The sequence below is a fragment of the Streptomyces sp. bgisy130 genome (assembly GCF_057708345.1).
Genome location: NZ_JBYISA010000048.1, coordinates 1 through 45,913, shown reverse-complemented (window position 1 = coordinate 45,913; position 45,913 = coordinate 1). Strand labels below are relative to the sequence as shown.

General features: G+C 72.3%; 36 protein-coding genes. 20 read left to right on the top strand and 16 right to left on the bottom strand.

Annotated elements, in window-relative coordinates:
• The first annotated feature begins 299 nt into the window (after positions 1-299).
• Positions 300-857, top strand: coding sequence for a DUF3291 domain-containing protein (locus tag AC3EUV_RS34530; protein WP_432147130.1), 558 nt, complete (start codon positions 300-302; stop codon positions 855-857).
• A 179-nt stretch (positions 858-1,036) separates the two neighbouring features.
• On the opposite strand, the gene AC3EUV_RS34525 is transcribed toward AC3EUV_RS34530, so the two are convergent.
• Positions 1,037-1,405 carry a VOC family protein gene (locus tag AC3EUV_RS34525; RefSeq protein ID WP_432147129.1) on the bottom strand — a complete coding sequence of 123 codons (369 nt, stop codon included), beginning with the start codon at positions 1,403-1,405 and terminating at the stop codon, positions 1,037-1,039.
• 74 nt (positions 1,406-1,479) lie between these two features.
• Between AC3EUV_RS34525 and AC3EUV_RS34520 the strand changes: the two genes are divergently transcribed.
• Complete coding sequence (locus tag AC3EUV_RS34520) at positions 1,480-2,034, top strand: CGNR zinc finger domain-containing protein (protein WP_435604629.1); 555 nt, start codon at positions 1,480-1,482, stop codon at positions 2,032-2,034.
• Between the two features lie 10 nt (positions 2,035-2,044).
• On the opposite strand, the gene AC3EUV_RS34515 is transcribed toward AC3EUV_RS34520, so the two are convergent.
• Positions 2,045-3,385 carry a UDP-glucose dehydrogenase family protein gene (locus AC3EUV_RS34515; protein ID WP_435604628.1) on the bottom strand — a complete coding sequence of 447 codons (1,341 nt, stop codon included), beginning with the start codon at positions 3,383-3,385 and terminating at the stop codon, positions 2,045-2,047.
• A 250-nt stretch (positions 3,386-3,635) separates the two neighbouring features.
• Between AC3EUV_RS34515 and AC3EUV_RS34510 the strand changes: the two genes are divergently transcribed.
• On the top strand, positions 3,636-4,811 hold the full coding sequence (locus AC3EUV_RS34510; RefSeq protein WP_435604627.1) for an acyl-CoA dehydrogenase family protein: 1,176 nt from the start codon (positions 3,636-3,638) through the stop codon (positions 4,809-4,811).
• Positions 4,812-4,905: 94 nt separating this feature from the next.
• Here the strand turns inward: AC3EUV_RS34510 and AC3EUV_RS34505 are convergent, their stop codons facing one another.
• Positions 4,906-6,198, bottom strand: coding sequence for an LCP family protein (locus AC3EUV_RS34505; RefSeq protein WP_432147115.1), 1,293 nt, complete (start codon positions 6,196-6,198; stop codon positions 4,906-4,908).
• 273 nt (positions 6,199-6,471) lie between these two features.
• Between AC3EUV_RS34505 and AC3EUV_RS34500 the strand changes: the two genes are divergently transcribed.
• Positions 6,472-7,026, top strand: a complete 555-nt coding sequence (locus AC3EUV_RS34500) for an acyl-CoA thioesterase (protein ID WP_432147116.1) — start codon at positions 6,472-6,474, stop codon at positions 7,024-7,026.
• Here the strand turns inward: AC3EUV_RS34500 and AC3EUV_RS34495 are convergent.
• The 3 genes from AC3EUV_RS34495 to AC3EUV_RS34485 all read right to left on the bottom strand — a co-directional run bounded on the left by AC3EUV_RS34495 (position 6,977) and on the right by AC3EUV_RS34485 (position 9,569).
• Positions 6,977-7,558: a VanZ family protein gene (locus AC3EUV_RS34495; RefSeq protein ID WP_432147117.1), complete on the bottom strand. Its 582-nt coding sequence runs from the start codon at positions 7,556-7,558 to the stop codon at positions 6,977-6,979. The two genes, AC3EUV_RS34500 and AC3EUV_RS34495, sit on opposite strands and share 50 nt — an antisense overlap.
• A 92-nt stretch (positions 7,559-7,650) precedes the next feature.
• Positions 7,651-8,109, bottom strand: coding sequence for a hypothetical protein (locus tag AC3EUV_RS34490; protein WP_435604626.1), 459 nt, complete (start codon positions 8,107-8,109; stop codon positions 7,651-7,653).
• The gene (locus AC3EUV_RS34485; RefSeq protein ID WP_435604625.1) at positions 8,106-9,569 is read right to left on the bottom strand and encodes an LCP family protein; all 1,464 of its coding nucleotides are present in this window, start codon (positions 9,567-9,569) and stop codon (positions 8,106-8,108) included. Before AC3EUV_RS34485 ends, AC3EUV_RS34490 begins: the two co-directional genes overlap by 4 nt.
• Positions 9,570-9,778: 209 nt before the next feature.
• Here AC3EUV_RS34485 and AC3EUV_RS34480 point away from each other — a divergent pair, with 209 nt between their 5' ends.
• Positions 9,779-10,888, top strand: a complete 1,110-nt coding sequence (locus AC3EUV_RS34480; protein WP_488187992.1) for a glycosyltransferase family 2 protein — start codon at positions 9,779-9,781, stop codon at positions 10,886-10,888.
• A 125-nt stretch (positions 10,889-11,013) separates the two neighbouring features.
• On the opposite strand, the gene AC3EUV_RS34475 is transcribed toward AC3EUV_RS34480, so the two are convergent.
• The 4 genes from AC3EUV_RS34475 to AC3EUV_RS34460 form a co-directional block, all read right to left on the bottom strand.
• Complete coding sequence (locus AC3EUV_RS34475; protein ID WP_435604623.1) at positions 11,014-12,705, bottom strand: LCP family protein; 1,692 nt, start codon at positions 12,703-12,705, stop codon at positions 11,014-11,016.
• A gap of 66 nt (positions 12,706-12,771) precedes the next feature.
• Positions 12,772-14,541, bottom strand: coding sequence for an LCP family protein (locus AC3EUV_RS34470; RefSeq protein ID WP_432146643.1), 1,770 nt, complete (start codon positions 14,539-14,541; stop codon positions 12,772-12,774).
• Between the two features lie 222 nt (positions 14,542-14,763).
• A complete protein-coding gene (locus tag AC3EUV_RS34465) occupies positions 14,764-16,002 on the bottom strand; it encodes an LCP family protein (RefSeq protein ID WP_435604622.1) in 1,239 nt (412 codons plus the stop codon).
• A gap of 160 nt (positions 16,003-16,162) precedes the next feature.
• The gene (locus AC3EUV_RS34460; RefSeq protein WP_435604621.1) at positions 16,163-16,924 is read right to left on the bottom strand and encodes a TIGR03089 family protein; all 762 of its coding nucleotides are present in this window, start codon (positions 16,922-16,924) and stop codon (positions 16,163-16,165) included.
• Between the two features lie 129 nt (positions 16,925-17,053).
• Here AC3EUV_RS34460 and AC3EUV_RS34455 point away from each other — a divergent pair, with 129 nt between their 5' ends.
• From AC3EUV_RS34455 to AC3EUV_RS34445, 3 genes are all read left to right on the top strand, one after another.
• Positions 17,054-18,400, top strand: a complete 1,347-nt coding sequence (locus tag AC3EUV_RS34455; protein ID WP_435604620.1) for a peptidoglycan recognition protein family protein — start codon at positions 17,054-17,056, stop codon at positions 18,398-18,400.
• Between the two features lie 277 nt (positions 18,401-18,677).
• A complete protein-coding gene (gene manB / locus AC3EUV_RS34450; RefSeq protein WP_432146647.1) occupies positions 18,678-19,760 on the top strand; it encodes a mannose-1-phosphate guanylyltransferase in 1,083 nt (360 codons plus the stop codon).
• Positions 19,761-20,012: 252 nt separating this feature from the next.
• Positions 20,013-20,918, top strand: a complete 906-nt coding sequence (locus AC3EUV_RS34445) for a DNA-3-methyladenine glycosylase family protein (RefSeq protein ID WP_432146648.1) — start codon at positions 20,013-20,015, stop codon at positions 20,916-20,918.
• Positions 20,919-20,954: 36 nt separating this feature from the next.
• Here the strand turns inward: AC3EUV_RS34445 and AC3EUV_RS34440 are convergent, their stop codons facing one another.
• The 3 genes from AC3EUV_RS34440 to AC3EUV_RS34430 all read right to left on the bottom strand — a co-directional run bounded on the left by AC3EUV_RS34440 (position 20,955) and on the right by AC3EUV_RS34430 (position 23,849).
• Positions 20,955-22,286 carry a coenzyme F420-0:L-glutamate ligase gene (locus AC3EUV_RS34440; protein WP_435604619.1) on the bottom strand — a complete coding sequence of 444 codons (1,332 nt, stop codon included), beginning with the start codon at positions 22,284-22,286 and terminating at the stop codon, positions 20,955-20,957.
• On the bottom strand, positions 22,283-23,239 hold the full coding sequence (cofD, locus tag AC3EUV_RS34435; protein ID WP_432146650.1) for a 2-phospho-L-lactate transferase: 957 nt from the start codon (positions 23,237-23,239) through the stop codon (positions 22,283-22,285). The genes AC3EUV_RS34440 and cofD overlap by 4 nt, the downstream gene beginning before the upstream one ends.
• A 100-nt stretch (positions 23,240-23,339) precedes the next feature.
• On the bottom strand, positions 23,340-23,849 hold the full coding sequence (locus AC3EUV_RS34430) for a cysteine dioxygenase (protein ID WP_432146651.1): 510 nt from the start codon (positions 23,847-23,849) through the stop codon (positions 23,340-23,342).
• 701 nt (positions 23,850-24,550) lie between these two features.
• Between AC3EUV_RS34430 and AC3EUV_RS34425 the strand changes: the two genes are divergently transcribed.
• From AC3EUV_RS34425 to AC3EUV_RS34415, 3 genes are all read left to right on the top strand, one after another.
• Positions 24,551-24,814 (top strand): WhiB family transcriptional regulator, encoded by a 264-nt coding sequence (locus AC3EUV_RS34425; protein ID WP_003983763.1) that lies wholly within the window; start codon positions 24,551-24,553, stop codon positions 24,812-24,814.
• Between the two features lie 315 nt (positions 24,815-25,129).
• The gene (locus tag AC3EUV_RS34420) at positions 25,130-28,957 is read left to right on the top strand and encodes a glycosyltransferase family 2 protein (protein ID WP_435604618.1); all 3,828 of its coding nucleotides are present in this window, start codon (positions 25,130-25,132) and stop codon (positions 28,955-28,957) included.
• Entirely contained in the window at positions 28,954-30,528 is a 1,575-nt protein-coding gene (locus AC3EUV_RS34415; RefSeq protein WP_435604617.1) for a DUF5719 family protein, read from the top strand. The genes AC3EUV_RS34420 and AC3EUV_RS34415 overlap by 4 nt, the downstream gene beginning before the upstream one ends.
• A 34-nt stretch (positions 30,529-30,562) precedes the next feature.
• On the opposite strand, the gene AC3EUV_RS34410 is transcribed toward AC3EUV_RS34415, so the two are convergent.
• A complete protein-coding gene (locus AC3EUV_RS34410; RefSeq protein ID WP_432146654.1) occupies positions 30,563-31,021 on the bottom strand; it encodes a metallopeptidase family protein in 459 nt (152 codons plus the stop codon).
• A gap of 259 nt (positions 31,022-31,280) precedes the next feature.
• On the opposite strand from AC3EUV_RS34410, the gene AC3EUV_RS34405 reads away from it, so the two are divergent.
• From AC3EUV_RS34405 to AC3EUV_RS34380, 6 genes are all read left to right on the top strand, one after another.
• Positions 31,281-31,721, top strand: a complete 441-nt coding sequence (locus AC3EUV_RS34405; protein ID WP_168479449.1) for a DUF3499 domain-containing protein — start codon at positions 31,281-31,283, stop codon at positions 31,719-31,721.
• A gap of 154 nt (positions 31,722-31,875) precedes the next feature.
• Positions 31,876-33,234: a phosphomannomutase/phosphoglucomutase gene (locus AC3EUV_RS34400; protein WP_432146655.1), complete on the top strand. Its 1,359-nt coding sequence runs from the start codon at positions 31,876-31,878 to the stop codon at positions 33,232-33,234.
• A gap of 186 nt (positions 33,235-33,420) precedes the next feature.
• Entirely contained in the window at positions 33,421-33,642 is a 222-nt protein-coding gene (locus tag AC3EUV_RS34395) for a Trm112 family protein (RefSeq protein ID WP_432146656.1), read from the top strand.
• 75 nt (positions 33,643-33,717) lie between these two features.
• Complete coding sequence (locus AC3EUV_RS34390; protein WP_432146657.1) at positions 33,718-34,854, top strand: SIS domain-containing protein; 1,137 nt, start codon at positions 33,718-33,720, stop codon at positions 34,852-34,854.
• 79 nt (positions 34,855-34,933) lie between these two features.
• Positions 34,934-36,163, top strand: coding sequence for a mannose-6-phosphate isomerase, class I (gene manA, locus AC3EUV_RS34385; protein ID WP_435604616.1), 1,230 nt, complete (start codon positions 34,934-34,936; stop codon positions 36,161-36,163).
• A 326-nt stretch (positions 36,164-36,489) separates the two neighbouring features.
• A complete protein-coding gene (locus AC3EUV_RS34380; RefSeq protein ID WP_432146659.1) occupies positions 36,490-37,449 on the top strand; it encodes a cation diffusion facilitator family transporter in 960 nt (319 codons plus the stop codon).
• Between the two features lie 563 nt (positions 37,450-38,012).
• On the opposite strand, the gene AC3EUV_RS34375 is transcribed toward AC3EUV_RS34380, so the two are convergent.
• The gene (locus AC3EUV_RS34375; protein WP_435604630.1) at positions 38,013-40,172 is read right to left on the bottom strand and encodes a fructose-specific PTS transporter subunit EIIC; all 2,160 of its coding nucleotides are present in this window, start codon (positions 40,170-40,172) and stop codon (positions 38,013-38,015) included.
• A gap of 524 nt (positions 40,173-40,696) precedes the next feature.
• Between AC3EUV_RS34375 and ahcY the strand changes: the two genes are divergently transcribed.
• A complete protein-coding gene (gene ahcY / locus AC3EUV_RS34370; protein ID WP_432146660.1) occupies positions 40,697-42,154 on the top strand; it encodes an adenosylhomocysteinase in 1,458 nt (485 codons plus the stop codon).
• Positions 42,155-42,325: 171 nt separating this feature from the next.
• Complete coding sequence (locus tag AC3EUV_RS34365) at positions 42,326-42,940, top strand: hypothetical protein (protein WP_432146661.1); 615 nt, start codon at positions 42,326-42,328, stop codon at positions 42,938-42,940.
• Between the two features lie 381 nt (positions 42,941-43,321).
• On the opposite strand, the gene AC3EUV_RS34360 is transcribed toward AC3EUV_RS34365, so the two are convergent.
• Positions 43,322-44,464: an RDD family protein gene (locus tag AC3EUV_RS34360; protein ID WP_435604615.1), complete on the bottom strand. Its 1,143-nt coding sequence runs from the start codon at positions 44,462-44,464 to the stop codon at positions 43,322-43,324.
• A gap of 113 nt (positions 44,465-44,577) precedes the next feature.
• On the opposite strand from AC3EUV_RS34360, the gene AC3EUV_RS34355 reads away from it, so the two are divergent.
• Entirely contained in the window at positions 44,578-45,585 is a 1,008-nt protein-coding gene (locus AC3EUV_RS34355) for a stage II sporulation protein M (RefSeq protein WP_435604614.1), read from the top strand.
• Positions 45,586-45,913: the final 328 nt, after the last annotated feature.

The following is a 45,913-nucleotide window of genomic DNA, read 5'->3' as shown; positions in this document are numbered from 1 at the left end:
CCGTTGGGGGAGTGAGTGCGGGTGGGTGGGGGCTGGCCGCCGTAAAGCCATAACCGGGCCCAGCCCCGCAATTGGCCGGTGCACGAAGCCACTTGAGCAGGAAAAACGCAACTTCGACAGCGCCCGCAGAGGCAGCTACCTTCACCTGGTCTTCGGCGATCGCCCACGGTCGCGCAGGAGTTCCTTCAGGCTGGGCCACCCGCGATGGGATGAGTTGGTCACGCCCCACGAATCCTCGCCCCCATGCGTCAGCCACCGAACCGGGTCCACACCAGGCACCCGAAACCAGGGAGAGACGCATGCCTCATCTTGCGCTGTACACATTCGGCGTCCTGAAGTCACCTCTCGCCGATCCCGGACCTCTCACGCGCGAGTTCTACGACAGGGGTGAGGCCGTCTACCGGAAGATCAGCCAGCACCCCGGGTACCTCGGGCGGGCTGAAGCGGCAGGCGGTGACCGGGGCATGCTCTTCGGGGCGGACTGGGGTGCATGGGGAGAGTTCGCCGTACCGACCTGGTACGGCAAGGGCCGCACGGTGGAAACCACCGCCCTGGCCACGACCCTCTCACTCTGGACCGACCTGCGCTCCGTCTTCGACGCCGTCTACACCGGTCTGCACCGTGAGGCGCTGAACAGGCGTTACGACTGGTTCGAGAAGACAGCACAGCCGAATTACGTGTTCTGGTGGGTCCCCGACGGCGAGATACCCACCTGGCAGGACGGGGTTTCCAGGCTGGAACACCTCCACGACCACGGCTCCGCACCGCACGCCTTCACCTTCCACCACTCCTTCGCCCCGGACGGAACTCCGACCAGCATCAAAGACATCGCCCCGAAGAGCGACCAGCCTTGCTGACCAGGAAGCCTGAGGCGCACCGGACCGCCAACATGCACCCCCACCCGCGCAGGCCCGTCACCGCACCCGACAGCCCCGCGCAGCGGACCGGCCCGCCGCAGGTGCAACGGCGAGGGCACCGCGCAAGCGGGCTATAAACGGCGAGCAACGCCCATGGCGGGGAAGCCAAAGATGTGGGCTTACTTAAGGCACAGACAAAAGGGGTGCCCCGCCGGATCCACATAAACCCGCCAGTCGCGCCCCTCCGCATTGCCCTGGACAAGCTTCGCCCCCAGGGCGATGACCTTGCGCTCGGCCTCGTCGATGTCCGCGCGGTGGACGTCGAAGTCGAGATGAAACTGCTGTGGCATGTCCTGGCCGGGCCACTGCGGTGGGCGGTAGTCGGGGACCTGCTGGAAGGCGAGCGTGCGGCCGGTGGGGCCGGCGATCTCGATCCAGTCGTCGTCGCCTCCCGTCACCTGCCAGTCGAGCATCTCGGCGTAGAAGTTGGCGAGCGCGCGGTGGTCGGGGCAGTCCAGTGCGACGACGCCGAGCTTGATCAGACTCATGGCGTTACCTCCTCATCCACTCAACCGGTAACTTCGTTACCGCATGATGGCCGAGTATCAGTAACGTGGCAAGGGTGGCATCCCGAACAGCTCCGGATTCCCTGCGCTGGGTGCAGGATCTGGTCAACACCCTCGACATCGAGACCGGCGCGGACGCGCTGACCGCCGACGGCGGCCCCGGCGCCTTTCTGCGTGCGCACGGGGTGGCCGAACCCGGGGCGGGGGAGCGGGAGTTGGCGGCGCTCCAGGAGCTGCGCGAGACGCTCCGGGAGGTGTGTCTGGCGCATACCGCCGGCACCGGTGTGCCGGAGCGGGCGGCCCGGGCGCTGGACCGGCTGTTCGCCGGCGCGCCGCTCGTCCTGGCGGTATCTGCCGACGGCGGCGCCGCGCTGCGTCCGGCGCCGGGGCTCGGTGGCGCCGCGCAGTTCACCGCGCGGATCGCGGCGGGCATCGCGACGGCCGTCGCGGACGGCACCTGGAGCCGGCTCAAGGCATGTGAGGCCCATGACTGCCGCTGGGTCTTCTACGACAGGAGCCCGGCCGGCCGCAGCCGCTGGTGCACCATGGCGGTCTGCGGCAGCCGGGCGAAGATGCGGACCTACCGCGCACGGCGCGCGGAGTCCGAGTAGGGGGCGGGGGTCACGCCTGGGGGCGGCCCAGTGCGCGGTACGTCCAGCCGGCCTTGCGCCACAGCGCCGGGTCCAGGGCGTTCCGGCCGTCCAGGATGCGGCGCTCGGCGACCACCTCGCCGAGGGCGGCCGGGTCCAGCTCACGGAACTCGCGCCACTCCGTCAGATGCAGCACCACATCCGCGCCGCGCACCGCCTCCAGCGCGGTGTCCGCGTAGGCCAGCGTCGGGAAGAGCCGCCGGGCGTTCTCCATGCCCTTCGGGTCGTACACCGTCACCTGGCCGCCCTGGAGGTGGATCTGGCCGGCGACATTGAGCGCGGGGGAGTCGCGGACGTCGTCCGAGTCCGGCTTGAAGGTCGCGCCCAGTACGGCGACCCGCTTGCCGAGGAAGCCGCCGCCGACCGCGTCCCGGGTCAGCTCGACCATGTGGCCGCGGCGCCGCATGTTGATGGAGTCGATCTCGCGGAGGAAGGTCAGCGCCTGGTCGGCGCCCAGCTCACCGGCGCGGGCCATGAACGCCCGCAGGTCCTTGGGCAGGCAGCCGCCGCCGAAGCCGATGCCGGCCCGGAGGAACTTCTTGCCGATCCGGTCGTCGTGCCCGATGGCCTCGGCCAGCTTCACCACATCGCCGTCGGCCGCCTCACAGACCTCGGCCATCGCGTTGATGAAGGAGATCTTGGTCGCCAGGAAGGAGTTGGCGGAGGTCTTCACCAGCTCGGACGTCGGGTAGTCCATGACGATGAACGGCGAGCCCTCGGCGATCGGCTTGGCGTACACCTGCCGCAGCAGCTCCTCGGCCCGGTCCCCGGCCACACCGGCGACGATCCGGTCCGGGTGCAGGGTGTCCTTGACGGCGAGGCCCTCGCGCAGGAACTCCGGGTTCCAGGCCAGCTCGGCGGCCTCGCCCGCGGGGGCGGCCGCGGCCAGCCGCGCGGCGAGCCGGGCCGCGCTGCCCACCGGCACCGTGGACTTGCCGACCACCAGCGTGGGCCGGGTCAGATGCGGCGCCAGCGCGTCGAAGGCGCTCTCCACGTAGCTCATGTCGCAGGCGTACTCGCCGTGCTTCTGCGGGGTGTTCACGCAGACGAAGTGCACATCGCCGAAGGCGCCGACCTCCTCGTAGGAGGTGGTGAAGCGCAGCCGGCCGCTCGACCCCTCGATCCCGGCGACATGGCGGCGCAGCAGATCCTCCAGACCGGGCTCGTACATCGGGACCTCGCCCCGCTGAAGCATCTCGATCTTCTCGGGGACCACATCGAGCCCCAGCACCTCGAAGCCCAGCTCGGCCATGGCCGCGGCGTGGGTGGCGCCGAGGTAGCCGGTGCCGATCACGGTGATCTTGAGGGGCATGGACGCTCCAAACGTTGAGGGGCGGCGTTGAGGGGCGGTGGTCGGGCGACGGGTGGGGCTGGGGAAAACGGCGCTGAACGAGCATAGTCGGGAGAGGAATGGCCTACTCCAGTCGCTTCCGGGCCGCGTGGGTAACTGTCGGCAACCTCACGTATCCGCAGCCGGGATCGGCGCCTAGAATCCGGAGAGGTAATTGGGTTACTTAACGGTAGTTAGCACTGGCAGTCAGCTCACAGGGGAGTGAGAAACCTTGGCGGGAACCGCTGATTTCGATCTGTACCGGACGTCTGAGGAGCACGACATGCTCCGCGAGTCGGTGCGTGCGCTCGCCGAGGCGAAGATCGCTCCGTTCGCCGCCGCGGTGGACGAGGAGGCCCGCTTCCCGCAGGAGGCGCTCGACGCGCTGGTCGCCAACGACCTGCACGCCGTCCACGTACCGGAGTCCTACGGCGGGGCCGGCGCCGACGCGCTGGCGACCGTCATCGTCATCGAGGAGGTCGCCCGCGTCTGTGCGTCGTCCTCCCTCATCCCGGCGGTCAACAAGCTCGGCTCGCTGCCGGTGATCCTCTCCGGCTCCGAGGAGCTGAAGGCGAAGTACCTGGGCCCGCTGGCCAAGGGCGACGCGATGTTCTCGTACTGCCTGAGCGAGCCGGACGCCGGTTCGGACGCGGCGGGTATGAAGACCAAGGCCGTCCGCGACGGCGACCACTACTTCCTCAACGGCGTCAAGCGCTGGATCACCAACGCCGGCGTCAGCGAGTACTACACGGTGATGGCCGTCACCGACCCGGAGAAGCGCTCCAAGGGCATCTCGGCCTTCGTCGTCGAGAAGGGCGACGAGGGGGTCTCCTTCGGCGCCCCGGAGAAGAAGCTCGGCATCAAGGGCTCGCCGACCCGCGAGGTCTACCTCGACAACGTCCGGATCCCCGCCGACCGCATGATCGGCGCGGAGGGCACCGGCTTCGCCACCGCCATGAAGACCCTGGACCACACCCGCATCACCATCGCGGCCCAGGCGCTCGGCATCGCCCAGGGCGCCCTGGACTACGCCAAGGGCTATGTCCAGGAGCGCAAGCAGTTCGGCAAGCCGATCGGCGACTTCCAGGGCGTGCAGTTCATGCTCGCCGACATGGCCATGAAGGTGGAGGCGGCCCGCCAGCTGACCTACGCCGCGGCCGCCCGCTCCGAGCGGATATCGGCCGGCGGCAAGGGCGAGGACCTGACGTTCTTCGGCGCGGCGGCCAAGTGCTACGCCTCGGACGCGGCCATGGAGATCACCACGGACGCCGTTCAGCTGCTCGGCGGCTACGGCTACACCCGTGACTACCCGGTCGAGCGGATGATGCGGGACGCCAAGATCACCCAGATCTACGAGGGCACCAACCAGGTCCAGCGGATCGTGATGGCGCGCAACCTGCCGCAGTAGGCGCACGGACACACAGACGGACACACAGAGGGCCCCGGACCGCAATGGCGGTCCGGGGCCCCTTTGTCTCCGCAGTCTCCGCTGCCGGCCGCGGTCAGCTGCTGCTGACCGTGACCTTCTCGTCGTTGTTGAGCTGCTCCACCAGCTGGCGGAGCTTGGCCTTGTCCCAGACCAGGTTGCCGCCGTTGCTGCCGGAGACCGGCATGTTCATGGACTTGCCCTCGCCGCCGGTGACGCCCTTCATCGCGAAGAACATCTCACCCAGGCTCCACAGGCCCATGTCCTTGTCGACGACGAGCGTGTCCAGGCCGGCGCTCATCGTGGGGTAGAGCTTGAAGGGGTTGAGGACCGTGGCGGGGGTGGCGGTCTGGCTCGCCAGCGTCGCCAGGAACTTCTGCTGGTTCTTCGTCCGGTCCAGGTCCTGCTGGGCGAAGGCGTGCCGGGTGCGGACGTAGGCGAGCGCCTGCTGGCCGTTGAGGGTCTGCTTGCCGGCCGGGAAGTCGGCGCCGGAGTCCTTGTCCTTGATCGCCTTGGGGAGGTCCATCTCGACGCCACCGATGGCGTCCACGATGTTGGCGAAGCCGGCGAAGCCGATCTCGACGTAGTGGTCGATGTGCAGCTTGGTGTTGTACTCGACGGTGCGCACCAGCAGCTCCGGGCCGTCCTCGGCGTAGGCCGCGTTGAGCTTGGTGTGCCGCCCGGTGCCCGGGTACTTCTTGCCGGAGTCCGAGCCGATGTAGGTGGGTATCTCCACGTCGGAGTCGCGAGGCAGGGATATCAGCGTCGGGCCGTTGCTGCCGTCGTGCAGGATCATCATCGAGTCGGTGCGCTTGCCCTCGGCGGAGCCGGTGTGCAGCTTGCGCTTCTGCTCGGCGGTCATGCCCTCGCGGCTGTCCGAGCCGACGATCAGGTAGTTCGTGCCGTCACCGGTCTCCGGCCGGTCGATGACCTTGCTCAGGTCGACCTTGCGGCGCAGCTTGCCGTCGGCCCAGAAGTAGGTGGCGACCGAGGTGACCGCCAGGACCGCGACCAGGGTGATGACCGTCCACTTGATGCGCTTGCCCCAGCGGGGGCGCGGTCGGCCGCCCGGGCCGTAGCCGTCGTCATAGCCGCCACCGCCGCCGCGGCCGCCGCCGTAGACCTGGCCGGTGTTGTAGCCGTCGTCGTATGAATCGTCGTAGCCCTGGGACTGCTGCGGCGGTACGGACGCGCCCCTGCGCGGGGACATCGACGACGGCATCGGAGGCTCGTGCCCCTGATAGCCGGGGCCTGCGCCGCGCCGCACCTGGGGCATGGCGCGCGCACCCTCCGGCTCGGCACTGCCGCTGCCGTATCCGTACCGGTTGCCGCTCTGGTCGCCGGACCACCCGTTGGGCCACTCATTCATACGGGGAAGTGTGCACGCCGCAGGGGGGTGCTCCATAGGGCGGGTGCCGGATCGGGCCAGTGCTGTTGCAGAGCTGATGCAAAGCTACGGCGGCCTTCCGCCGCATACCGCAAGGGGCCATGACCATTCCGACCTGCACTAATGGAAGCAACCATTCCGGATGGTTTCCGGCGGCGGCCATGAGACCTGTGTCACGGACCTGCGCTTATGGGGAGACCAGTCTCACGACGGGGACGGGGCGGGGCCGTACGGGCGGCCACTTAGGCTGGCTCCATGACCGAACTCGTCACCGACAACCCCGAGGACGAGGTGGTGGGCAAGCCCACTTCCGTGTCCCGCATCACGCTCAGCCACATCATGACGGCCGGCGACACGAACCTCCTCGGAACGGTGCACGGCGGCGTGATCATGAAGCTCGTCGACGATGCGGCGGGCGCGGTGGCCGGCCGCCACTCCGGCGGGCCGGCCGTGACCGCCTCCATGGACGAGATGGCCTTCCTCGAACCGGTCCGGATCGGCGACCTCGTCCATGTACGCGCCCAGGTCAACTGGACCGGCCGCTCCTCGATGGAGGTCGGCGTACGGGTCCTGGCCGAGCGCTGGAACGAATCCAGCCCGGCCCAGCAGGTCGGCTCCGCCTACCTCGTCTTCGCCGCCGTCGACGAACAGGGCAAACCGCGCCGGGTGCCGCCGGTGCTCCCCGAGACCGAGCGTGACAAGCGCCGCTACCAGGAGGCGCAGATCCGCCGGACGCACCGCCTCGCCCGCCGCCGCGCGATCAAGGAGCTGCGCGAACGGCGCGCCGCGGAAGGCCTCGACGACGCATAGCGGCGACCCCGAGCTGCCCCGCCAGCGCCAGCCCCGTACCGATGACGGTGCCGGCCGCCGCGCAGATCACATCGTCCACATCGGCGATCCGCCCGGCCCGCATCAGCAGCTGCGCCGTCTCGATGACCAGGCACAGCCCCACGCCCAGCAGGAACGCCCCGGCGGCCGACGTGCGCGGCGCGGCGAACCGCAGCAGCAGCGGTGCCGGCACGAACAGCGCGGCGTTGGCGATCTGCCGCCGCACCAGCATCGCCAGCTCCCCGGGCTCCAGCTGGGCGCCCAGATCGAACAGCCCCTCACCGGGCCGCCACCACACCGTCGCGTCCCCGGAGCCCACCGGCTGGCTGGGCGCGAGCGTCGCCAGCAGGAACAGCAGCAGCCAGCCGGCCAGCAGCGCACGGGCCGTGGTGCGCGGTGCGCCGCTGTCGGGGGCGAGCGCCGTCCACAGGGCGAGCGCCACCGCCGCCGCCAGCGCCAGGACCAGGAAGAGCGCCACCGTGGTGGGGGTGATACCCAGCACAACCTGCCACACAGTGCGCCCCTTTCAGGAAATCCCGTACACGCCATACATCCCGCGCATCTCGTGCAACCCGCGCATCTCATGCATTTCACGCATCACGGGCATCAATCGCAGGTCCATTTTGTGACGTAGAGCGTCTCTCCCCGCTCCATGACGCCCCGGATGCACTCCTCCGCGAGCATCTCCACCCGGCCGCTCAGCCCGACCGCGCCGCCCTGGGTCCGCCGGGTGCCGAACCAGCCGGGGAAGGCGGTGATCCGGTCGTTCTTGCGCTGGTAACCGAGCCGCACGGCGATCTCGCCGAGACCGGCCGCCGACCCGCTCCGCCGGTAGGTCGCGGTGTACATCCCGTCGGCCCCCACCGGTCCCTGGAGACACAGCCGGCCGCGCACCAGCTCCCCGCAGCCGGTCGGTGCGGGAGGCGCCGGCGGCGCCGCGGCGGCGGTGGCCGCGACCAGACACAGCGCCGCGACGGCCACCGTGACCCGGCGCACACGGCAGCGGGCCTCCGGGCGGCGCACGGGCGGCCGGGGCGCGGTACGACGGGGCGCGGGGACGCTCATGGGCACACTGCCTCGTCCCCGGTGATCGCCGAGATCCGGCCCGGCTTCTGCGGTGGCTCCTCGGCCCGTACCCGCTGCACCGAACCCTGGCCCTGGCCGGCCGTCACCTGCATCACCGGACCCCGCCCGGCCGCCGGCCGCAGCTGTGCGCCGGGCAGCGCGGCGGCCAGTGAGCGGGCCGAGCGGTCCCAGCGCGGGTCGTAGACGATGACGGTCCGGGGCACCTTGCCGCGGGCGGAGTTGCCGGGGACGCCGGTGGTGGCGAAGCCGGTGGCGTGCAGCTCCTTCGCCACCGTGGCGGCGAGCCCGGTCCGGTCGCTGCCGTTGTCGACCCGCACCTGGACCTGGCCCGGCGGGATGTCCACGACCCTGGCCCGCGGCTCCTCCCGGTCCCGGGGCACCGTGATCGGCTGGTCCTCGCGGATCGCCCGGAACAGCTTCGGCGCCTGCACCGGGTCCCAGCGCACGGTCGAGCCGACCCCCGGCACCGGCTGGGCCACATCGCCCAGCGGCACGGACGTGAACTCCGAGGACGACGGGGTGAAGCCGCGCATCGCCTGCCCGAGGTCGACCAGGTCGCCGGCCCGGAAGCCCGAATCGGCCCGTACTGACCGGAGCATCGTGTCGGCGACATCCCTGAAGCGGATGGGGTTCATCAGCACTCCGGAGGAGGTGATCTTGTGAATGAGAGCGGCCAGGAAGCGCTGCTGGCGCTGCATCCGGCCGAGGTCGGCGGAGCCGTCGACATGCCGTGAGCGCACGTACTGAAGCGCCTGGCCGCCGTTGAGCCGCGACTTGCCGACCGGCAGATCCAGCCCCGTGAAGCGGTCGCGCAGCGGCCGTACGGTGCAGATCTCCACCCCGCCGACCGCGTCCACGCTGCGCATGAAGCTGGTGAAGTCGACCTCCAGGTAGTGGTCGATATGCACCCCCGTCATGTGCTCGACGGTCCGCACGGTGAGGCTGGGGCCGCCCTCGGCATAGGCCGCGTTCAGCTTGATGGGGTGCTTGGCACGCTGCCGGCCGGTGGCGGCGTCCGTGTGGGCGGGGACCTCGGCGTAGGAGTCGCGGGGCAGGCTGATCACGCTGGCGCGGTCCCGGTCGGCGGAGAGATGCACCAGCATCAGGGTGTCGGTGCAGTGGCAGGGCGCCCCGCCCAGGTGGTACCGCTGCTTCTCCGCGGCGCTGAGCCGGTCGCGCCCGTCCGTGCCGACGACCAGGAAGTTCAGCCCGTCGCCGCCCCCGGGCCGGTTGCTCATGCCGGTGAAGGCGTCCACCCGGCCGATGCCGCTCTCCACCCCGGTGACCACGGCGTGCCCGACGCCGCTCGCGGCCAGCAGCAGCACGGACACGGCGGCGCCGATCCGCAGCCCCCAGCGCGGGCCCGGCGGGCGCCGGCGCGTACCGGGCCGGGCGGCCCGGCGCCGGGCCGGACGGGGGGAGCGGAACGGCGCGGTCACGGGGGACACCTCCGCGGCTGGACGGCGTGAGCGGGGCCCGGCGGGGAGCGGGGCCGCACGGGAACGGGGCAGCAGGGGAGCGGGGCAAGCCGGGATCAATCGGACGAGGACACCGTAGGTCCATATGATCGGCTGCAAAGCACCACACGCCGGGCGTCCGGCATCCGGCCACCCGGCTGCGTCCGAGGGCGTCCGCCATACGCGGTAACGTGGGCGCGATTCTGCAGTCTCCCGGCGGGCGCTGCCGTCGCTGGCGGCTCCGCCGCGGGCCGTACCCCCGAGGAACCATGCCGCAGCAGCAGCCCCCGGCCGTCTCCGTGATCATGCCGGTGCTCAATGAGGAACGTCACCTCCGCAATTCGGTCCGGCACATCCTGGAGCAGGAGTACGCCGGTGAGATGGAGGTGGTGATCGCCCTCGGCCCGTCCACGGACCGTACGGACGAGATCGCCGCCGAGCTCGTCGCCGAGGACGCCCGGGTGCACACGGTGCCCAACCCCACCGGCCGCACCCCGGCCGCGCTGAACGCCGCGATCAAGGCGTCCCGGCACCCGATCGTGGTGCGCGTCGACGGCCACGGCATGCTCTCGCCGAATTACATCGCCACCGCCGTGCGCCTCCTGGAGGAGACCGGCGCCGCGAACGTCGGCGGCATCATGCACGCCGAGGGCGAGAACGCCTGGGAGGACGCGGTCGCCGCGGCGATGACCTCCAAGATCGGTGTGGGCAACGCCGCCTTCCACACGGGCGGGCAGGCCGGTCCGGCCGAGACCGTCTACCTCGGCGTCTTCCGCCGCGAGGCGCTGGAGCGGCAGGGCGGCTACAACGAGGAGTTCATCCGCGCCCAGGACTGGGAGCTGAACTTCCGCATCCGGGAGGCCGGCGGCGCGATCTGGTTCTCGCCCGAGCTGAAGGTCCAGTACCGCCCGCGGCCGAGCGTCAGGGCGCTGGCCAAGCAGTACAAGGACTACGGCAAGTGGCGCCATGTCGTCGCCCGCTACCACGCCGGTTCGATCAATCTGCGCTATCTCGCGCCGCCGACCGCGGTGTGCGCCATCGCGGCGGGCCTGGTGGTCGGCGCCGCCGTCACCCCCTGGGGCCTGGTCGTCCCGGCCGGCTACCTCGCCGCCATCACCGCGGGTTCGGTGCCGGCCGGCAAGGGGCTGTCGCTCAAGGCCCGCGTCCAGATCCCGGTCGCCCTGGCGACCATGCACATGGCCTGGGGCGCGGGCTTCCTGACCAGCCCCCGCTCACTCGCCAGGAAGGTCATCGCCAGCCGCCGCCCGGCGGTCATGACCCCGGCGGCGGACGCCGAGTAGCCGGAGCGCCGCCCGCTTCTTCGCGGGCTTGCGCGCGGGACCCTGCCCTCTACACCCGCCCACCCCCCGAAGGGGGGTGGGCGGCGGGGAAAAAACACCGGGGCCCCGCCTAGCGGCTGTACGCCCTAGAAGCTGTACGACGGATTCACCTTCATACAGGCCTTGTCGTCCTCACCGTTGAGCGCGTCCGCGCTGTCCGGGGCCTTGTCCGCGTCCTTCTCGTCGCCCGGCTGCTCCGGGTACGACGGGCCGGTGCGCCAGTCGTTGCCGACCACCAGCCGCATCCCGGTGGCCGAACTCGACTCCCGGACCGCGTCCTTGGGGAGTCCGAGCGCCTTCGCCAGCGCCAGGGCGTCGCCCCGCTGCGCCTTGTCCCGGTACGTGATCGTGGTGTCGGCCTGGGTGGTGAGCGCGGAGTCGGTGCCGGCCGAGGTGTAGCCCAGGCCGGACAGCCGCTGCTGGACGGCCGACGCGCGGCCGGAGACCGGGCCGTTCACCGTGCTGTTGGTGCCGTTCTGCACGACAACCTTCAGCTGGTCCTTGGGAGTTGACGGCTTGGGGGCCGGGGTGGCCTTCTTCTTCTTGTCCTTGCCGTCCAGCGCGGTGTCGTTGCGCAGCAGCCCGAAGGTCGCCTCCGCGTCGCCGGGCTTGGGCATGACATACGACTCGCCGGGGCCGTACTGCCAGGGCATGGTGACCATCGTGATGCGCTTGGTCGGCACCCGGCTGAGATCGCCGCCGAGGTCGTAGAGCTTCTTGACGGTGTCGAGGCCGTCGTCGACGGTCAGCGCGTTGGTCGCCGCCTCCGCCAGATCGCGCAGCTCCCCGGGGTTGGTGAGCTTGGCGTCCTTCTTCAGCTGGCGGACCATCGAGTTCATGTACATGTGCTGGGCCTTGGCCCGGCCGATGTCGGTGTTGTCCTCGAAGCCGTAACGGGTGCGCAGCCACTGGAGGGCCTGGACGCCCTTGACGGAGTGGGTGCCCTTGGTGAGCTTCAGCCCGCTGCCGTGGCCCTTGCTGTCGTGCGAGTAGACGTTCCCGTCGACGCAGACCGGGACGCCGCCGATGGCGTCCGCCATCTCCACCACGCCGGCGAAGTCGACCATCATGAAGTGGTCGATGTAGATGCCGGTCAGCTCCTGCCAGGTGGCGAGGGTGCAGCCCGGACCGCCGTGCTGGAGCGACTGGTTGATGGCCGCGGAGGTCTGTGGAAAGACCTCGTGGGTCTTCGGGTCGGTGCAGCGGGGGATCGTCACCCGGGTGTCCCGCGGGATGGAGATCACCGACATGTTGCTGCGGTCCGCCGAGACATGCAGCAGCATCTGCACATCGGCGAGCGGCTTGCGGTCCGCGTCCTGGCGGGCGCCGCCGAGCTCGATGTTCTTGGCGTTGTTCCGGCCGTCGGAGCCCATCAGCAGGATGTTCAGCGGGCTCTGCCCGAAGGCGTTGGGGTCCGGCTTCTTCAGGCCGTCCCCGCCCAGGGACCGCGGTGCCTTGCGGAGGTTGGCGTTGAGGTGCTCGTAGTACCAGTACCCGGCACCCGCGCCGCCCACTATCAGGACGGCGAGGGTGAGGGCGGTCCACCGCAGCGCCTTGCGGCCCTTGCGGCGCGGCTGCCCCCCTCGGCGGTGCCCGCCGCCGTCGGCGGGCACGTCCCCGTCCGCGGCGGCGACGGCACCGCCTTCGGGCGGCGTCCAGCCGGGCGCGTCCGGGGGCAGCCCCTGGTCCTGGTGGGCACCGTCGTCCCGGACCGGCTCCGCCGCTTCCGGCCGGCGTCTCCGACGCGACCGGTCCCCACGCACACTGCTCTGCCCCATTCGGCCCTCTCCCCGTTGTCAGTTGTGCGTTCGGCGCCTCGGCGGGGCGGCCGGATCCCGCTCAATTCACTTTGCGCAGATGTTCTTGTCATCTGCATTGACGTTCTGCACCCCGTCCGGGGTTTCGGTCGGCGCCTCGATCGGTGAACCCGGCGCCTTGAAGTCCTTGCCGAGGACCAGCTTCATCGGCTGGCGGTCACCGGCGTTCTGCCCGGACTTCTTCAGCGCGCTCTTGGGCAGCCCCATCCAGTCGGCCAGAGTGGCGGCCTGGTCGGCCTGGTTGGGCGCGTATTCGAGGCGGGTGGCGGCCAGCTTCGACGGCGCGTTGCCGGCGTTGGTGGAGAGCTTGGCGGACTTGGTGTTCTGGAGCCAGTCCACGGTCTCCTGGGCCGAGCCGATCGGTCCGCCGCCGTTGGTGACATCGACGCGTACCGCCTCGGGCGCGGCCTTCTTGACCGGGCCGGACTTCTTGCCCTTGCCCTTCTTGCCCTTGGCCAGGGTGTGGTCCGCCCGCACCATCGCGAACAGCGGGTCCGCCTTGGCCTTGTCCATGATGACGGTGGCCGGGTCCTTGGGGTTGTCCAGCACCGGCACGGTGGCGAAGGTGACCTTGTCGATGTCGACCTTCTTCAGATCGGTGCCGAAGTCCAGCAGCTTGCTCGCGGTGCCGATCCCGGTGTCGACGGTCAGCGCCTTGGTCGCTGCCTGGCTGACCTGGAGGAGCTTGGTGGGGCTGCTGAAGGCGCTGGACTTCAGCTTGCGGATCAGCGAGCTGAGGAACTGCTGCTGAAGCTCGATCCGGCTGAGGTCGCTGCCGAAGCCGACGGTGTGCCGGGTGCGGACGAACGCCAGCGCCTGCTCGCCCTTGACGATGTGCCGGCCGGCCTTCAACTTCAGGTGCGACTTGGGGTCGTTGATGTCCTTGCCCGCGCACACCTCGACGCCGTCCACCGCGTTGGACAGCTCCTTGACCGCGTTGAAGTCGGCCATCATGAAGTGGTTGATCTTCAGCCCGGTCATCTTCTCGACGGTGCGCCAGGTGCAGCCGGGGTCCCGGCCCTCCTGGCCCAGGCTGGTGTTGAAGCGCACCCCCTGCTCGCCGGGGATGTTCTTCGTCGACTCGTCCTTCTGCTTCGTGGGGCAGGTGGGGATGTCGGTGATCATGTCGCGCGGGATGCTCAGCGCGGTGGCGTTCGTCCGGTCCTTGGAGATGTGCATCAGGATCGTGGTGTCCGCGTGCCCCACGCTGCCGGCGTCGCCGTAGCCCCCGTTGCCCTTCCCGGAGCGGGAGTCGGTGCCGATGATCAGGAGGTTCACCGGGCCGTCGGACACCGCGTCGTTCTCCACGCCGACATCGACCTTGGAGATGTTGCCGTCCAGCTCTTGGTAGATGTAGTACGCGGCGCCGCAGCCGGCGACGAGCACGAAGCCCACCACACCGGCGGTCCAGTGCAGCGCCCGCTTCTTCCCCGACTTCTTCGGCTTGCGCTTGCGGCGGCCCACCGGGCCCGCCTCCGCCGCCGTCGCTGTCGCCGTACGGGCCGCGGCGGCACGGCGTGCCGCCCGGCCGCCCGCCGGGCGCTCGCCGTCCCCGTCCGCGGCGCTCCCGTCCTGCCGGCCGCGCTGGGTCGGCAGCGGTCGGGTGTCGGTGTCGCCGACCTCGGCGTCCCGCTTACGGGCGGCGCGTCTGCCGGCCGCAGTGCGGTCGGAGGGCCGAGCGGCGGCTTGACCAGGGTCAAGCCGCAGTTCGTAGTTGCCGGTGTCCGGATCGAACACCCACTGATCGGCGGGATCGACGTTGTTGTCGCCCGCCCGCCCACGGCCTTGCGCGTCCACGGTGCCTTGAGTCCTCCGTCGGTGCCACGCGGCGCCATCCCCTCAAGGCGCTCGGTAGGTCGATCGAGATTGCTGGTTCATCGGTCGGCTTGGTCGAGCGACCGGATCGCTCACACTATCCGCCCAGTTCAGCGCCCCGCGACGCTCGTGACAAATTCCACTTACCTACAACTGGGCAATCCGCCCAATCCATTCGAGTCGTCTACTTGTTTTGCGGCCTCTTTATTCGCAGACTCCGTGTTCCGCCGTCGTCCCGGGAAACGCCGGACCCGCACTCGGCGCGGGTTCGGACGGGGAGTCCGGCCGGTCGTCCGACGATCTCTTTCCGGTGCGGACCGGTGCCTCCCCGGCGTCCTTCGGGGGCGTCACGGTCACCGGAAGATCCCCGTGCAGCCGCGCGAAGAGCCGCCCGGCGTCCGGCTGCCGCAGCTCATCGCGATTGCGGTCCAGGTGGTACTCCTGCCGCGGCACGGTCATGAACTGGACCCGGTCGGTAGGAATACGGCGGGTGCTGCGCACCAATTCGTACAGCCCCCTCAGGGAAGCCAGCCCGCTGTCCGTGGTCAGTGAACTCGTCGCGGCATCCAGCACCGGATACAGCCGGGTCGGATTGAGCAGGACACCATTGCTCTGCACTTTCTTCACGAGTGCGCCAAGAAATCGCTGTTGCCTCTCCATGCGCTGGGTATCGCTGCCGTTGCCCAGACTCTTTCGTGCCCGTACGTAACCGAGCGCATCCTCACCGTGCAGGGTCTGCCGGCCGGCGGACAGGCTGAGCTGCGCCTCGGGATCGTGCACCGGGTGCGGCAGACAGACCTCGACGCCGTCCACCGCGTCCACCATCTTCGTGAAGCCGACGAAGTCGATGATCAAGTAGTGGTCGATACGGATCCCGGTCAGCTTCTCGACCGTACGGATCGTGCAGGCCGCGCCGCCCGCCGCGAACGCCTCGTTGAACGGGGCCGGCGCCGAGCCGGTCTCCGTGCCGTTCGGGCGCTTGCAGTGCGGCAGCTCGACCATCAGATCGCGCGGGATGCTCACCGCGGTGGAGCTCTGCCGGTCCGCCGCGAGATGCAGCAGCATCGTGGTGTCCGAGCGCTGGCCGCGGCTGTGGCCGTACCGGACGTTGCCGCCGGTACGGCTGTCGGAGCCGATCAGCAGCACGTTCCCGGCGTTCGGCGGGCCCGCCGGCGGCCGCTCGGACTCCCACTTCCGCAGCTCCCGCTCGGTGGCGCTGTCGGTGTGGATATTGCTGTTGAGCTTGGCGTACACCGCCCAGCCGGTACCGGCCCCGGCCAGCACGAAACCGGCGATCCCCAGCGCGATCCAGCGGCGCCGGTGCCGCCGGTACGGCGGGATGCGCGGCGGCCCCGGCCCGTCCGCTCCCCGGCGCCCGGCCGGGCGCGCGGCCCAGCCGGCGAACCTGGGGGGCTCGGGGGTCTCGGTCACCTGTGCGTCCATCCCTCACGGAGTCGGCGTCGCGCCCGCACGCAGGCTCGGACGGAACAAGAGACGGACGAAACCCGCGCAGGGTTGTACCTACTCAAGATCCTGGCCTGAAACGGACGTACCGGCCCGCCCGGGGCGCGTCCGGTCCGCCGGACGGGGGAGCTCCGCTTCCTCAGTGCGGCAGCGGCGCCCGGAACGTGATCTTCTCGCTGTTCTCCCGGTCGGCCGCGGCCTCGGCGCCCAGCCGGTCCAGGTGGCGGCACAGCACCACGGAGCCGCCGGTCGCCAGCGGCGCGTACAGCCCGTACGACAGGCCCTGCCAGGTGTCGTAGCCCAGCCCCGACAGCACCCGGGGCGCCGCCGGCAGCCCGGCCGCTTCCGCGTCCGCCAGCGCGCGCGCCACGGTGCCGGAACCGGTCAGCTCCTCGCCGCCGACGACCAGCGCCGCGGCCCCCGCGTCCACCGGCGCGAACGGCGAGAACCGGTCACCCTGGCCCGGCACCTCGACGGCGTAGTCCGCGAAACCCGCCGGGGGCTGCGGGAAACGGCCACCCAGCGGGCGCAGCGCCAGCGCCACCCGCTCCCCGGAGCAGGCGAGCGCCGCCTCCAGCCGGTCCGGCCCGGCGACCACGAGATCGGCGGCGGCCGGATCGCCGTCCACCTCCGCCACGACGCCCACGGACGAACAGGCCAGCAGCCAGACGGCGGTCTGCCAGTGCGCGGGCAGCAGCAGCGCGAGCCGGTCACCGGGCTCGGCGGCCAGATCGCCCTGGAGGTAGTTGGCGGTCTTGGCCACCCAATTGGCGAAGGTCGCGACGGACAGTTCCACGCGCTCGCCGGTGGCGTCGTCGTAGAAGGTCACCAGCGGGCGGGCCGGGTCCGCGGCGAGCGCGGAACTCAGCAGGTCGGCGGGGGTGCGATCGGTGGCGTTCATCGCGGCCAGGGTACGCGCGGCGGCGGCCGGCGGCGGGGCGGGCCCGGCGCGCCCGCGCCACCGGATCGGCCGATGCCCCGTCAGATCACCGTTGGCGCGTTCAGCCCGGACATGTCCAGGATTTTGACCATGCGCCCCTTCCTTGCGACCTGTCTCGGAGCCGTGTGCACCGCCGCCCTCGCCCTGCCCCTCGTGCCGGCGGCCGGTGCGAGCGCAGCCCCCGCCGCCGCGCCGCGCCCCGCCCGCTCCGGTGAACTGCCGGGCAGCACCCAGTCCCTGCCGGTCGCGGCGCTCGGCGCACCCGCCCCGCGCCCCGACGCCCGGGACGCCACCCCGGCGCCCACGCCCCAGTCGCTCGGCCTCCCGGCCCGCACCGTACGGCCGTTCTCGCTCCTCGGGGTCGTCTGGGACGACGCCGCCGCCGAACTGCGCGGCCGGGTCCAGGTCCGCACCCGCGCCACCGGCAGCGGCGACTGGTCCGGCTGGCAGGACGTCCAGGTCCACAACGACGACGCCCCCGACCTCGGTTCCGCCGAGCGGCGCGACAGCGACGTACGCGGCAGCACCGCACCGCTGTGGGTCGGCGACTCCGACGCCGTCCAACTGCGCATCACCCCCGAGACCCGCCACCGCGCCCGGGCCACCCTCCCGGGCGGACTGCGGCTGGAACTCGTCGACCCCGGCCGGCCCCCGCGCGCCCTCCGCGGCGCGCACGCCGACCCCCCGGCCCCGCTCACCCCCGAGGCCACCGCCGCCTCCGCCGCCAACACCAAGCTCGCCCCGCTCGGCGCCACCGAGATCCCGGCCCTCGACCAGGCCGCCTCCCAGGCCGACATCGCCGCCGTGGACGGGGCGCCGCCGGCCCACACCTCCATCGGGCCGCGCCCGCGGATCGTCACCCGGGCCGGCTGGGGCGCCGACGAGCAGCTGCGCGAGAAAGCCTTCACCTACACCCGTACCGTCCGCGCCGCCTTCGTCCACCACAGCGGCTCGGGCAACAACTACGACTGCGCCGAGGCCCCTTCGCTGATCCGCGCCATGTACCGCTTCCACGTCAAGAGCAACCACTGGCGGGACATCGGCTACAACTTCCTCATCGACAGGTGCGGAACGGTCTACGAGGGCCGCGCGGGCGGCGTCGCCAAACCCGTCATGGGCGCCCACACCCTCGGCTTCAACACCGACAGCACCGGCATCGCCGTCCTCGGCACCTTCACCGACGATGAGCCGCCCCAGCCCGCCGTCGAGGCCATCGCCCGTCTGACGGCCTGGAAGCTCGGCCTCTACAGCGTCGATCCGCGCGCCACCACCCAGCTGCTGTCCGGCGGCGGAAACCGCTTCCCCAAGGGCACCAAGGTCCCGCTGCACGTCATTTCCGGCCACCGGGACGGCTTCACCACCGACTGCCCCGGCGTCCACCTCTACAACAAGCTCGCCGCCACCCGCCTCGCCGCGGCCACCCTCCAGGGCCGCTGAGCCGCGGCCCGGCCGGGCACGACGGCACCTACGGCATCTTCATTACCTTCGGCATCTTCCGGGTTTGCGCGGGTCTGTCACGGTGCAGGCTGCGGGGACCACTCAACCGTTCCCACGGCCCGCACGTCCCAGCTGCCACGACGTCCGCCCTCCCGTCCCGTAAGCCCCCGTGGCCCGAACAGCACCGGAGCGCACCACCACCGGGGCCGCCCGGGAGCCCGTCTGCCTACACTGGTCCGCCGATCGGCCGACCCCAGCAGGAAGCAGAGAAGACAAGGTGACTGAAGCGATCCTCCTGGTCGGCGGCAAGGGCACCCGGCTGCGCCCGCTGACGGTGCATACGCCCAAGCCCATGGTCCCGGCGGCGGGCGTGCCGTTCCTCACCCACCAACTGGCCCGCGCCCGGGCGGCCGGCGTCGAGCACATCGTCCTCGCCACCTCCTACCTCGCCGAGGTCTTCGAGCCCTATTTTGGCGACGGTTCGGCGCTCGGCCTGCACCTGGAGTACGTCACCGAAGAGGAGCCGCTGGGCACCGGCGGCGCCATCCGCAATGTCGCCTCGCGGCTGCACTCCGCCCCCGACGACCCGGTGCTGATCTTCAACGGCGACATCCTCACCGGCCTGGACATCGCCGCCCTCGTCGGCACCCACCGGACCTCCGGCGCCGATGTCTCCCTGCACCTCACCCGGGTCGAGGACCCGCGCGCCTTCGGCCTGGTGCCCACCGACGCCACCGGCCGGGTCACCGCCTTCCTGGAGAAGCCGCAGACCCCCGAGGAGATCGTCACCGACCAGATCAACGCCGGTGCCTACGTCTTCAACCGCTCGGTCATCGACACCATCCCGGCCGGCCGCCCGGTCTCCGTCGAACGCGAGACCTTCCCCGGCCTGCTCGCCGACGGCGCCCACCTCCAGGGCATGGTCGACTCCACCTACTGGCTCGACCTCGGCACCCCGCAGGCCTTCGTCCGCGGCTCCGCCGACCTGGTCCTCGGCCGCGCCCCCTCCCCGGCGGTGCCCGGCCGCTGCGGCGACCGCCTGATCCTGGAGACCGCCGAGGTCGCCACCGACGCCAAGCTCACCGGCGGCACCGTCGTCGGCCCACGCACCGTCATCGGCGCCGGCGCGGAGATCGACGGCAGCGCCGTCCTCGAAGACGCGGTCATCGAACCGGGCGCCCGGATCCGGGACAGCCTCATCGGCGCCGGGGCACACATCGGAGCCCGCACGGTCCTGGACGGCGCGGTCATCGGCGACGGCGCACGGATCGGCGCCGACAACGAACTCCGCGACGGCATCCGCATCTGGTGCGACGCCGAAATCGCCGCCGGCTCGGTGCGCTTCTCGTCCGATCAGTAGGGGGCGTTCGGGCGTCTGACCGGTGGGCGGCGCCCGGGCGTCCGACCAGTCCGCGTTCGTCCGACCCGCAGCCCGGCGTCCGACACCGCCCCCGGGAATACCGCCCCACCCCCACCCGTTGTCGGCCCCGAGGGGGCGCCCGGTACCCCTACGGGATGTGTTCGCCCACCCCCTACGGCACCCCCTACAGCCCCCTACGGCCCACCCCCACGGCCCGCCCCGCCCGTCACCCCCATCGCCTAACCTGGCCGCATGCCCGCCCGCACCTGGGATCCGCCCGGCCCGCTCGACCTGCACCGCACGCTCGGTGTGCTCCGGCGCGGTCCCGGTGATCCCGCGTTCGGTGTGCGCGACGGCGAGGTGTGGCGCGCCTGCCGTACGCCCGAGGGGCCCGGCACGCTCCGCATCGCGGCCCGCCCGGCCGCCGGCCAGGTCGAGGCCGAGGGCTGGGGACCGGGCGCCGACTGGCTGCTGGACCGCCTCCCCGAGCTGCTGGGGGAGTCCGACGACCCGGCGCGGCTGACGGCCCGCCACCGCATCGTCCATGAGGCCCGCCGTCGCCACCCCGGCGTCCGGCTGGCGCGGACCGGCCTGGTCCTGGAGTCGCTGATCCCCTCGATCCTGGAGCAGAAGGTCACCAGCGACGAGGCCTACCGCGCCTGGCGCCTGCTGCTCCAGCGGCACGGCGAGCCCGCCCCCGGCCCCTGGGAGCGGATGCGGGTGATGCCGGAGCCGCGCGGCTGGGCGCTGATCCCCTCCTGGGAGTGGCACCGCGCGGGCGTCGACGCCAAGCGCTCGTCCGCGATCCTGCGCGCCGTACGGGCCGCCCGCCGGATGGAGGAGGCCGCGCGGATGGATCTCGCGGACGCCACCCGACGGCTCATGGCGCTGCCCGGCATCGGCCCCTGGACCGCCGCGGAGACCCTTCAGCGCACCCTCGGCGCCCCCGACGCGATCACGGTCGGCGACCTGCATCTGCCGAAGATCATCGGCTATGCCCTCACCGGCCGCCGCGGCACCACCGACGAAGAGATGCTCGAACTCCTCGCGCCCTACGAGGGCCAGCGGCACCGCGCCGCCCGGCTGATCCTGCTGTCCGGCCGCGTCCCGCCGCGCCGCGCCCCGCGCTTCCCCGTAGGGGACATCGCCCGGCTGTGACCGGCGCACGGGGCCGCGGGGCAGCGAGGCCGTGGCTCAGCGCACCACGACGAAGTCCTCGGCGGCCCGCGCCGGGCGCGGCGGCGGTGCGGTCGCCGGACGCCCGATGGCCACCGCCCCCATCGGCTCCCAGTCCGCCGGCAGCCCGAGCACGTCCCGGACCACCTCCCGGCAGAACATCGTCGACGACACCCAGGCGGAGCCGAGCCGTTCGCCCGCCAGCGCGACCAGGAAGTTCTGGATCCCCGCGCCGTGGGCCACGAGGAACATCTCCCGCTCCGCCGCGCTCCGCCGCGCGTCGGGGTACGGGTGCGCGCCGTCGGTCACCATGCACGGCACCGCCAGATACGGCGCGGCCCGCAGAACGTCGCCGCGCCGGATCCGCTTGGCGATGGACTCCTCCGACTTGCCGTCCCGGCGCAGATCCGCGATCCAGGCGTCCCGCATCGCGTCCAGCAGCCGCACCCGCGCCTGGGGCGTCTCCAGGAGTACGAACCGCCAGGGCGTGGTGTGGTGCGGCGCCGGGGCGGTGACCGCCGCCGCCACCGCGCGCCGGACCGCCCCCGGATCGACCGGGTCGCCGCTGAAGGCACGGACCGTACGCCGCGCCGTCACCGCTTCCCGTACGGCCTCCGAGGTGCCCAGCCGGAACATGTCGTCCTCGGGGCTGCGCACCATGACGCGCGCCCCGGCGCTCTCGCCGGTCTCCCCGACGACATGGCCGAGCCCCCGCACCACCGCGACCGGCAGCCCGGCGGCCTTGCCCTTCACCAGGTCGCCCGCGGCGGCCAGTTCGTCGGCGGTGGCCACCACCGTGGCACTGAGCGGATTGCCGTACGCGTCCGTGCCGCCGCGCAGATCGTCCAGCACCCGCACCCCGGCCGCGCCGATGGCGACATCGGTGAGCCCGTTGCGCCAGGGCCGTCCGAAGGTGTCGCTGATGACGACACCGACGTCGACACCGAGCGCGGCGCGCAGGCCCGCACGCAGCGCCCGCGCCGAGGCGTCCGGGTCCTCCGGCAGCAACAGCACCGTCCCCGAGGGGGTGTTGGAGGCATCGACACCGGCCGCGGCCATCACCAGCCCCTGCTGGTTCTGCACGATCCGCAGCGTGCCGCGGCGCGCCACCACCCGCACCGTCTCCTGATCGATCGCCGCCTCCCGGTCGGCGGCCTCGACCACCCGGCCCTCGGCCTTGCTGACGATCTTCGACGTCACCAACAGCACATCGCCGTCGACGAGTCGGGGCACTCCGTCCGCGGTCGCCGCGGCCACGATCAGCTTGACGAGATCGTCGCCGGGCCGCACCTCGGGCACGCCCGGCAGCGCCCACACCCGGTAGGCGGGAACCCCGTCGGCGTCGTTCACGCCCGGACCTCCGCGGCCAGCTCCAGCGCCTCGCGCACCATCGCGGCCGTGGCGTCCAGGTCCGTCATCATCAGCGGCACGGCCCGGCAGCGGATCCCGGCCGCCTCGACCTCGGACACCGCACCCGCGTCGACGGAGTCGACCAGCCAGCCGTCCAGCAGCCCGGACCCGTAGTGGCGGGCGACGGCCGCGGCGGTCGCCTCCACCCCCACCGCCGCCAGCACCTTGTCGGCCATGCCGCGGACCGGGGCGTCGCCGACGATCGGCGAGAGCCCGACCACCGGCACCCCGGCCTCCGCGATGGCCTCCCGGATACCCGGCACCGCCAGGATCGTCCCGATACTGACCACCGGATTGGACGGCGGGAACAGCACCACATCCGCCGCGGCGATGGCCTCCAGCACGCCCGGCGCGGGCTTGGCCTGATCGGCGCCGACCGGCACCACGGCATGGGCGGGCACCGAGGCCCGCAGCCGCACCCAGTACTCCTGGAAGTGGATCGCCTTGCGCTCGCCCTCCTCGTCGACGGCCACATGGGTCTCGACCCGGTCGTCGGACATCGGCAGCAGCCGCACACCGGGCTTCCAGCGCGCGCACAGCGCCTCGGTGACGGCGCTGAGCGGATACCCGGCGCCGAGCATCTGGGTCCGCACGATGTGGGTGGCGAAGTCCCGGTCACCGAGCCCGAACCACTCGGGGCCGACGCCGTAGGCGGCCAACTCCTCCTTCACCCGGAAGGTTTCGTCGGTACGGCCCCAGCCCTGCTCCTCGTTGATGCCGCCGCCGAGCGTGTACATCACGGTGTCGAGGTCGGGGCACACCTTGAGCCCGAACAGATGGATGTCGTCGCCGGTGTTCCCGATGACGGTGATGTCCGCGTCCGGAGCCGCTGCCTTCAGTCCCCGCAGAAAGCGGGCGCCGCCGATACCGCCGGCCAGAACCACGATTCGCATGACGACAGTCTGTCAGCCGGAGGCTGAGTCGATGAGGGGCGGTGGCCGGGCGACGGGTGGGCAGTGTGTCAGCCGGAGGCTGACTCGATGAGGGCCGGTGTCAGGGCGCCAGTATCCCCGGCGGCACGTTGGCCGCCCCGGCGTCCGTGGCCTGGCCGGTGTGCATCGGCATGTCGGTCAGCCCGGGGAAGTACACATGCAGGCTGACGGCCGGCGTCAGGGCGTCGTTGACGACCTCGTGGACGTAGCCGGGGGCGAACACCCGCTGGGCGCCGGCCGTGAGCGTACGGGGCCCGTCCTCGACGTGCTCGGTCAACTCGCCTTCCAGGACGGTCAGCACACCGGAGGACGCCCCGTGGTCGTGCCGTCCGCTGCCCTGCCCGGGCACCCAGCTGAGCAGCCACACCTCGTAGCCCGGCCCGGTGCGCAGCCGGCGGTACCAGCGGGTGGTGGCGTCGTAGCGGACCAGCGGGGCCCACGCGGCGCGGTCGGCGGCGATCGAGCGGGCCAGTCCCGCGAAGCCGGCGACGGTGGCCGGGTGGGCGGGAACGGGCGGCAGCAGGTGGGGGATGGCGAGCGGGTCGCCGGCGATCTGGACGTCGCTGTTCATGGCGTTTCGGGTTCCTCGGCAAAAGTGCTGGGGTGACGCGGGGGAGGGCTGCGGCGCGGCGCGGGCTCTCCCTGTGGGGTGCGTGGCGCTACGGCGCGGAGCAGAACGCGCTGCGGGGTGGTGCGAGCGAAAGGCTGGAGCTCGGTGGCTTCAACAGCTGGAACAGCGACAGCAACAGTGAGCCTGCGCAGCGCAGAGCGACCCGTGGCTACGGGTCGGTCGGGGCGCGAGGGTCGCTGGCATGGGGTCAAGGAGACCGGGTTCGCGCCGCGATGTCAACCGGATGTCTGGTTTGACGTAAATCTTTCACCTCATCCGGTTACTCCGCCCGGCGAAAGGTTTGTGCAGCTTCCGGCGCGGAGACATCGACCGGCAACCGCGCTTTCAAACGCCGTTGCGGTCCCGTGATCGGTCTGTGATCTCCCCCGCTTCGGCGGCGTGGGGTGCAACGTGAACGCCGCCTGGTTGCGTCTTGGTGAGTGAAGAGGACGTGCCGGGTGGCACGCCCGGGAAAGTGTCCTGGTTTTTACTGATTTGAACACTTTCCGCATCCGCTTGGTTCCGCCGAGTGAATAAGAGGCTCAATAGCAGATCTCGGCTTGACTGGCCCGGATCACCACACTTGTAATTTCACTCGTGTCGTTCAGCCGAAATCGATCACGGCTTGATCACGGGGACGTAAAGACAGACGAGGGGCGCACATGACCGAGCTGTTCCAGGAATTGCTGGTCGAGGAGGCGGATGAGGAGCTCGGCTGGCAGGAGCGCGCACTGTGCGCCCAGACCGACCCCGAGTCCTTCTTCCCGGAGAAGGGTGGCTCCACCCGCGAGGCCAAGAAGGTCTGTCTCGCCTGCGAAGTCCGGTCCGAATGCCTGGAGTACGCGCTCGCCAATGACGAGCGCTTCGGTATTTGGGGCGGTCTGTCCGAGCGCGAGCGGCGCCGGCTGAAGAAGGCCGCCGTCTGACGATGACAGCGCAGCCGGCCGGACCGACGGCGGGCGGCCCCGTGGACCACGCCGCCGTACCCCCTCAACTCCCCATATCCCCCTATAGCGAACCCTCCGCCTCCAGCGACCCGCTCGCCGGAGGCGGACTGCTGTGTACGGACCGTCGGGGCACCGGCGCGAACCATTAGTGTGGGGCCCCGTCCGAGATGCGCCGCCGCCCCGCAGGCCGCGCGCGTCGCCTCGTAGTCCGTCGCAGTGTCTTCCGGGGGCGGGGGCCCAGCGCGACTTCGCCGCGGGCCTTCGAACTCCCGGGTCCGGAGGGCCCGTACCTCGATGTCCGTGCACAGCCAGTCGGCGGCCCAGACCGCCTCATCCGCAGCCGCAGCCCCAGAGTTCCCACGGCATGTCGTCACCGCCGTGATCGTCTCCCATGACGGTGCCCGCTGGCTGCCCGACGCGCTCACCGGCCTGCTCGGCCAGGAGCGCCCGGTGCAGAACGTCATCGGCGCCGACACCGGCAGCGCGGACCAGTCCGCCCAGCTGCTCGCCGAGGCCATCGGGGACCAGCGGGTGCTGCACCTCGCCCGCCGCTCCGGATTCGGCACCGCCGTCGACGAAGCGGTCCGCACGGCCCCCGTGCTCACCCCCGACGATCTGCCGTATCTGCGCCGGCCCAGCGGCTGGGACCCGGTCACCCGCACCTGGCACGACGAGGCGTACGAGATGCCGGAGTTGCCGCACGGCGAACCGGTCCAGTGGCTGTGGCTGCTGCACGACGACTGCGCACCCGAGCCGGACGCGCTCGCCGAGCTGCTGCGGGTCGCCGACGCCAGCCCGTCCACCGTGATCGTCGGCGCCAAGCTGCGCAGCTGGTACGACCGACGGCAGTTGCTGGAGGCCGGGGTCAGCATCGCGCGCAGCGGCCGCCGTTGGACCGGCCTGGACCGCCGCGAACAGGACCAGGGCCAGCACGACCAGGTCCGCTCGGTGCTGTCCGTCTCCACCGCCGGCATGCTCATCCGCCGTGACGTCTACGAGGAGTTGGGCGGTTTTGACCGCCGGCTGCCGCTGATGCGGGACGACGTCGATCTGTGCTGGCGCGCCCAGGCCGCCGGCCACCAGGTCCTGATCGCGCCGGAGGCCATCCTGCGGCACGCCGAGGCATCCGCCCGCGAACGCCGCCCGATCGACTGCGTCGGCCGCTCGGTCGCCAACCCGCACCGCGTCGACAAGGCCGGCGCCGTCTACACCCTGCTCGCCAACACCCGCGGCGCGACCCTCCCGTACGTCCTGCTGCGGCTGCTGATCGGCACCTTCCTGCGGGTGCTCGCCTACCTCGTCGGCAAGGTCCCGGGCCAGGCGCTGGACGAACTCGCCGGACTCTTCGGCACGCTGCTGCGGCCCGGCAAGATCCTCGCCGCGCGGAAACGGAGAGGCCGGCCCGCGGTCGACGCGAGCGAGCTGCGGCCGCTCTTCCCGCCTCCCGGCGCCACCGTCCGCGCCACCGTCGAACAGGTCGCCGGAAACCTCACCGGGCGGGCCGCACCGGATGTGGCCTCGGCCGGCCGGCACGGCGCGGTGGAATCCGGGCCCGGCGGCGATGACGCGGACTTCCTGGAGATCGAGCAGTTCGCCCGGCTCAAGCGGATCGCCCGCAAACCGGCTCCGCTGCTCTTCCTCCTGCTGCTGGTGGTCTCGCTGGTCGCCTGCCGCGGACTGCTCGGTTCCGGCGCGCTGACCGGCGGGGCGATGCTGCCCGCGCCCGGCAGCGTGTCCGACCTGTGGTCGGCGTATCTCGACAGCTGGCATGCGGTCGGCGTCGGCGGCAGCGCCTCCGCGCCCCCCTACCTGGCGATCGTCGCCCTGGTGTCGAGCATCTTCTTCGGGAGCACCGGCTTCGCCGTCACCCTGCTGCTGGTCTGCTCCGTCCCGCTGGCCGGACTCACCGCCTACTTCGCCTCCCGCCCGCTGGTCGCCTCCCGGCTGCTGCGGGCCTGGGGCAGCATCGCCTACGCCTTCCTGCCCGCGGCCGCCGGCGCGCTGGCGGGCGGCCGGCTGGGCACCGCGGTGCTCGCCGTCCTGCTGCCGCTGATGGCGCGGGCCGCGCTCGCCGCGAGCGGACTGCGGCTGCCCGTGGGCACCCGCCCCAGCTGGCGCGCCACCTGGGCGTACGCACTGCTGATCACCTTCACCATGGCCTTCACCCCGGTGGTCTGGCCGGTCGCGGTGCTGCTCGGCATCGGTCTGCTGGTGCTGCGCTTCCTGGACGGCAGCCGCGAGCTGATGCTCGCCTACGGGCTGCGCTTCCTGGTCGTGGCCGTGGTGCCGTTCGTGGTGCTCGCGCCCTGGTCGCTGTCGTTGCTGAGCCGGCCGTCCGCCTTCTTCCAGGAGGCCGGACTCGACTACGGCGCCGGCTCCGCCTCCGTGCTCGACCTCATCGGGCTCAGCCCCGGCGGTCCCAAGGCCGCCGGCGGGGTGCTGTTCTTCGGCATCGTCCTGGCCGCGCTCGCCGCGACGCTGCGCGACGAGCGGCAGCGCGCGATCCGTACCGCCTGGGCGGTGGCGCTGGCCGGGCTGCTCTTCGCGGCGCTGGGCAACGGCTCCGGCTGGACCGGGCCCGCGATGCTGGTCTACGGGCTGGCGCTGCTGTGTGCCGCGGCGATCGGCGCGGAGGGCATCCGGACCCGGATGGCCAGCCTCGGCTTCGGCTGGAAGCAGCCGGTCGCCGTGCTGATCGCGCTGGCGTCCGGGCTCGCCCCGCTCTACGCCGCGGTCAGCTGGATGATCAGCGGCGCGTCCGGTCCGCTGGAGCGGCGCACCCCGGAGCAGGTCCCGGCGTTCGTCGCCGAGGAGTCCGGCTCCGCCGACCGGCCCCGCACCCTCGTCCTCGACGGCGAGCCCGGCCGGGTCGGCTACACCCTCGTCCGCGGCTCCGGCGCCCGGCTCGGCGACGCCGATCTGGCCGCCGCGGCGGGCGAGGACAAGCGCCTCGGCGGCATCGTCGCCCACCTCGTGGCCGGCTCCGGCGCCGACCAGACCAACCAGCTCGGCGGCTATGCGGTCCGCTACGTCCTGGTCAGGGACGGGGCGCCGCGTGAAATGGGCCGGGTGCTGGACGCGACGCCGGGCCTGACCCGGCTCAGCCAGGACGACGGCAGCGCCCTGTGGCGCGTCGACCGCCGGGTCTCGCGGGTCTCGATCGTCCCGGGCGCGGCCAAGGACGGCACCAGCGCGGGCGAGGCCGCCGCGCCCGTCGCCGTACCCTCCGGCCCCGTCGAGGCACACACCAAGGTGTCCGGCGGCGACAGCGGCCGGGTGCTGCGCCTCGCGGACGCCGCCGACCCGGGCTGGCAGGCCACCCTCAACGGCACCCCGCTCAAGCCGGTGACCGTCGACGGCTGGGCCCAGGGCTTCGCGCTCCCCGCGGAGGGCGGCACCCTCGACCTCACCCACGAGAACCCGATCGGCCACACCCTGTGGCTGTGGGCCCAGGGCCTGCTCGCTGTCGTCCTGGTGGTGCTGGCGCTGCCGGGCCGCCGCCGGGAGATCGACGACGACCTGCCGGAGGACGCGGCCGCCGCGCAGGCCGCCGCGGTGTCCGGCGACGGCCGCCGGGCGCGCCGCCTGCGGGCCCAGGCCGAGGCGGCCGGCGCCCCCGAGGCGGCCGGGCCAGGCGTCCCCGAGGCGGCCGGGCCAGGCGTCCCCGCCGGTGAGCAGCCGCCCGCCCCGGCCGACGGCCCCGCGGCCGTACCGGCCCCCGGCCAGGACGCGGTCCAGGACGCCGTCCCCACCGCTCCCGGCGACCCGTATGCGGCGGTGCCGCAGCAGCCCTCCTACGAGGAGTGGCAGGCCGCCCAGCAGGGCGCGCCGGACGGCACCGCGCCCCCGGCCGACCCCGCCGGACAGCAGCCCTACGCCCCCGCCGACCCGTACCAGGCCGGGCAGTATGGCCGGCCGTACCCGCCGGCCGATCCCTACCAGGCTCCCGACCCGTACGCGGACCCCTACCAGGCGGGCGCCTACGACCCGTACGGCTACGGGCAGCAGCAGTACGGCGACGGCGGGCCGCAGCACCAGCAGCCCTACGACGACGGCACCGAGTACCCGGGGTACTCCGGCTCCTACCCCGAGCCGCGCCGTGACGGGAGCGACCAGCAGTGAAGCGCACCATGATGTCCCTGATCGGCGTGGCCGTCGCGCTGGGCGCGGTCACCGGCGTCGCCGCCGTGGCCGCCCCGGACGGCGACGGCCACGACGCCCCGCGCGGCAGCAGCCGGCTGCCCGTCCAGCGCTCCGCGCTGCTCTGCCCGGCCCCGACCTCCTCCGAGGTCGGCGAGACCGCCTACACCGCCTTCGCCCCCAAGGGCGCGGCGGCCGGGGCGGACGGCAAGAAGGGCACCGCCGAGCTGCGGCCCGCCGGGACCGTGCGGGACGCCGGTGACGGAGCCGGCGGCAAGGGCGGCAAGAAGGGCAAGGACAAGGGCGAGGGCGCCGCGGCCGGGCAGACCGTCGCCCCCCGCGACAGCAAGCCCGTCGTGCCCCTCCAGGAGGCCGGCAAGCCGGTCACCGCGACCACCGACAAGCCCGACGCCCCCGCCCTCGTGGGCGCCGCGGACGGCATGTTCGCGCCCGGCTGGACCGTGCAGCAGACCACCTCCGTCGCCGCCGGCGCGGGCCGCGGCCTCCTCGGGCTGAGCTGCACCACCCCCGACACCACGTTCTGGTTCCCGGGGGTCAGCACCGCCACCGACCGCCATGACTACGTCCACCTCACCAACCCCGACGCGGTCCCGGCCGTCGTGGACCTCGAACTGCACGGCAAGGACGGGTCGTTGGCGGGCCCGTCGGGGGAGGACATCTCGGTACCGCCGCACACCACGGTCCCGGTGCTGCTCTCCACGCTGACCGCCAGGCCCACCACCAACGCCTCGCTGCACGTCGTCGCGCGCGAGGGCCGGGTGGGCGCCGCGGTCCAGGCGAGCGACGGCACGCTCGGCAGCGACTGGCTGCCGCCCGCCGCCGACCCGGCGCCGGGTGTGGTGCTGCCCGGCATCCCGAAGGACGCCACCTCCGTGCGGCTGGTCGCCCTCGCGCCCGGTGAGTCCGACGCCGATCTGAAGGTCCAACTGGCCACCCCGACCGGGCTGATCACGCCCGCCGGGCTGGAGACCCTGCACCTCAAGAGCGGGATGACCACCGCCGTGGACCTCAAGGACCTCACCAAGGGCGAGGCCGGTTCGCTGGTGCTCACGCCCTCCGACGGTGACTCCAGGGCCCCGGTCACGGCCGCGCTGCGGGTCACCCGCGGCAAGGGCGCCAAGCAGGAGATGGCGTTCATCCCCGCGACCCGGCCGGTCGAGAAGCGTGCCACCGCCGCCGACAACCGCGACCGGGGCAGCACCCTCTCGCTGGTCGCGCCGGAGAAGGGCAAGGACGCCAAGGTGAAGGTCACCGCCTCGGCGGGCAGCGGCGGCGGCACCCCGGTCACCAAGACCTACACGGTCAAGGGCGGCACCAGCCTCGATGTCGAGCCGCCCCGCCCGCAGGGCCTGAAGGGCACCTACGCCCTGACGGTGGAGCCGGAGCCCGGCAGCGGTCCCGTCTACGCCGCCCGGATGCTCGCCCGCCCCCAGGGCGGGGTGCCCGCGTTCACCGTCCAGCCGCTGCCCGACGACCGCGGCTCGGTCCTCGTCCCGGCCGCGGGCCAGGATCTGTCCGTGCTCACGAACTGAACCGCGCACCCGCCCCCGGACCCGCGCGGCGGCCTCACTCCTGGCCGTAGCGCGGGTCCACCGACTCCGGGGCCAGCCCCAGGAGTTCGGCGACCTGCTCGACCACGACCTCATGGACGAGCAGCGCCCGCTCGTCGCGGCCCTTCGTACGGATCTCCACCGGCCTCCGGTAGATCACGATCCGGTCGCGATGTCCGCCCGCGGCCGGCAGCATCCGCCCCAGCGGCACGGTCTCCGCGTCGGCGGCCGCGTCCGGCCCGTCGTCCGGGCCGAAACCGGGCACCTCCAGGATCAGGAAGTCGACCTGGGAGAGCTGCGGCCAGCGGCGCTCCAGCCGGTCCCGGGAGTCATACACAAGATCCACGAAGGCCTCGGCCCGGGTCACCGACAGCGGCACCTGGGGCGGCGCGATCGGGCCGCGCATGCCGCGGCCGTGGCGGTCGCGGCGCCGGAGCCGCGGCTCCGGTGGTCGGGAAGGTACGGGGCTGTCCATCAGCATCGAGCGTAGCCGTCAAGGACCCCCGGACACCGGGGAGCGCGGCAAGACGTGGCATGTCGTCGGCTGACCGGTCCTGTCCGCGATGTGTTCGTTTGCATCCCTGCATGAGATCGCAGATCGACGCCGGAATGGCAGGAAATGCATCGAGTCGTAACGGGTTTCCGCGCCGCACGCGGTCCGTTCCGGCCCGGCCGGTCCAGGTCAGGTCGAGCGGGTGCAGGTCAGACGCATCGGACGAAGCGGGACGACACGGTTGGGTGAGCCGGGGGAGAGTCGTCGCGGCCCGCTCAAGAGTGCGGTACCGTCCAACGTCGTGAGCCCTGTACGTCGCTGTTCGCGCACTGCGTGCGGCCGCCCCGCCGTCGCAACGCTGACGTACGTCTATGCGGATTCGACCGCTGTGCTCGGACCGCTCGCCACCTACGCCGAACCGCACTGCTACGACCTGTGCGCCGAGCACTCCGAGCGGCTGACCGCGCCCCGCGGCTGGGAGGTCGTCCGCCTCGCCCTCGACTCCGGCCCGGCCCGCCCCAGCGGCGACGATCTCGAAGCCCTCGCGAACGCCGTGCGGGAAGCCGCCCGCCCCCAGGAACGCGCCGCCGGCGGCACCCACACCCCCGGCGACCGCGACACCCACCCCATGGAGGTCGCCCGCCGCGGCCACCTCCGGGTACTGCGCTCACCGGATTCCTGAACCGCGCAGCCGCCCCCCCGGCACGTCACCGCACCCGCCCGCCCCATCCGGCCAACTACGGCCACGCGGCGGCGCGCACCCGGGGACAGCGGGCCACCGCACAGGGCCGCCCGGTAGGTTGGGAGGACATAGAGACTCTCCAGGAGGGCTGGCTGTGACTGATCTGTCGCAGATCGTGAAGGCGTACGACGTACGCGGCGTCGTCCCCGCCCAGTGGGACGAACCCCTGGCCGAGCTGTTCGGGGCGGCCTTCGTCGAGGTCACCGCCGCGGACGCGATCGTGATCGGCCACGACATGCGGCCCTCCTCGCCCGGCCTGTCGGGCGCCTTCGCCCGCGGTGCGGCGGCCCGCGGCGCGGACGTCACCCAGATCGGTCTCTGCTCGACCGACGAGCTGTACTTCGCCAGCGGCTCCCTCGGCCTGCCCGGCGCCATGTTCACCGCCTCGCACAACCCGGCCCAGTACAACGGCATCAAGATGTGCCGGGCCGGCGCGGCCCCGGTCGGCCAGGACACCGGCCTCGCCGACATCCGCGCACTGGCCGAGCGCTGGTCGGACGAGGGCGCCCCGGAGCCGGTCGCCGCACCCGGCACCGTCACCCGGCGCGACGTCCTGAGCGACTACGCCGCCCATCTGCGCGCCCTGGTGGACCTCAGCGGCATCCGCCCGCTGAAGGTCGTGGTCGACGCGGGCAACGGCATGGGCGGCCACACCGTACCGACCGTCTTCACCGGCCTGCCCCTGGAACTCGACGCGATGTACTTCGAGTTGGACGGCTCGTTCCCCAACCACGAGGCCAACCCGCTCGATCCCAAGAACATCGTCGACCTCCAGGCCCGGGTCCGCGAGACCGGCGCCGACCTCGGCCTCGCCTTCGACGGCGACGCCGACCGCTGCTTCGTTGTCGACGAGAACGGCGACCCGGTCTCCCCGTCCGCCATCACCGCCCTGGTAGCCGCCCGCGAACTGGCCAAGCACCCCGGCGGCACGGTCATCCACAACCTGATCACCTCCTGGTCGGTGCCGGAGGTCGTCAGGGAGAGCGGCGGCGAGCCCGTCCGGACCCGCGTCGGGCACTCCTTCATCAAGGAGGAGATGGCCACCACCGGCGCCATCTTCGGCGGCGAACACTCCGCGCACTACTACTTCCGCGACTTCTGGAACGCCGACACCGGCATGCTCGCCGCGATGCACGTCCTCGCGGCCCTCGGCGGCCAGCAGGGCCCGCTGTCGCAGCTGGTCGCGCAGTACGACCGGTACGCGGCCTCCGGCGAGATCAACAGCACCGTCGACGACCAGACCGGCCGGCTCGCCGCGATCAAGACCGCCTACCAGGGCCGCGACGGCGTCACCCTCGACGAGCTGGACGGGCTCACCGTCACCGCCGACGACTGGTGGTTCAACGTCCGCGCCTCCAACACCGAGCCGCTGCTCCGGCTGAACGTCGAGGCCCGCGACACCGCCACCGCCGACCGGATCCGCGACGAGGCCCTGGCGATCATCCGCGGCTGAGCCCCCGCGCCCGCCGCACGAACCCCGCGGCGGGCCGTCGCAGCACGTCGCCGAGGGGGCGGGCGGCAGCGGTGCCCCCGCCGCCCGCACCCCCGTGCACCACCCGGAATCACCGCCGAGCACGCCTCCCGCCCCCGCCCGGCGGTACGCTGGCCAAGCCGCAACCGCCCCGAAGGAGCAGCCTCCATGCCGGTCGACGCCAGCTTGATCCAGATCCTTGCCTGCCCGGCATGCCATGCCCCCCTCCAGGACCGGACCGCGGACTCCGCGTCCGACCCCGAGCTGCTCTGCACCTCCGGCGACTGCGGCCTCGCCTACCCCGTCCGGGACGGCATCCCCGTACTCCTCGTCGACGAGGCACTCCCCCACAGCCCTGAAGGCGTGGGCGGTGCCCCCAGCCCCGCCTGACCGGGCCCCGCCGGGCCCGACCCGGCACCGCCCGGCACACCCGCCCGACCCGGCGATTCGGAGGCCGCGCCCACCATGCTCGACGAGTCACTCCTCGACACCCCTGACGCGCTGGCCGGGGCCGACCGCTTCGGCCTGCTGCGCGGCGTCGCCGAATCCGGCGCCCGGGTCCGCACCGCCGCCCGCAGCGCCGCCGAATCCGGCATCCCCGACCTGACCCCCGACGGGCGGCCGCGCGCCGTCCTCGTCGCCGGCCCCGGCCCCGCCGCGGCCGGTGTGGCAGATCTCCTCAGGGCGCTCGGCGGCGGCAACTGCCCGGTCACCCTCATCCAGCCCACCGGCGTCGCCCCGCTGCCCGGCGCACTGCGCTGGGCGCTGCCCGGCTGGGCCGGCCCCCTGGACCTGCTGCTGCTCCCCGGCCCCGATGCCGCCGACCCCGGCCTCGCCGAGCTGGTCGAGCAGGCCGCCCGCCGCGGCTGCGCCGTCGTCGCCGTCACCCCCGCCGGCGGCCCGCTCGCCGAGGCCGTCACCCAGGCCCGCGGCCTCGCCGTCCCCCTGGCGACCACCCCCTACGACGCCGAATTCGACGTCGAGGGCGCCCCGCCGGCCGCCCCCGGCACCCTCTGGTCGGTGCTCATCCCGCTGCTCTCGCTCGCCGACCGGATCGGCCTGCTCAGCGCCCCGCCGGAGGCCCTGGGCAAGCTCGCCGACCGCCTCGACCAGCTCGCCGAACGCTGCGGCCCCGCCATCCCCACGTACACCAACCCCGGCAAGACCCTGGCCGCCGACCTCGCCGACGCGCTCCCGCTGATCTGGACCGAAGGCACCATCGCCGGCGCCGTCGGCCGGCACTTCGCCACCGAGCTGGCCGGGCTGGCCGGCCGCCCCGCGCTCGCCGCCGAGCTGCCCGAGGCGCTCGCCACCCACCGCACCCTGCTGGCCGGCGCCCTGGCCGCCGGCGCCGACCCGGACGACTTCTTCCGCGACCGGGTCGAGCAGCCCGCCGCGATGCACGCCAGGGTCGTGCTGCTGCGCGAGAGCGAGCCGGGCCCGCTGTCCGCCACCCGCGCCGCCCAGGCGCTCGCCGAGGAGCGCGACACCGCCGTCAGCGAGCTGGAGGCCGACACCGGCAGCGACCTGGAGAAGGCCGCTGAGCTACTCGCCATCGTGGATTTCGCCGCCGTTTACCTGGCGCTCGCCGGGACCGAGTGATCTTTGACGGTCGGCCCGCACCCCGCAGGCCGGTGGCACCACCCCGCAGCACGTACCACTGTCAGGAAGCAGCCGCCCCATGGACCGCCTCGCCAATACCGTGCGCCCCTACGCCTGGGGCTCCACCACCGCCCTCCCGGAGCTCCTGGGCACCGCGCCGACCGGCGAACCCCAGGCCGAGATGTGGCTGGGTGCCCACCCCGGCGCCCCCTCCCGTATTGACCGCGGCGCCGGCCCGGTCTCCCTGGCCGAGGTGATCGACGCCGCCCCCGAGGCAGAACTGGGCGCCGACACCGTCCGCGCCTTCGGCCCCCGGCTGCCCTTCCTGCTCAAGCTGCTCGCGGCCGGCTCCCCGCTCTCCCTCCAGGTCCACCCCGACCGGACGCAGGCCGCCGAAGGCTTCGCCGACGAGGAGCGGCGCGGCATCCCGATCGACGCCGGCCACCGCAACTACAAGGACGCCAACCACAAGCCCGAGCTGATCGTCGCGCTCACCCCCTTCGACGGGCTGTGCGGCTTCCGGCACCCGGCGCAGGCCGCGGACCTCCTGGAGGGCCTGGGCGTCGACGACCTCAAGCCGTACGTCGACATCCTGCGCGCCAGCCCCGAGGAGGACGCGCTGCGCGTGGTGCTCACCGCCGTACTGGGCGCCGAGCACCACGCCATCGCCGGCACCGTCGAGCGCGCCGCCGTCGCCGCCGACCAGCTGGCGGCCAAGGGCGGCCCGCACGCCGACGCCTACGCCGCCTACGCCGTCCTCGCCCACCACTACCCGGGCGACCCCGGCGTGCTCGCCGCCATGCTGCTCAACCACGTCCGGCTCCAGCCCGGCGAGGCACTGTTCCTCGGCGCCGGCATCCCGCACGCCTACCTCGGCGGGCTCGGTGTCGAGCTGATGGCCAACTCCGACAACGTGCTGCGCTGCGGACTGACCCCCAAGCACGTGGACGTCCCGGAGCTGCTGCGGGTGGTGCGCTTCGAGGCCGGTGACGCGGGCGTGCTGCGACCCGAGGACGTCAACGGCGAGGAGGTCTACGAGACCCCCATCGACGAGTTCCGGCTCTCCCGCTTCGTGGCGGCTCCCGGCGCCGCACCGCACGCGCTCCCCTCCCGTACGCCGCAGATCCTGCTGTGCACGGCGGGCACCGTGCGGCTGCGGGAGGCCGATGCGGGGGCGGAGGCGGAGGCCGGCGCCGGTGACGGTGCCGGGCTCGCCCTGGCGCCCGGCGAGTCCGTGTTCGTACCGGCCGGCGAGCGGATCACGCTCTCCGGGGACGGCACGCTGTTCCGCGCGACGGTGGTGGCGTAGCGGTCTCCGCACGATCCGTCCGGCGGTGGTCTCCGCACGATCTGTCCGGCGCGCGCCGCCCGGTATGCCCTGGCCGCCCGGCCACGGTGCGGTTGCTGGGCGGTGCCACCGACAGGCTCGTCCGCGGAGTGCGACCGACGGGCTCGTCCGGGCAGCGCGACCCGCGGGCTCGTCCCGGCAGCGCCCCCGGAAGCCTCGTCCGGCGGCCGGAAACCGTCCGCCAGGTGGCCTCCTGGTCGCCGCCCCGGGCAGGGCTGCAACAATGACCGCCGCACAGCATTAAAGGGGCGGTAAAGCCCGGACGACGGAAGGGGTATGCGGCACCTATGAGCGCATCAGGCGGGACAAAGGCGATCGTTGCGGCGCTGGGCGCCAACCTGGCGATTGCCGCAGCGAAGTTCGTGGCCTTCGCCTTCAGCGGCTCGTCCTCGATGCTGGCGGAAGGCGTGCACTCCCTCGCGGACTCCGGCAACCAGGGCCTGCTGCTGCTCGGCGGCAAGAAGGCGAAGCGCGCGGCGACCGCCGAGCACCCCTTCGGCTACGGCCGCGAGCGCTACATCTACGGCTTCCTGGTCTCCATCGTCCTGTTCACCATCGGTGGCGTCTTCGCGCTCTACGAGGGCTACGAGAAGATCCACGACCCGCACGAGCTGGACAACTGGTACTGGCCGGTCGGCGTCCTGGTCTTCGCGATCATCGCCGAGGGCTTCTCCTTCCGTACGGCCATCAAGGAGTCCAACGAGCTGCGCGGCCAGCAGACCTGGGCCCAGTTCGTCCGCCGGGCCAAGGCCCCCGAGCTGCCGGTCGTGCTGCTGGAGGACTTCGGCGCACTGGTCGGTCTGATCCTGGCGCTGGGCGGCGTCGGCCTGACCATGGCCACCGGCGACGGCGTCTGGGACGGCATCGGCACCATGTGCATCGGCGCGCTGCTGGTGCTGATCGCCCTGGTCCTGGCCGCGGAGACCAAGTCGCTGCTGCTGGGCGAGGCGGCCGGCCCCGAGCAGGTCGCCAAGATCCGCGCCGCGGTCGTCGACGGCACGGTCGTCACCCGCGTCATCCACATGCGCACCCTCCACCTCGGCCCCGACGAACTGCTGGTAGCCGCCAAGATCGCGGTACAGCACGACGACACCGCCACCGAGATCGCCAACGCCATCAACGCCGCCGAGGCCCGCATCCGCGAGGCCGTCCCGATCGCCCGCGTCATCTACCTGGAACCGGACATCTACAACGAGGCCACAGCGGCCGCGGGCGCGGATCCGTCCAAGACGCCGGGCGGAGCGTGAGCTTCTCCGGCTGAGGGCGCGGGCCGGGTGGTCAGGTGGCCTGGGTGGCCGGGGGACTGCTGGGCGGTCGTGACGGGGCTTGGGCGGCTGAGATCCGGGGCCAGGTCCGGCAGGCCGGCGGGGGCTGCTGAGGCCCCCAACGCCAGCGGGGCGCTGGGCCTTCAGCCCACGGGACGGTTGAGGTCCCGCCTCATGGGACGGTTGAGGTCCCGCCTCATTGGACTGTTGAGCCCCGGGTTCACAGGACCGCTGAGCCTTCAGCCCCACCGGGACCGCCGCGGGTCCGCTGACCCGTCGCAGGCCCACTCGCCCCCGCCGCCACAGAACGCGGCAAGGCCCCCACACTCCTCGGGAGTGCAGGGGCCTTCGCTGTACTCCCACGCGTGCGGAGACCTTCGCCGCACCCTCGGGGACTATTGGGCACCACGGGAATACCGCCCCCGTCCCACCACGTTGTGGGCCCCGAGGGGGCCCGCACCACCCCTACGGGATGCGTTCGCCCCCGCCCTACTGGATCTCCCCGGTAACTACGGGATTCCCGGCAACTGCTGGATTCCCGGCCCCTACTGGATCTCCCCGAGAACGCGCAGAACCCCCGCCCCGTCCTCCGCCCCCTGAAGCCGGGCCCGGAAGTCCGCGTCCATCAGCTTCCGCGACAGCAGCGCCAGGATGCGCAGATGCTCGTCCCCGGCCGCCGCCTCCGGCACCGCGATCAGGAAGACCAGCCTGGCACGCGTGCCGTCGAGCGAACCCCAGTCGATACCGTCCGCCGAGCGCGCGAAGCCGACGACCGGAGCGGACACCGCGTCCGTCTTGGCGTGCGGGATGGCGATCTCCTCACCGAGCCCGGTCGTCCCCTGCGCCTCACGGGCCAGCGCCACCCGGACCAGCTCGTCGACGTCCGCCACCTTGCCGGTAGCGGCCACCAGCTCGGCCATCTCGCGGATCGCCGCTTCCTTCTCGTCGGCGACGAGCTGCGTCTTGACGGTCTGCCCGGTGAGGTACCCGGAGAGCACCTCGGGGGCGGGGCTTTCGTCGTCGCAGGCACCGTCGTTGCTGACATCGTTGCCGTCAGCACCGAAGTTGCCATCGGCACCGAAGTTGCCCTCAGCACCGACGCTGCTCTCGGAGCCGACGGCATCAGCGTCCGCACCGCCTGCGGCCCGCCCCGGACCACCGACGGCCGCAGGAACGAAATCCGCCGCCCCGGCCGTACGCGCCGCCACCCCGGCACCGCCACCCCCACCGGCTCCACCACCCACGCCGCCCCCGGCCACAACCGGCTCCACACGGGCCCCCGCCGGCTCCCGGCCCTTCCGCCGCTCCGCGACATCCACCAGCGTCACCGTCGTCAGAGCCGTGACCACCGAGCCCGCCACTACGGCGAGGAAGAATGCCGGCACCCCGCCGACCGCGCCCAGTACTGCCACGATCGGTCCGCCGTGCGGCACCGCGTCCGTCACCCCGATCGTCCCCGCGAGGGCACCGGCCACCGCACCGCCGAGCATGTTCGCCGGTATGACCTGGGCGGGCCGCGCCGCGGCGAACGGAATCGCGCCCTCCGAGATCCCGAAGAGCCCCATGAACAGCGCCGCCATGCCCGTCTCCCGCTCCTGCTCGGAGTACAGGCGGCGGCGGACCAGCGTGGCCAGCCCCTGGCCGAGCGGCATCACCGGGATCGCCGCGGCGCACATGCCCATCACCGTCTGGTTGCCGGACGCGATCAGCCCCGCGCCGAACAGGAACGCGGTCTTGTTGACCGGACCGCCCATATCGAACGCGATCATGAGGCCGAGAAGCGCGCCGAGCAGAATCGCGCTGGACCCGGTCATCCCGCCGAGCCAGCCGGTGAGATGGGTGAACACCCAGGAGATGGGCCTGCCGATCACGTAGATGAAGAACAGTCCGAGCGCCGTCGTCGCCACGATCGGGATCACGATGATCGGCATGATCGGCCGGGCGAACTTGGGGACCTCCACCTTCTTGATCCACAGCACCAGATAGCCGGCCAGGAAGCCGGTGACGATCGCGCCGATGAAGCCCGCGCCCGCCTTGGAGTCGTACAGCGAGCCGGTGTTGGCGATCCAGCCGCCGATCATGCCCGGCACCAGTGCGGGCCGGTCGCCGATCGCGTAGGCGATATAGCCGGACAGGACCGGCACCATCAGCGTGAAGCCGATGACCCCGATGTCGTTGATGTGCTTCCAGAACGAACCGTCGGGGATGACCAGACCGCCGTCGGCCTGCGGATGCCCGCCCAGCGCCAGCGAGATCGCGATCAGCAGACCACCGACCACCACGAACGGGATCATGTAACTGACGCCGTTCATCAGCGCTTTGTACGCGACGCTGCGTTCCCTGCCGCCACCGGAGCCTCCGGGGCGCGGCGCGGCGCCGGAACCCGTACCGGCCCCGTCGCCCTCCGCGCGCCCGTACACCGGCGCGTTCCGCACCCGCTCCATCAGCTGCTCGGGGTGGCGAATGCCCTCGGCGACCCCGACCGCCAGGACCCGCTTGCCGACGAACCGGCTGCGGTCGACGTCCTTGTCCGCGGCGATGATGATGGCGTCCGCGTCCCTGACATCGTTGTCAGAGAGGAGATTCTCAGCCCCGATGGAACCCTGCGTCTCCACCTTGATCTCGTGCCCGAGGGACCGGGCCGCCTGGGCCAGCTTCTCCGCGGCCATGTACGTATGGGCGATACCGGTCGGGCAGGCGGTCACTGCGAGCAGCTTCAGCCCCTGCCCGCTCGTCCCCGCGCCCTTGAGGGGCTCAGCTGGACTGGTGGTCACGTGGCTCTCCTTATGTACGTGTGCGCGGTCGTGCCAGTGATCCGCGCTCCCGGCATCCTGCATGACGGCATGGCCCCCGCAAACCCCTCCGACGCCCCCTTCCGCGTCGCCCGGGACGCCCGTTCTCGGCCCGTCGGACCCCAGGAATCACGGGCCCTCCCCGCGCCCCTGCGTGGCCGGGACAGCACCGGACCGGCCCCTCCGGGCTGTGGTGCACGGGGTCGATCGGTGTAGATTCGTGCCCAGTGCCAGACGTCGCTGCTGATGGCGGTCGGGCGGCCCGCACCGCGGACCGGCCGAGGGAGAGAGGGCCTCCGACGGACTGCGCTGTGGCCAGGGGGAGAGGTGCGTCCGCTTCCGCGTACGCTCGAACTCCCCCAGTGGTAGCTGGGGGGACCCCAGCCCGCGCCGCAGACTGCCCGCCCATCCACCTCGACGCTCGAGGAGCAGCCCGCATGACGACAGCAGCCACCGGCCAGGACTTCAAGGTCGCCGACCTGTCCCTCGCCGCTTTCGGCCGCAAGGAGATCACCCTCGCCGAGCATGAGATGCCCGGTCTGATGGCGATCCGCAAGGAGTACGCCGCCGCCCAGCCGCTGGCCGGTGCCCGCATCACCGGGTCCCTGCACATGACCGTGCAGACCGCGGTCCTGATCGAGACCCTGGCCGCGCTGGGCGCCGAGGTCCGCTGGGCCTCCTGCAACATCTTCTCCACCCAGGACCACGCCGCCGCGGCCATCGCGGTGGGCCCGAACGGCACGCCCGACGCGCCCCAGGGCATCCCGGTCTACGCCTGGAAGGGCGAGACCCTGGAGGAGTACTGGTGGTGCACGGAGCAGGCGCTGACCTGGCCCAACTCGCCCACCGGCGGCCCGAACATGATCCTCGACGACGGTGGCGACGCCACCCTCCTGGTTCACAAGGGCGTTGAGTACGAGAAGGCCGGCAAGGTCCCCGCGATCGAGACCGCGGAGAGCGACGAGCACCGCGCCATCCTGGAGCTGCTGACCCGCACGCTGGCGGAGTCCCCGCAGAAGTGGACGAACCTGTCCTCCGAGATCCGCGGTGTCACCGAGGAGACCACCACCGGCGTGCACCGTCTCTACGAGATGCACCGCGACGGCGACCTGCTCTTCCCGGCGATCAACGTGAACGACGCCGTGACGAAGTCGAAGTTCGACAACAAGTACGGCTGCCGCCACTCCCTGATCGACGGCATCAACCGCGCCACCGACGTCCTCATCGGCGGCAAGACCGCCGTGGTCTGCGGCTACGGCGACGTCGGCAAGGGCTGCGCGGAGTCGCTGCGCGGCCAGGGCGCCCGCGTCATCGTCACCGAGATCGACCCGATCTGCGCCCTTCAGGCGGCGATGGACGGCTACCAGGTCACCACCCTGGAAGAGGTCGTCGAGACCGCCGACATCTTCGTCACCACGACGGGCAACAAGGACATCATCATGGCGTCGCACATGGCGCGGATGAAGCACCAGGCGATCGTCGGCAACATCGGTCACTTCGACAACGAGATCGACATGGCCGGTCTGGCCCAGCTCGAGGGCATCGTCAAGGACGAGGTCAAGCCGCAGGTGCACACCTGGACCCACCCGGACGGCAAGGTCCTGATCGTGCTGTCCGAGGGCCGTCTGCTCAACCTGGGCAACGCCACCGGTCACCCCTCCTTCGTGATGTCCAACTCGTTCGCGGACCAGACGCTGGCCCAGATCGAGCTGTTCACCAAGCCCGCGGAGTACCCGACCGACGTCTACGTGCTGCCCAAGCACCTCGACGAGAAGGTCGCCCGGCTCCACCTCGACGCGCTCGGCGTCAAGCTCACCGAGCTGCGCCCCGAGCAGGCCGCCTACATCGGCGTCGAGGTCGAGGGCCCGTACAAGCCCGACCACTACCGCTACTGATCCAGCGGCGATCACCGGCCGGTCAGCCGCTCTGACCAGCTGGTGCTCACCCACAGCAGCCGGTGACACCAGGCCCTCGCCCTCCACGGCGGGGGCCTGGCCCATAAGGTCTCCATACAGACCCGCCATCCCCAACGCACCGGCCCGTCGCCGGCCAAAGGACTGCCCCCGATGCCCCGCGGCCACTACTCCCTCCACGACCCGCACGATCACACCCCCCTGGGTGAAGAGCACTTCCACTGCGCCACCGGCCCCTCCGGCTGGCGCTATGTCTCCCAGATCGTCAACCCCTCCGGCGACCACACCGGCTCCGTCGACCTCACCCTCGACGAACTCGGCCGCCCCATCCGCCTCGAACTGCACGCCTCCGCCTGGCAGGTCCGCGGCGCCGCCCTGGACGGCGTCACCTGGGTACGCACCGATCCGACCGGCGAACACGCCACCGAAGGCAACGTCCCCGCCCACGCCTTCACCGGCGCGTCCCCCGCGTTCCTCATCGCCACCGCCCGCCTGCTGCGCCCCGCCCTCGGCGCCGGCGCCGTCCGCACCCGCCTCGTCGCCTTCACACCCCCCGTCCTCGCCCCCCGCACGCTCGACCAGTCCTGGGCCCTGCTGAAAAGCACACCACACGCCACTGACAACGCCCCGCTCATCGCCGACGAATACCAGGTCAACGACCTGGAAACCGGCGAACAGCACACCGTCCACATCGCCGGCGACGTGGTCCTCTCCGCCCCCGGCATCGAACTCGAATCCCTCGAATCCCCACCGTCGACCTTCACCTGACCCGCCTGCTCCGCTCCGCCGGTCGCGCTCTCCCGCGCGCGGCGTCACGCAGCTGGGGCCAACGTCGACATCTCGGGGCGCGCAGGGCCTGAGGTTCTGGGGACCCCATCGCCACAGCCGTGCGGGCACGACACCCCGGCAGCCCGCTGCGGCACACCCTGGCCACACCGAGCCCGTACGCCACAGCCGCCCGGCGCCCGTACGGATCGGCTCACTCCCTGCACGGGACGCGCCACCTCTGAACCCCGACGGGTCACGCCGCCCGCCCCCGACGCATCGCCCGCTGCTCGGTCCCCAGCCGCCGCCTGCCGAGCATGGGACGGTCAGCACGCCGGAGGCACTCGGCGCTTCAACACTCAGCCGCCCCCGTCCACGGCCCCCTCACACCGGCGGCGCAAACCCCGTACGAGGCGGCCGGCCTCCGCCACCGTCCCCCGCATCCCCCGCATGCCCCGGCACCGGCGCCCCCACTGACCCGGCACCGTCACCACGCGTCCGCCCGGCACCGGCCCCGGGTTCAGGAGCCCCGACCCCACCCCCAGGCGAAGCCCAAGCCCCGCCCGCCGACGGCGCCCCATGGCCGCCCTCGGAGATCACGACATCCCCCGCTGTCTCCATAGGACCGTCCGACGGCCACGGCCCACCGGCCCAGGTCCCGCCGCCACCGGCGCCAGGTTGCCCACCGGGAGCAGCCCTTCCCCACCCCACAGGCGCAGCCCCGACAACCCCTGTCGGCCCGGCCACCGCCGACGGTGCCGCCGACGCCGACGCCGACGTCCCGAACGCCCGCTGCGACTCCCGTGCCTGCCGTTCCCCGGCCACCGCCGCCAGATACGCCGCCGGGTGCACCTCCGCAGGCGCCGGCATCCCGGTGAACCCGCGCAAGTCCTCCACCAGCCGCCCCGCCATCGCCCCGCCGACCTGCGGATCCAGCTGTCCCATCCGCGCCAGGTACTGCCGCACGGTCAGCCACCACCCATCGGGCACCCGCGAGAGGTCCAGCGCCCCGAGCTCCGCCACCAGCCACGGAGGCGGTGGCGGCAGCGCCACCCCGGCCTCCGCCACGGCCATCCGCTCCCGTATGACCAGCGTTCCGGCGAACACATCACCCAGCCGACGCCCACGCGCCGACACCAACGACGAAATGGCCGCCACGACCCCCATGGTCATCACGATCTCGATGGCCCCCATGGCCCCGCGCACCAACGCATGCCGGAACCGGATCGGCCCGCCGTCCTCCCGTACGACCCGCAGTCCACAGATCAGCTTTCCCAGCGACCGGCCCTGACTCAGGGTCTCGATGACGATCGGGATCCCGACCTGCACCAGCACGAACGCCGCCACCGACACGGCCGCCACCGCCGCACTGTCCATGGACGAGGTCGCGCTCACCAGGATCAGCGAGATGCCGATGTAGGTCACCCAGGCCACGGCCACATCGACCGCCACCGCCAGGCCCCGGCTCGGCAGCCTGGCCGGCCGCAGCCCGAGCACCACCGCTTCACCTGTGACGAGTTCACTCACGCCGCGCCCCACTCCCTCTCGATCCCCGAAATCCCGCCCACCCCACGCCGGACACGGCCAGTCTGCCAAGCTGACCCGGCACTCACCCACGGCGCTGCGAGGAGCGACACCCTATGGACCTCGATGTCTTCATCACGGCCCACAGCGCCGAATGGGACCGTCTCGAAACACTGCTGGGCCGCAAACGCCGCCTCACAGGAGCCGAGGCCGACGAATTGGTCGCCCTCTACCAACGCACCACCACGCACCTCTCCCTGCTCCTCTCCAGCGCTCCCGACCCCGCGCTGACCAGCCGCCTCACGTCCCTCGTGGCTCGCGCCCGCAGTGCGGTCACCGGCGCCCGCAAGGCCTCCTGGCGCGACGCCGCCCGCTTCTTCACCACGGCCTTCCCGGCAGCCGTCTACCGCCTCCGCCACTGGTGGATCCCGACGGCGATCCTCTCCACCGCGGTCGCCGCCCTCATCGGCTGGTGGATAGCCGCACACCCCGAGGTCCAGGCAGCCATCGGCGCCCCGGAGGATCTCCGCGACATGACCCGCCCCGGGGGCCAGTACGAGACCTACTACTCCAGCCACCCCGCCGCATCCTTCGCCGCCCAGGTATGGACGAACAACGCCCAGGCCGTAGCCCTGTGCCTCGTCCTCGGCGCCTTCGCGGGCCTCCCCGTCCTGTGGGTCCTCTTCCAGAACATGCTCAACCTCGGCGTCGGCATCGGCCTGATGTCCTCCGCGGGCCGCCTGGACACCTTCCTCGGCCTGATCCTCCCGCACGGCCTCCTCGAACTGACCGCCGTCTTTGTCGCCGCCGGCATCGGCCTCCGCCTGGGCTGGACCCTCATCGACCCCGGCCCGCGCACCCGCCGTACGGCCCTCGCCGAGGAAGGCCGCTCCGCCCTCGGCGTCGCCGTCGGACTGGCCGCCGTCCTCTTCATATCCGGCGCCCTCGAAGGCTTCGTCACCCCTTCCGGCCTCCCCACCTTGGCCCGCATCGGCATCGGCATCACCGCCGAACTGGCCTTCCTCCTGTACGTCTACGTCCTGGGCGGCCGCGCCGTACGCGCCGGAGCAACCGGCGACGTCGACCCCGCCGACCGCGAAGCCGCCCTGCCGACCGCCGCGTGATGTGCATCGAGCCCCGCTGACCTGCTAATCTCCTCTTCGCCCCCAAGCCCGTTGACACAGGCAGCAGGGGGAGGTAGATTCGAACGGTTGCAACGAACTGGACAAGTTCATCCGCGACGGCTAGTCTCATCTCCGCTTCGGCCGGAATTTCAATTCGGCGAGGCGCAACCGACCACTTACCGGAAGCCCCGGCCGATCAATTCGACCGAATGCCTTCTGATAAAGTCGGAAAAGCCAAAAGGCGAACCCCTCCGACGGGGAATCAGAAGCCAATTCGGACCGGCAACGGACCGAAACGGATCTGATAGAGTCGGAAAGGCCGAAAAGC

Coding starts and splice junctions, on each gene's coding strand:
- AC3EUV_RS34530 (WP_432147130.1), top strand. CDS start 300: ATGCCTCATCTTGCGCTGTACACATTCGGCGTCCTGAAGTCACCTCTC.
- AC3EUV_RS34525 (WP_432147129.1), bottom strand. CDS start 1,405: ATGAGTCTGATCAAGCTCGGCGTCGTCGCACTGGACTGCCCCGACCAC.
- AC3EUV_RS34515 (WP_435604628.1), bottom strand. CDS start 3,385: ATGCCCCTCAAGATCACCGTGATCGGCACCGGCTACCTCGGCGCCACC.
- AC3EUV_RS34505 (WP_432147115.1), bottom strand. CDS start 6,198: ATGAATGAGTGGCCCAACGGGTGGTCCGGCGACCAGAGCGGCAACCGG.
- AC3EUV_RS34500 (WP_432147116.1), top strand. CDS start 6,472: ATGACCGAACTCGTCACCGACAACCCCGAGGACGAGGTGGTGGGCAAG.
- AC3EUV_RS34490 (WP_435604626.1), bottom strand. CDS start 8,109: ATGAGCGTCCCCGCGCCCCGTCGTACCGCGCCCCGGCCGCCCGTGCGC.
- AC3EUV_RS34475 (WP_435604623.1), bottom strand. CDS start 12,705: ATGGGGCAGAGCAGTGTGCGTGGGGACCGGTCGCGTCGGAGACGCCGG.
- AC3EUV_RS34465 (WP_435604622.1), bottom strand. CDS start 16,002: ATGGACGCACAGGTGACCGAGACCCCCGAGCCCCCCAGGTTCGCCGGC.
- AC3EUV_RS34460 (WP_435604621.1), bottom strand. CDS start 16,924: ATGAACGCCACCGATCGCACCCCCGCCGACCTGCTGAGTTCCGCGCTC.
- AC3EUV_RS34455 (WP_435604620.1), top strand. CDS start 17,054: ATGCGCCCCTTCCTTGCGACCTGTCTCGGAGCCGTGTGCACCGCCGCC.
- AC3EUV_RS34445 (WP_432146648.1), top strand. CDS start 20,013: ATGCCCGCCCGCACCTGGGATCCGCCCGGCCCGCTCGACCTGCACCGC.
- cofD (WP_432146650.1), bottom strand. CDS start 23,239: ATGCGAATCGTGGTTCTGGCCGGCGGTATCGGCGGCGCCCGCTTTCTG.
- AC3EUV_RS34430 (WP_432146651.1), bottom strand. CDS start 23,849: ATGAACAGCGACGTCCAGATCGCCGGCGACCCGCTCGCCATCCCCCAC.
- AC3EUV_RS34425 (WP_003983763.1), top strand. CDS start 24,551: ATGACCGAGCTGTTCCAGGAATTGCTGGTCGAGGAGGCGGATGAGGAG.
- AC3EUV_RS34420 (WP_435604618.1), top strand. CDS start 25,130: ATGTCCGTGCACAGCCAGTCGGCGGCCCAGACCGCCTCATCCGCAGCC.
- AC3EUV_RS34410 (WP_432146654.1), bottom strand. CDS start 31,021: ATGGACAGCCCCGTACCTTCCCGACCACCGGAGCCGCGGCTCCGGCGC.
- AC3EUV_RS34395 (WP_432146656.1), top strand. CDS start 33,421: ATGCCGGTCGACGCCAGCTTGATCCAGATCCTTGCCTGCCCGGCATGC.
- AC3EUV_RS34390 (WP_432146657.1), top strand. CDS start 33,718: ATGCTCGACGAGTCACTCCTCGACACCCCTGACGCGCTGGCCGGGGCC.
- manA (WP_435604616.1), top strand. CDS start 34,934: ATGGACCGCCTCGCCAATACCGTGCGCCCCTACGCCTGGGGCTCCACC.
- AC3EUV_RS34380 (WP_432146659.1), top strand. CDS start 36,490: ATGAGCGCATCAGGCGGGACAAAGGCGATCGTTGCGGCGCTGGGCGCC.
- ahcY (WP_432146660.1), top strand. CDS start 40,697: ATGACGACAGCAGCCACCGGCCAGGACTTCAAGGTCGCCGACCTGTCC.
- AC3EUV_RS34365 (WP_432146661.1), top strand. CDS start 42,326: ATGCCCCGCGGCCACTACTCCCTCCACGACCCGCACGATCACACCCCC.
- AC3EUV_RS34355 (WP_435604614.1), top strand. CDS start 44,578: ATGGACCTCGATGTCTTCATCACGGCCCACAGCGCCGAATGGGACCGT.